52 protein-coding genes and 1 riboswitch (2 of these 53 cut by a window edge) are annotated in these 56897 nt (G+C 70.5%); of the genes, 16 read left to right on the plus strand and 36 right to left on the minus strand.

The annotated features are described in order from the left end of the window. The 4 genes from ABZT02_RS05305 to ABZT02_RS05320 form a co-directional block, all read right to left on the minus strand. On the minus strand, positions 1 to 728 hold the 5' portion of the coding sequence (locus tag ABZT02_RS05305) for an alginate lyase family protein (RefSeq protein ID WP_356014386.1). 439 nt of this gene lie to the left of the window's left edge; only the first 728 of its 1167 coding nucleotides appear in the window; its start codon is at positions 726 to 728; the stop codon falls past the left edge of the window. Positions 729 to 886: 158 nt separating this feature from the next. Further along, entirely contained in the window at positions 887 to 1645 is a 759-nt protein-coding gene (locus ABZT02_RS05310; RefSeq protein WP_356014389.1) for a DUF3710 domain-containing protein, read from the minus strand. Between the two features lies 1 nt (position 1646). Then, on the minus strand, positions 1647 to 2198 hold the full coding sequence (gene dut, locus ABZT02_RS05315) for a dUTP diphosphatase (RefSeq protein WP_356014391.1): 552 nt from the start codon (positions 2196 to 2198) through the stop codon (positions 1647 to 1649). Beyond that, positions 2195 to 2779, minus strand: coding sequence for a PaaI family thioesterase (locus tag ABZT02_RS05320; RefSeq protein WP_356014393.1), 585 nt, complete (start codon positions 2777 to 2779; stop codon positions 2195 to 2197). Before ABZT02_RS05320 ends, dut begins: the two co-directional genes overlap by 4 nt. Positions 2780 to 2892: 113 nt before the next feature. Between ABZT02_RS05320 and ABZT02_RS05325 the strand changes: the two genes are divergently transcribed. After that, entirely contained in the window at positions 2893 to 3357 is a 465-nt protein-coding gene (locus tag ABZT02_RS05325; protein ID WP_356014395.1) for a DUF3093 domain-containing protein, read from the plus strand. 54 nt (positions 3358 to 3411) lie between these two features. Here the strand turns inward: ABZT02_RS05325 and ABZT02_RS05330 are convergent, their stop codons facing one another. The 4 genes from ABZT02_RS05330 to ABZT02_RS05345 form a co-directional block, all read right to left on the minus strand. Further along, positions 3412 to 4344, minus strand: coding sequence for a hypothetical protein (locus tag ABZT02_RS05330; protein WP_356014396.1), 933 nt, complete (start codon positions 4342 to 4344; stop codon positions 3412 to 3414). Positions 4345 to 4357: 13 nt separating this feature from the next. Further along, positions 4358 to 4654, minus strand: coding sequence for a DUF4193 domain-containing protein (locus ABZT02_RS05335; protein WP_005481602.1), 297 nt, complete (start codon positions 4652 to 4654; stop codon positions 4358 to 4360). Between the two features lie 405 nt (positions 4655 to 5059). After that, a complete protein-coding gene (locus ABZT02_RS05340; protein WP_356014398.1) occupies positions 5060 to 6295 on the minus strand; it encodes a HAMP domain-containing sensor histidine kinase in 1236 nt (411 codons plus the stop codon). A gap of 5 nt (positions 6296 to 6300) precedes the next feature. Continuing rightward, on the minus strand, positions 6301 to 6954 hold the full coding sequence (locus ABZT02_RS05345; RefSeq protein ID WP_009191109.1) for a response regulator transcription factor: 654 nt from the start codon (positions 6952 to 6954) through the stop codon (positions 6301 to 6303). A gap of 413 nt (positions 6955 to 7367) precedes the next feature. On the opposite strand from ABZT02_RS05345, the gene ABZT02_RS05350 reads away from it, so the two are divergent. Beyond that, entirely contained in the window at positions 7368 to 7532 is a 165-nt protein-coding gene (locus ABZT02_RS05350) for a hypothetical protein (RefSeq protein ID WP_185806268.1), read from the plus strand. Between the two features lie 111 nt (positions 7533 to 7643). On the opposite strand, the gene ABZT02_RS05355 is transcribed toward ABZT02_RS05350, so the two are convergent. Next, positions 7644 to 8459 (minus strand): inositol monophosphatase family protein, encoded by an 816-nt coding sequence (locus tag ABZT02_RS05355; RefSeq protein ID WP_356014400.1) that lies wholly within the window; start codon positions 8457 to 8459, stop codon positions 7644 to 7646. A gap of 8 nt (positions 8460 to 8467) precedes the next feature. Continuing rightward, positions 8468 to 9595: a ferrochelatase gene (locus ABZT02_RS05360; RefSeq protein WP_356014403.1), complete on the minus strand. Its 1128-nt coding sequence runs from the start codon at positions 9593 to 9595 to the stop codon at positions 8468 to 8470. A 169-nt stretch (positions 9596 to 9764) separates the two neighbouring features. Here ABZT02_RS05360 and ABZT02_RS05365 point away from each other — a divergent pair, with 169 nt between their 5' ends. The 3 genes from ABZT02_RS05365 (at position 9765) to sepH (ending at position 13748) form a co-directional block, all read left to right on the plus strand. Continuing rightward, a complete protein-coding gene (locus ABZT02_RS05365) occupies positions 9765 to 11003 on the plus strand; it encodes an MFS transporter (protein WP_356014405.1) in 1239 nt (412 codons plus the stop codon). Then, positions 10963 to 12282: a D-arabinono-1,4-lactone oxidase gene (locus tag ABZT02_RS05370; RefSeq protein ID WP_356014407.1), complete on the plus strand. Its 1320-nt coding sequence runs from the start codon at positions 10963 to 10965 to the stop codon at positions 12280 to 12282. The genes ABZT02_RS05365 and ABZT02_RS05370 overlap by 41 nt, the downstream gene beginning before the upstream one ends. A 431-nt stretch (positions 12283 to 12713) precedes the next feature. Beyond that, on the plus strand, positions 12714 to 13748 hold the full coding sequence (sepH, locus tag ABZT02_RS05375; protein ID WP_356014409.1) for a septation protein SepH: 1035 nt from the start codon (positions 12714 to 12716) through the stop codon (positions 13746 to 13748). 66 nt (positions 13749 to 13814) lie between these two features. On the opposite strand, the gene ABZT02_RS05380 is transcribed toward sepH, so the two are convergent. Further along, the gene (locus ABZT02_RS05380; RefSeq protein WP_356014411.1) at positions 13815 to 14672 is read right to left on the minus strand and encodes a sulfurtransferase; all 858 of its coding nucleotides are present in this window, start codon (positions 14670 to 14672) and stop codon (positions 13815 to 13817) included. A 296-nt stretch (positions 14673 to 14968) separates the two neighbouring features. Here ABZT02_RS05380 and ABZT02_RS05385 point away from each other — a divergent pair, with 296 nt between their 5' ends. After that, entirely contained in the window at positions 14969 to 15760 is a 792-nt protein-coding gene (locus ABZT02_RS05385) for a VOC family protein (RefSeq protein WP_356014413.1), read from the plus strand. Between the two features lie 9 nt (positions 15761 to 15769). On the opposite strand, the gene ABZT02_RS05390 is transcribed toward ABZT02_RS05385, so the two are convergent. The 4 genes from ABZT02_RS05390 to ABZT02_RS05405 are packed head-to-tail and all read right to left on the minus strand — an operon-like array spanning position 15770 to position 21205. Next, positions 15770 to 16429, minus strand: coding sequence for a thymidine kinase (locus ABZT02_RS05390; protein WP_356014415.1), 660 nt, complete (start codon positions 16427 to 16429; stop codon positions 15770 to 15772). A gap of 49 nt (positions 16430 to 16478) precedes the next feature. Further along, positions 16479 to 17729 carry a nucleotide pyrophosphatase/phosphodiesterase family protein gene (locus ABZT02_RS05395; RefSeq protein WP_356014417.1) on the minus strand — a complete coding sequence of 417 codons (1251 nt, stop codon included), beginning with the start codon at positions 17727 to 17729 and terminating at the stop codon, positions 16479 to 16481. Further along, complete coding sequence (locus ABZT02_RS05400) at positions 17729 to 18325, minus strand: DUF5998 family protein (protein ID WP_356014419.1); 597 nt, start codon at positions 18323 to 18325, stop codon at positions 17729 to 17731. Before ABZT02_RS05400 ends, ABZT02_RS05395 begins: the two co-directional genes overlap by 1 nt. Before the next feature lie 42 nt (positions 18326 to 18367). Next, the gene (locus tag ABZT02_RS05405) at positions 18368 to 21205 is read right to left on the minus strand and encodes a GNAT family N-acetyltransferase (protein ID WP_356014422.1); all 2838 of its coding nucleotides are present in this window, start codon (positions 21203 to 21205) and stop codon (positions 18368 to 18370) included. A gap of 196 nt (positions 21206 to 21401) precedes the next feature. Here ABZT02_RS05405 and ABZT02_RS05410 point away from each other — a divergent pair, with 196 nt between their 5' ends. Then, the gene (locus ABZT02_RS05410; protein ID WP_007385204.1) at positions 21402 to 21683 is read left to right on the plus strand and encodes an HPr family phosphocarrier protein; all 282 of its coding nucleotides are present in this window, start codon (positions 21402 to 21404) and stop codon (positions 21681 to 21683) included. 127 nt (positions 21684 to 21810) lie between these two features. On the opposite strand, the gene ABZT02_RS05415 is transcribed toward ABZT02_RS05410, so the two are convergent. The 4 genes from ABZT02_RS05415 to ABZT02_RS05430 form a co-directional block, all read right to left on the minus strand. Then, positions 21811 to 22506: a GntR family transcriptional regulator gene (locus ABZT02_RS05415; RefSeq protein ID WP_356014425.1), complete on the minus strand. Its 696-nt coding sequence runs from the start codon at positions 22504 to 22506 to the stop codon at positions 21811 to 21813. A 189-nt stretch (positions 22507 to 22695) separates the two neighbouring features. After that, entirely contained in the window at positions 22696 to 23448 is a 753-nt protein-coding gene (locus ABZT02_RS05420) for a M23 family metallopeptidase (protein ID WP_356014428.1), read from the minus strand. Between the two features lie 13 nt (positions 23449 to 23461). Further along, positions 23462 to 23626: riboswitch (cyclic di-AMP (ydaO/yuaA leader) on the minus strand. Positions 23627 to 23837: 211 nt separating this feature from the next. Further along, a complete protein-coding gene (locus ABZT02_RS05425; RefSeq protein WP_356014430.1) occupies positions 23838 to 25226 on the minus strand; it encodes a pitrilysin family protein in 1389 nt (462 codons plus the stop codon). Then, a complete protein-coding gene (locus ABZT02_RS05430; protein ID WP_356014605.1) occupies positions 25223 to 26617 on the minus strand; it encodes a pitrilysin family protein in 1395 nt (464 codons plus the stop codon). Before ABZT02_RS05430 ends, ABZT02_RS05425 begins: the two co-directional genes overlap by 4 nt. 351 nt (positions 26618 to 26968) lie before the next feature. Between ABZT02_RS05430 and ABZT02_RS05435 the strand changes: the two genes are divergently transcribed. Next, entirely contained in the window at positions 26969 to 29422 is a 2454-nt protein-coding gene (locus ABZT02_RS05435; protein WP_356014432.1) for a DNA topoisomerase IV subunit A, read from the plus strand. 4 nt (positions 29423 to 29426) lie between these two features. On the opposite strand, the gene ABZT02_RS05440 is transcribed toward ABZT02_RS05435, so the two are convergent. Beyond that, positions 29427 to 30515, minus strand: a complete 1089-nt coding sequence (locus tag ABZT02_RS05440; protein WP_356014435.1) for a GTP-binding protein — start codon at positions 30513 to 30515, stop codon at positions 29427 to 29429. Between the two features lie 338 nt (positions 30516 to 30853). On the opposite strand from ABZT02_RS05440, the gene ABZT02_RS05445 reads away from it, so the two are divergent. Beyond that, positions 30854 to 31381: a DUF6082 family protein gene (locus ABZT02_RS05445; RefSeq protein WP_356014437.1), complete on the plus strand. Its 528-nt coding sequence runs from the start codon at positions 30854 to 30856 to the stop codon at positions 31379 to 31381. Between the two features lie 150 nt (positions 31382 to 31531). After that, complete coding sequence (locus ABZT02_RS05450) at positions 31532 to 31768, plus strand: hypothetical protein (RefSeq protein WP_356014439.1); 237 nt, start codon at positions 31532 to 31534, stop codon at positions 31766 to 31768. A gap of 162 nt (positions 31769 to 31930) precedes the next feature. On the opposite strand, the gene ABZT02_RS05455 is transcribed toward ABZT02_RS05450, so the two are convergent. Beyond that, positions 31931 to 33103 carry a citrate synthase/methylcitrate synthase gene (locus ABZT02_RS05455; RefSeq protein ID WP_356014440.1) on the minus strand — a complete coding sequence of 391 codons (1173 nt, stop codon included), beginning with the start codon at positions 33101 to 33103 and terminating at the stop codon, positions 31931 to 31933. Positions 33104 to 33215: 112 nt separating this feature from the next. Here ABZT02_RS05455 and ABZT02_RS05460 point away from each other — a divergent pair, with 112 nt between their 5' ends. The 4 genes from ABZT02_RS05460 (at position 33216) to ABZT02_RS05475 (ending at position 37912) form a co-directional block, all read left to right on the plus strand. Further along, complete coding sequence (locus ABZT02_RS05460) at positions 33216 to 34472, plus strand: citrate synthase (protein WP_356014441.1); 1257 nt, start codon at positions 33216 to 33218, stop codon at positions 34470 to 34472. A gap of 58 nt (positions 34473 to 34530) precedes the next feature. Continuing rightward, positions 34531 to 35475, plus strand: coding sequence for a sucrase ferredoxin (locus tag ABZT02_RS05465; protein WP_356014444.1), 945 nt, complete (start codon positions 34531 to 34533; stop codon positions 35473 to 35475). 89 nt (positions 35476 to 35564) lie between these two features. Next, positions 35565 to 37232, plus strand: a complete 1668-nt coding sequence (locus ABZT02_RS05470; RefSeq protein WP_356014446.1) for a sensor histidine kinase — start codon at positions 35565 to 35567, stop codon at positions 37230 to 37232. Beyond that, positions 37232 to 37912: a response regulator gene (locus ABZT02_RS05475; RefSeq protein WP_356014607.1), complete on the plus strand. Its 681-nt coding sequence runs from the start codon at positions 37232 to 37234 to the stop codon at positions 37910 to 37912. The genes ABZT02_RS05470 and ABZT02_RS05475 overlap by 1 nt, the downstream gene beginning before the upstream one ends. Before the next feature lie 6 nt (positions 37913 to 37918). On the opposite strand, the gene ABZT02_RS05480 is transcribed toward ABZT02_RS05475, so the two are convergent. The 3 genes from ABZT02_RS05480 to ABZT02_RS05490 all read right to left on the minus strand — a co-directional run bounded on the left by ABZT02_RS05480 (position 37919) and on the right by ABZT02_RS05490 (position 40811). Continuing rightward, positions 37919 to 38989 (minus strand): ABC transporter substrate-binding protein, encoded by a 1071-nt coding sequence (locus tag ABZT02_RS05480; protein WP_356014448.1) that lies wholly within the window; start codon positions 38987 to 38989, stop codon positions 37919 to 37921. Positions 38990 to 39127: 138 nt separating this feature from the next. After that, positions 39128 to 40006: an ABC transporter permease gene (locus ABZT02_RS05485; RefSeq protein ID WP_356014450.1), complete on the minus strand. Its 879-nt coding sequence runs from the start codon at positions 40004 to 40006 to the stop codon at positions 39128 to 39130. Continuing rightward, entirely contained in the window at positions 39996 to 40811 is an 816-nt protein-coding gene (locus tag ABZT02_RS05490) for an ABC transporter ATP-binding protein (RefSeq protein ID WP_356014452.1), read from the minus strand. Before ABZT02_RS05490 ends, ABZT02_RS05485 begins: the two co-directional genes overlap by 11 nt. 160 nt (positions 40812 to 40971) lie before the next feature. Between ABZT02_RS05490 and ABZT02_RS05495 the strand changes: the two genes are divergently transcribed. Continuing rightward, entirely contained in the window at positions 40972 to 41664 is a 693-nt protein-coding gene (locus ABZT02_RS05495; RefSeq protein ID WP_356014454.1) for a response regulator, read from the plus strand. A 93-nt stretch (positions 41665 to 41757) separates the two neighbouring features. Here ABZT02_RS05495 and ABZT02_RS05500 read toward each other — a convergent pair whose 3' ends face one another. The 6 genes from ABZT02_RS05500 to ABZT02_RS05525 all read right to left on the minus strand — a co-directional run bounded on the left by ABZT02_RS05500 (position 41758) and on the right by ABZT02_RS05525 (position 48797). After that, positions 41758 to 43350 carry a cation acetate symporter gene (locus ABZT02_RS05500; RefSeq protein ID WP_356014456.1) on the minus strand — a complete coding sequence of 531 codons (1593 nt, stop codon included), beginning with the start codon at positions 43348 to 43350 and terminating at the stop codon, positions 41758 to 41760. Continuing rightward, positions 43347 to 43910, minus strand: a complete 564-nt coding sequence (locus tag ABZT02_RS05505; RefSeq protein ID WP_356014458.1) for a DUF485 domain-containing protein — start codon at positions 43908 to 43910, stop codon at positions 43347 to 43349. Before ABZT02_RS05505 ends, ABZT02_RS05500 begins: the two co-directional genes overlap by 4 nt. 60 nt (positions 43911 to 43970) lie before the next feature. Then, a complete protein-coding gene (locus ABZT02_RS05510; protein ID WP_356014460.1) occupies positions 43971 to 44663 on the minus strand; it encodes a response regulator transcription factor in 693 nt (230 codons plus the stop codon). Further along, positions 44660 to 45811, minus strand: coding sequence for a histidine kinase (locus ABZT02_RS05515; RefSeq protein WP_356014463.1), 1152 nt, complete (start codon positions 45809 to 45811; stop codon positions 44660 to 44662). The genes ABZT02_RS05510 and ABZT02_RS05515 overlap by 4 nt, the downstream gene beginning before the upstream one ends. Next, positions 45808 to 46332 carry a DUF1453 domain-containing protein gene (locus ABZT02_RS05520; RefSeq protein WP_356014464.1) on the minus strand — a complete coding sequence of 175 codons (525 nt, stop codon included), beginning with the start codon at positions 46330 to 46332 and terminating at the stop codon, positions 45808 to 45810. Before ABZT02_RS05520 ends, ABZT02_RS05515 begins: the two co-directional genes overlap by 4 nt. Positions 46333 to 46673: 341 nt before the next feature. Then, on the minus strand, positions 46674 to 48797 hold the full coding sequence (locus ABZT02_RS05525) for a DNA topoisomerase IV subunit B (RefSeq protein ID WP_356014467.1): 2124 nt from the start codon (positions 48795 to 48797) through the stop codon (positions 46674 to 46676). A gap of 442 nt (positions 48798 to 49239) precedes the next feature. Between ABZT02_RS05525 and ABZT02_RS05530 the strand changes: the two genes are divergently transcribed. Further along, the gene (locus ABZT02_RS05530; protein ID WP_355734309.1) at positions 49240 to 49464 is read left to right on the plus strand and encodes a hypothetical protein; all 225 of its coding nucleotides are present in this window, start codon (positions 49240 to 49242) and stop codon (positions 49462 to 49464) included. 123 nt (positions 49465 to 49587) lie between these two features. Here the strand turns inward: ABZT02_RS05530 and ABZT02_RS05535 are convergent, their stop codons facing one another. The 6 genes from ABZT02_RS05535 to ABZT02_RS05560 form a co-directional block, all read right to left on the minus strand. Continuing rightward, entirely contained in the window at positions 49588 to 50451 is an 864-nt protein-coding gene (locus tag ABZT02_RS05535) for a serine protease (RefSeq protein WP_356014469.1), read from the minus strand. Between the two features lie 121 nt (positions 50452 to 50572). Next, the gene (locus ABZT02_RS05540; protein WP_356014471.1) at positions 50573 to 52111 is read right to left on the minus strand and encodes an RNA polymerase sigma factor; all 1539 of its coding nucleotides are present in this window, start codon (positions 52109 to 52111) and stop codon (positions 50573 to 50575) included. 427 nt (positions 52112 to 52538) lie between these two features. After that, positions 52539 to 53426 carry an FCD domain-containing protein gene (locus ABZT02_RS05545; protein ID WP_356014474.1) on the minus strand — a complete coding sequence of 296 codons (888 nt, stop codon included), beginning with the start codon at positions 53424 to 53426 and terminating at the stop codon, positions 52539 to 52541. Positions 53427 to 53586: 160 nt separating this feature from the next. Then, complete coding sequence (locus ABZT02_RS05550) at positions 53587 to 55587, minus strand: ATP-binding cassette domain-containing protein (RefSeq protein WP_356014476.1); 2001 nt, start codon at positions 55585 to 55587, stop codon at positions 53587 to 53589. Between the two features lie 40 nt (positions 55588 to 55627). After that, the gene (locus tag ABZT02_RS05555; protein WP_020139160.1) at positions 55628 to 56386 is read right to left on the minus strand and encodes an NUDIX hydrolase; all 759 of its coding nucleotides are present in this window, start codon (positions 56384 to 56386) and stop codon (positions 55628 to 55630) included. 130 nt (positions 56387 to 56516) lie between these two features. Beyond that, on the minus strand, positions 56517 to 56897 hold the 3' portion of the coding sequence (locus ABZT02_RS05560) for a glycogen debranching N-terminal domain-containing protein (protein WP_356014478.1). Its footprint extends 1614 nt past the window's final position; 381 of the gene's 1995 nt are visible here — the last part of the coding sequence; its start codon lies beyond the right edge, outside the window — the gene reads right to left on this strand; the stop codon is at positions 56517 to 56519.

Raw genomic sequence — 56897 nt, forward strand, 5'->3', positions numbered from 1 at the left:
GGCACGGTCCTCGGCAGATCGCCGTCGGAGGCGAGGTACACGTACGCCGCGGTACGGGTGCGGAACTTCGCCATGGCCTTGTCGTACGACACCTTGTCCTCCAGGAAGACGGAGATGCCGACGGCCGCCTCCATCATCGACAGCTCCCAGTTGCCGTTGGAGTTGGAGCCGTTGATGACCTCGGGCAGATAGACGTTCCGCAGCATGGTCGCGAAGCGCCCGGAGTTCGGCCAGCTCCCGGTGTACGCGTACTTGATGATCTCGGCGGCCCTGGGCCACGAGGAGCCGGCCCAGCCGGTCTGCAGGGGCGCGTTGCTGTTGGTGTGGTCCGTGATCACCGCCGACCAGGCGTCCATGAGCTGGATGGCCTTCCTGGCGTACCGCTCGTCCCGGGTGATGTACCAGGCGAGGGCGTCGGTGTAGGCGGCGATCGCGTCCTCGCGCTCGTCGGTGCAGCCGTAGTTGGGGTTCGAGTAGGACCCGCACTCGACGACCGCGCGCGGTTTGGGCGTGCGGTTCAGATCGGCGTACTTGCTCGCCAGCATCTGGTCGAAGGCGCTCTTCCAGGGCTGGGCACCCGCGTTCACCTTGCCGCGGGCGAAGTCCAACTGCCCCTGGGAGACGGTGACTCCGGGGTGGACGAAGGTGGCGGGGGCGGCCTCGGCGGGCCAGGTGAGGGCGCCGGCGACGAGGGCGACGGCGGCGGTGAGGAGTGCGGTTCTGCGCATGCGTGTGGGGGCCTTTCGTTCTCGTATGTGAACGGAAAGCGCCTTTATGAACAGAGGCGTTGAGCGGAGAAGGTAGGTACAGACCAATCGGCCGTCAAGGGTCCGCGCACGACAAAGGGCCGCACCCCGGAAGGGGTACGGCCCTCGACGTCGTACGACTACCGGACCTCGGTGATCTCCGGTCCGCGCTGGAGCTGGCCCATGCCGCCGGAGAAGCGGGAGCCCTCGTCCTGCTGCTGGACACCCTCGGGGACCATCTGGGCGTCGTTCGGCAGCTTGAGGACGATCGGGTCGCGGGGCGCCATCGGGCCCTCGCCGCGGACCACGACCGTGTCCCGGAAGATCTGCTCCAGGAGCCCGGCCGCCTGCGGCTGCACCGCGCCCTGTCCCGAGATCACACCGCGCAGGAACCAGCGCGGACCGTCCACACCCACGAACCGCACGACCTGGAAGCCGCCCGTGCCGTCCGGCAGCTGCACCGGTACCTGGGCGCGCAGCTCCCAGCCCAGCGGACCCTCGACCTCGTCGACGATGCCGCCCTGCTGGGTGATGCCGGAGCCGATCTCCTCGCGCACCTCGCCCCAGATGCCCTCGCGCTTGGGAGCGGCGAAGGCCTGGAGCTGGATGGCGCTGTCACGCAGGACGACGGTGGCCGCGACGATCGCGTCGCCCGCGACCTCGACCCGCAGCTCCATGCCGTCGACACCCGGGACGAACAGACCACCCAGGTCCACCCGGCCCTCGGCGGGGTCGCGGACCTCGGTGTCGTCCCAGGGCCCGTCGGGACGCGGCTCCGGCTCCAGCCGTACGCGCTCGCGCTCTACGTCGTCCGCCTCAGTGCCGACGCTGTCGACGACCTGCTCGGCCTCGCCGGCCGCGTCCTCGGCGGCACCCTTCTTGTTGCGACGTCCGAACACGTCACTGTCCTTCCCGGTCGGATACGACCGATGCGTATCGATTCCCACCCGTTGTGCCGCCCACGGCGGCCTCAGCGCTTGTATCGCCCCCGTCGCCCACGGCGGCGTGACCGCCGGTGGACCCGAAGCCCCCCTCGGCCCGCGCCGACTCGGGAAGCTCCGCGACCTCCTGGAAGCGGACCCTCTCGACCTGCTGGACGACGAGTTGGGCGATCCGGTCGAAACGCTCGAACCGCACCGACTCGTGCGGGTCGAGATTCACCACGATCACCTTGATCTCCCCACGGTACCCGGCATCAACCGTCCCTGGGGCATTCACGAGAGCGACACCGCAGCGGGCGGCGAGACCGGATCGTGGGTGCACGAAGGCCGCGTACCCCTCCGGCAGCGCCACAGACACCCCCGTGGGCAGCACGGCCCGCTCCCCGGGCTTGAGTTCGCGGCTCTCGGTGGTCCGCAGATCGGCCCCCGCGTCACCGGGGTGCGCGTACGACGGAAGCGGTACGTCGGGGTCGACGCGCCGGATCAGCACGCTCAGGGGGGCACGGCTCACGGGTTCACCTCGAAGGCACGGGCACGGCGGACCTGGTCCGGGTCGTCCATGGCGGCCCGGATCTCCTCCGGACGACCGTTGTCGATGAAGTGGTCGACCTTGACCTCGACGAACAGGGCGTCGGCGCGGACCGCGACGGGCCCCCGCGGGCCGCCGATCCGGCCGGTGGCGGTCGAGTAGATCTTCCGCCCGGCGACCGCGGTCACCTCGGCCTCCAGATACAGCACGGTGCCGACGGGCACCGGCCGTACGAAGTCGGTCTCCAGGCGTCCGGTCACGGCGATCGTGCGCAGCAGCCAGTTGAGCGAGCCCAGGGTCTCGTCGAGGGCGGTCGCGAGCACACCGCCGTGCGCGAGTCCGGGAGCGCCCTGATGTGCGGGGCGCACGGTGAACTCGGCGGTGACCGAGACCCCCTCGCCGGCCCGCGCCTCCAGGTGCAGCCCGTGGGGCTGCTCGCCGCCACAGCCGAAACACTGGCCGTAGTGCGCACCGAGCGGCTCACCGGGCGCGGGAGCGTCCGGGTGGCGCACAGGTCGCGCCGCGTCGGCGGGAGGCTTCAGAGCCGGGGAAGTACCACTCACAGGCGCAGACCTTACCCGCCCGCCCGTCTCCCACCGCCACCCTGCCTGACAGCGCTTCGCGCCGACTCCCCCTGACATCGGCTCTGTCAGGACACCGTGCCAAGCTTGGTTTCATGCAGCCCTCCGCCGTCCCGTACGACGAACGCCTCACCGCCCCCCGCTCCTGGTGGCTGATCTCCTTCCTGGTCGGGGTCGCCTTCGCACTGATCCTGCTCCCCTTCGGGACACTTCCGCTGCTCGGCGGACTGGTCGGCGGCACCGCCGCGGCGGCGGTCATGGCCAGCTCCTACGGCTCGCTGCGCATCCGGATCGTGGGTGACTCGCTGATCGCGGGTGAGGCCAAGATCCCGGTGTCGGCGCTGGGCGAGACGGAGATCCTGGACCCGGAGGAGGCCCGCGCCTGGCGGACCTACAAGGCCGACACCCGCGCGTTCCTGCTGCTGCGCTCCTACATTCCCGGGGCGCTGAAGGTGGAGGTCGTCGACCCGGACGACCCGACGCCGTATCTGTACCTCTCGACGCGCGAGCCGGAGCGGCTGGCCGAGGCACTGAGGACGGCCCGCACAGCCGCCGCCTAGAACGTGCGTGCAGGGCTTCACCCGACGGTGAGCCCCGAAAGTCACACGGAAGTCTTACCCCTCCAGCTCCAGCGGGTCCGCGGGCGTCTCCAGGGCGGGAAGTTGGGACAGCGCGCCCCATGGCACCTGAAGCTTCCGCAGGTCCTTGCGGACGTGCTCGGCGAGTCTCCTGGTGTCGCGGCGGTTCATGACCGCCCCCACCGCGGCGCCCACCATGAACGGCATCAGGTTCGGCAGGTCACGGATCATCCGCTTCATGATCTGCTGCCGCAACTGCTGTTTCATCGGGCCGTTGAGCGCGCCGCTCACCGTCGACGGCTTCTTCACGTCGATCCCGCGCTCCCCCGACCAGGAGTTCAGGTACGCGGTGCTGCGCTGCTTGAGATTTCCGGGCGGTCGTACGCCGTAGACCTCGTGGAGTTCGGCGATCAGCTTCAGCTCGATCGCGGCCACGCCGGTGATCTCGGCGGCCAGTTCGGTCGGCATCGCCGGCGGCACGGGAAGCATCGCCGCCGCGCCGACCCCCGCTCCGACCGTCGCCGTGGCGCTCGCCGCGCCGGCGACGAGCTTGTCCGCGAGTTCCTCGGGTCCAAGACCGGGGAACTGGCGGCGGAGGGTCGCGAGGTCCCGTACGGGGATACGCGGGGCGTTCTCGATGATGCGGTCGGTCAGGTACGACAGGCCCGCCCTGGCCCTGCTGCCGCCCTTGCGGACCCCTTCCCGGGCCTTGTCCCGGAACGCCGCCACCCTCCCCCGCTCCCGGCTTCGCTCGAGCGGGGGGACCTCCAGTCCGGTGACGGGCGCGGGCGCCCTGGTCGAATCGGCCGGGACCGGGAGGTCAGCCCGGTCGGCCACCGGTTCGAGCGAGGCTCCCGCATCGGAAGAGCCCCGCTCGTCGTCACGCGCGCCGTGGGGGCCGTCGGACGGCCCCTGGTCCGCTCCCTGCCGGAGAGAGCGGCGCTTCCAGGGAGGGGTCGAGCCAGTCATGCCCGACCCGCCCTCAGTCGCAGTCGCGGCAGATCGGCTGGCCGTTCTTCTCCCGGGCCAGCTGGCTGCGGTGGTGCACCAGGAAGCAGCTCATGCAGGTGAACTCGTCCTGCTGCTTGGGCAGCACCCGGACGGCCAGCTCCTCGTTCGAGAGGTCCGCTCCGGGCAGTTCCAGGCCTTCGGCGGCCTCGAACTCGTCGACGTCCACTGCGGAGGTCGACTTGTCGTTCCTACGCGCCTTGAGCTCTTCAAGGCTGTCCGAGTCGACGTCGTCGTCGGTCTTGCGTGGGGTGTCGTAATCCGTTGCCATGTCGCTCTCCCCCTCTGGGTGTCTGCGGTGTCTCCAGCGCACGTAACGCGTGAGAGGCCGGACTTGTGCCCGACCCGAGGCGGAGATTTTGCCTCACATCAAGGTCTGTTACTCAATCGACACCCAACCGGACTCCTCTTGAGTGATCGGGTTGGATGGCAATCGGGACCGTACACGGTCCGAATCCCGCACTTCAAAGGCGTCTCACCGTGTACTTCCCGTGATCAGGACCCCTGAAAACCCGGATTATCCCGGCTTTCCGACAGGGTGCATGATCACCGAGAGTAGATGGCGGGTAATTCTCCCTTGTGATCGATCACACACGGCATGGTCCACCGAATGCCCAGAAAATTCCGCGCAAAGCGAACATCCCCATGCGTCGATCTCAGTGCGGGGGCCATGATCTCAGACCGGCAGGGTGACTCGCATCATCAGCCCACCCCCTTCGCGCGGCTGAGCCGTGATGTGCCCGCCGTGCGCCCGTGCCACGGACCGCACGATGGACAGGCCCAGCCCTACGCCCTTGTCGCTGCCGGTGCGGTCGGCGCCGCGCAGCCGCTTGAAGGGCTCGAAGAGATTGTCGACCTCGTACGCCGGCACGACCGGGCCCGTGTTCGAGACGGTGAGGACCGCGTGGCCGTGCTCCACCGCCGTGGTCACCTCGACCCAGCCGCCCTCCGGCACGTTGTAGCGCACGGCGTTCTGCACGAGGTTCAGGGCGATGCGCTCCAGCAGGACGCCGTTGCCCTGGACGACCGCCGACTTCTGCTCGCCGCGGATCGCCACGCCCTTGGCCTGCGCCTCGCCGTGCACCTGGTCCACCGCCTGCTCGGCGACCTCGGCGAGGTCCACGGGCTTGCGCTCGACGATCTGGTTGTCGCTGCGGGCGAGCAGCAGCAGGCCCTCCACGAGCTGTTCACTGCGCTCGTTGGTGGCCAGCAGTGTCTTGCCGAGTTGCTGGAGCTCCACCGGTGCGCCCGGATCGGACAGGTGCACCTCCAGCAGCGTGCGGTTGATCGCCAGCGGTGTCCGCAGTTCGTGCGAGGCGTTGCCGACGAAGCGCTGCTGGGCCGTGAAGGCCCGCTCCAGGCGCTCCAGCATGTCGTCGAAGGTGTCGGCCAGTTCCTTGAGCTCGTCGTCCGGGCCGTCCAGCTCGATGCGGCGGGAGAGGTCCGAGCCGGCCACCGAGCGCGCGGTGCGCAGGATGCGGCCGAGCGGCGACAGGACGCGTCCCGCCATCGCGTAACCGAAGGCGAAGGCGATGATCGCGAGGCCCAGCAGGGCCAGCAGGGAGCGGCTGAGGAGGTTGTCCAGGGCGTGCTGGCGCTGGTCGTTGACGCAGCTGTCCATGGCCTTGTTCATGACGTCGGGCGAGACGCCCGAAGGCAGGTTGCAGAGGTCGCTGGCGACGCTGCCCGCCGTGATCTTGAAGGGGAGTTCGCTGCCGACGTTCAGCGCCTGGGCGGCGATCAGGTAGATGATCGACAACAGCAGGATGCCCGCGATCAGGAACATGCCGCCGTACAGCAGCGTGAGCCTTATGCGGATGGTCGGGCGCAGCCAGGGCAGCGGCGGCGCCGGCCTCCTGGGGTCCCAGGTGGGCTTCGGGGGCGCCTGGGGAGGCGCGGGAGTCGAGGCCACGGGTATCAGATCCGGTAGCCCGAGCCGGGGACGGTGACGATCACCGGGGGTTCGCCCAGCTTGCGGCGCAGGGTCATGACGGTCACCCGCACGACGTTGGTGAAGGGGTCGGTGTTCTCGTCCCAGGCCTTCTCCAGGAGCTGCTCCGCGGAGACGACGGCGCCCTCGGAGCGCATCAGCACCTCCAGGACGGCGAACTCCTTGGGGGCGAGCTGGACTTCCTTGCCGTCGCGGAACACCTCGCGGCGGTTGGGGTCGAGCTTGATCCCGGCGCGCTCCAGGACCGGCGGCAGCGGCACGCTGGTGCGCCGGCCGAGGGCACGCACGCGTGCCGTCAGCTCACTGAACGCGAAGGGCTTCGGCAGGTAGTCGTCGGCGCCGATCTCCAGGCCCTCGACACGGTCGCTGACGTCACCGGAGGCCGTGAGCATCAGCACGCGCGTGGGCATGCCGAGTTCGACGATCCTGCGGCACACGTCGTCGCCGTGGACCAGCGGGAGGTCACGGTCGAGGACGACCACGTCGTAGTCGTTGACGCCGATGCGTTCCAGGGCGGCCGCACCGTCGTACACGACGTCGACGGCCATGGCCTCCCGGCGCAGTCCGGTGGCCACCGCATCGGCGAGCAGCTGCTCGTCCTCGACGACGAGTACGCGCACGTCGCTTGTCCTTCCTGTGTCCACCCGCGTAGCGCGCTGGGGCACGCGCGGGCAGGGGTCCGGGTGAATGGTGGCCTCCATCCTGCCCTTTTCGGCCATAAGTCGGCTGTAAGACGGGTGAGGGGCAACTGAAAGACGGGTGTGAGAGCGGGAATGCGGGATTTTCTCGCGCGGTTGAGGTTTCCGTCGAAGGGAGCGGGGGGAGGACGGCTTTACACCCCGCGATCACGCTCTGCATGTGCCGTACCACCATGCGGCACGGCACTGTCCGCTTCCGCAGAGCGGGCGTGGGTGTCCGGCACCGTCGCCGCCCGGCCTGGGCAGCGCTGGGCACCTGCAGGAGACGTGATCGCCCCTTCCGAACGGCACACCCCCGTGCCACCGACCCACGACCCAGGACGAGGGGGCGCAGCATGGACGCATTCACCGCAGGACTTCTGCAGCGCATAAGGGCGACCGAGACCGATCTGACGCGGGCTCTCGACGAGGGCGACGACTTCCTCGTCGAGGTGGAGCAGGGCGAGCTCGACGACCTGCGCCGCCTCGCCGCCGAACACGGTGTGGAGGTCAGCGCCTAGCGTCTGATCGGCTTCGCGGCACGACAGCGGGCCCCCGGCGAATCCAGCGCCGGGGGCCCGCTGCGTCCGTCTGCGGGCCTGTTCACGTCGTGTTCGCCCGGAGTCGGCCTGTCAGTCGTGCCAGGCGCCGAAGTCCTCCAGGAGCTGCTGGAGGGGCTCGAAGACTCCCGGGGTGCCGGCGACGGTGAGGGCGGGGTTCGGGCGCTCTCCGGGGCGGCCACCGGTCAGGACGCCCGCCTCTCGGGCGATGAGGTCACCCGCCCCGTAGTCCCAGGCGTTCAGGCCTCGCTCGTAGTAGCCGTCCAGGCGGCCCGCGGCCAGGTCGCACAGGTCGACCGCCGCCGAGCCGCCGCGGCGGATGTCGCGCAGGAGGGGGATCAGCCTCTGGGCCACCTCGGCCTGGTGGGTGCGGACCTCGGTGACGTAGTTGAAGCCCGTCGACACCAGGGCCTGCTCCAAGGGCGGCGCCGGCCGGCACGCCAGCCTGCGCTCGCCCTCCCACGCGCCCGTGGCCCAGGCGCCCTCGCCGCGCACCGCGTGGTACGTCTCGCCGCGCATCGGCACCGCGACAACTCCGACGACGGTCTCGCCGTCCTGCTCGGCCGCGATGGAGACGGACCAAGTAGGCAGCCCGTAAAGGTAGTTCACCGTGCCGTCGAGCGGGTCGATGACCCAGCGGACGCCACTGGTGCCCTCGGTGGCGGCGCCCTCCTCGCCGAGGAAGCCGTCGTCCGGGCGGTGCTCGGAGATCAGGTCCGTGATCAGCTTCTCCGCCGCGATGTCCATCTCGGTCACCACGTCGATGGGACTGGACTTGGTCCTGGCGACGGCGAGGTCGGCCGGCCGCCCGTCGCGCAGCAGGGTGCCGGCGCGTCGGGCGGCCTCCTGGGCCGGCCGAAGCAGTTCCGCGTGCAGGGGGTCGGTCACGGGGCTCCTCACGCGTACGGGCTGTCGACGCCCGCGGCGGCGGGCTTGGGGGCGCGGGCCGGGCAGCAGCCGACCGGGCAGACGTTGTGGTCGGCGCCGAGCGCGCCGAGGGCGCAGGGCGTGACCTTCTGACCGCGCTCCACGGCGGCCCGTTCCAGGACCAGGTCGCGGATCGCGGCGGCGAACCGCGGGTCGTCGCCGACGGTCGCCGAGCGGCGCATCGGCAGGCCCAGCTCCTCGGCCTTGGCCCTGGCCTCCGTGTCGAGGTCGTAGAGGACCTCCATGTGGTCGGACACGAACCCGATGGGCGCGATCACCACGGCCGGGACGCCGGAGGCGTGGCGCTCCTCCAGGTGGTCGCAGATGTCCGGCTCCAGCCACGGGATGTGCGGGGCGCCGGAGCGCGACTGGTACACGAGCTGCCAGGGGTGGTCGACACCGGTGCGCTCACGGACGGCGTCCGCGATCAGCCGGGCGACTTCCAGGTGCTGCGCGACGTACGCGCCGCCTTCGCCGTGGCCCTCGACCGGGCCGGAGGTGTCCGCGGACGCGGTCGGGATCGAGTGGGTCGAGAAGGCGATGTGGGCGCCGTCGCGGACGTCCTCGGGGAGCTCGGCGAGCGACTCGATCACCCCGTCGATCATGGGCTCCAGGAAGCCGGGGTGGTTGAAGTAGTGCCGCAGCTTGTCGATCTTCGGCAGTTCCAGGCCCTCGGTCTCCAGGGCCGCCAATGACTCGGCGAGGTTCTCGCGGTACTGGCGGCAGCCCGAGTAGGAGGCATAGGCACTGGTGGCGAGGACCAGGATGCGGCGGTGGCCGTCCGCGACCATCTCGCGCAGGGTGTCGGTGAGGTACGGCGCCCAGTTGCGGTTGCCCCAGTGGATCGGCAGGTCCAGGCCGTGGTCCGCGAAGTCCTTGCGCAGGGCGTCCAGCAGGGCGCGGTTCTGGTCGTTGATGGGACTGACCCCGCCGAACTGGAAGTAGTGCTGACCGACTTCCTTCAGGCGTTCCTTGGGGATGCCACGCCCGCGCGTCACGTTCTCCAGGAACGGGACCACGTCGTCCGGGCCCTCGGGGCCTCCGAACGAGAGCAGGAGCAGGGCGTCGTAGGGGGTGGCGTCGAGCGCGTCTCGCATGGGTCGATCCTGTCATCCGGTGCTGACAGCCGGGAAACGGCGGGGTGACCACCCGGGTTCCCGGCCGTCCCGCCGGGTGCGTCGGGGTCCCTCACACGTAAGCTGTATGAGGCGTATTCGCGCCTTACCGTCACACGAGCCGCCGCTCACCGGCCGACCGGAGACCCCTGTGCCCAGCCCATACCGCGCCCTGTTCGCCGCTCCCGGCTCCAAGGGTTTCTCCGCCGCGGGCTTCGTCGGCCGGATGCCGCTGTCGATGATGGGCATCGGCGTGGTCACGATGATCTCCCAGCTCACCGGCAGGTACGGCCTCGCGGGCTCGCTGTCGGCCACCATCGCGCTGGCCGCCGCGGCGATCGGCCCGCAGGTCTCCCGGCTGGTGGACCTGCACGGCCAGCGGCGGGTGCTGCGCCCGGCGACGCTGTTCGCGCTGGTGGCGTCCGCCGGGATGCTGCTCGCCGCGCACTTCGGCTGGCCTGACTGGGTGCTGTTCGTGTGCGCGGTCGGCATCGGCTCGGTGCCGAGCCTCGGCGCGATGATCCGCGCGCGGTGGGCGGCCCTGTACCGGGACACCCCGCAGCTGCACACCGCGTACTCCTTCGAGTCGGTGATCGACGAGGTCTGCTTCATCTTCGGGCCGATCATCTCCATCGGGCTGTCCACGGCCTGGTTCCCGGAGGCGGGTCCGCTGCTCGCCGCCTGCTTCCTGGCGGTCGGCGTCTTCTGGCTGACCGCGCAGCGGGCCACCGAGCCGGCCCCGCACCCGCGCGAGCAGGACGGCGGCCGTACGGCACTGCGTGCGCCGGGCCTGCAGGTCCTGGTGGCCACCTTCGTGGCGACCGGGGCGATCTTCGGGGCGGTGGACGTGGTCACCGTCGCCTTCGCCGACGAGCAGGGCCACAAGGCCGCCGCGAGCCTCGTGCTCGCCCTCTACGCGGCGGGGTCCTGCGTCGCGGGCCTCGTGTTCGGGCTTTTGCACTTCAAGGGAAGGCCCGAACCTCGCTGGCTGCTGGGCATATGCGCGATGGCCGTGAGTATGATCCCCCTCCTACTGGTCGGGAACTTGCCGTTTCTGGCCGTGGCGCTGTTCGTAGCGGGCCTGTCCATCGCTCCCACGATGATCACGACGATGTCCCTGATCGAGCAGCACGTACCACGCGCGCAACTGACCGAGGGCATGACCTGGATCAGTACCGGGCTCGCGGTCGGGGTCGCGCTCGGCTCCTCCGTGGCCGGCTGGGTGATCGACGCGGCCGGTGCGCGCGCCGGGTACGGGGTTCCGGCGGTGGCCGGTGCCGTCGCGGTCGCGGTCGGTTTCCTGGGGTACCGCCGGCTCAAGAGGCCGGCTCCACGTCGGGGAGGCAGCGTTGAGCACGGCAGCGAGCGCGAAGAACGGCACGTGGCGTAACTGGGGCGGCAATGTTTCCGCGCGCCCCGCGCGGGAGGTCACGCCCGCCTCGGTCGACGAGCTCGTGGCTGCCGTGCGCAAGGCCGCCGAGGACGGTCTCAAGGTGAAGGCCGTCGGCACCGGGCACTCCTTCACGTCGATCGCCGCGACCGACGGTGTGTTGATCCGCCCTCAACTGTTGACCGGCATCCGCAACATCGACCGGGACGCCATGACCGTCACGGTGGAGGCCGGCACGCCGCTCAAGAGGCTCAACATGGCGCTCGCGCGTGAGGGCCTGTCGCTCACCAACATGGGCGACATCATGGAGCAGACGGTCTCCGGAGCCACCAGTACCGGAACCCACGGAACGGGCCGCGAGTCGGCTTCGATCGCCGCCCAGATCAAGGGCCTTGAGCTGGTCACGGCCGACGGCTCGGTGCTCTCCTGCTCCGAGAAGGAGAACCCCGAGGTCTTCGCGGCCGCCCGCATAGGACTGGGCGCGCTCGGCATCGTCACCGCGATCACCTTCGCCGTCGAGCCGATCTTCCTGCTCACGGCCCGCGAGGAGCCCATGAGCTTCGACAAGGTCACCAGCGCGTTCGACGAACTCTGGGCCGAGAACGAACACTTCGAGTTCTACTGGTTCCCGCACACCGGCAGCACCAACACCAAGCGCAACAACCGCAGCGCCGGCCCGGAGAAGCCGGTGCCGCAGCTCCAGGGCTGGTTCGAGGACGAGTTCCTCTCCAACGGCGTCTTCCAGGTGGCCCAGTGGGTCGGCCGCGCTGCGCCGGGCACGATCCCCTCGATCGCCCGGATCTCCAGCAAGGCGCTGTCCGCGCGGACCTACACGGACATCCCCTACAAGGTCTTCACCTCGCCGCGCCGGGTGCGGTTCGTGGAGATGGAGTACGCCGTCCCGCGCGAGGCGGTCGTCGAGACGCTGCGGGAACTGAGGACGGCGGTCGAGCGTTCCGGGCTGAAGGTCAGCTTCCCCGTGGAGGTGCGCACCGCGCCCGCCGACGACATCACCCTGTCCACCGCCTCGGGCCGCGACAGCGCGTACATCGCCGTCCACATGGTCAGGGGGACGCCGTACCAGGCGTACTTCACGGCCGCGGAGCGGATTTTCACGGCGCACGAGGGGCGCCCGCACTGGGGCAAGGTGCACACGCGCGACGCCGAGTACTTCGACGGCGTCTACCCGCGCTTCGGCGAGTTCACCGCGCTCCGGGACCGCCTCGATCCCGACCGGCGGTTCCAGAACGACTACTTGCGGCGGGTGTTGGGGGCATAACTGGACGGTCACCGGACATACGCACGAAGCCAATAGCTCCGTTTCTGGTGATTCCGTGAACTGCACTACGTCCAAGATCCCCAAAACCGCTCAACGAACGGCCGGACAGCGTTTCTTGAACGAAGTTGAGTGGCGCGCCAATCCACGCACGTGGCCCAAATGGAGTACTGTTGCGAGCCCTGGGTCCGGTCTCCCGCCAGGGCGTCCGTGGCCTTCAAGGGCGGCCGGGAGGGGGATAGTTGCACAGGGTGACGGACTTGGTCACTTAGCGTTGCGAATAGGTAACCGTGCCATAACGGCGATCCAGGGCCCGTGCCCGACACGCCGGGCAACTCGGCAAGGTTGTGGCAGGCTGCACCCGGGCAGGCCACACTCGACTAGCGGAAGCAGCGACGCACGTGACGTCGGCAGGCACCACCCGGGAGGTTCCCATGCCCGAACTGCGTGTCGTGGCCGTCTCCAATGACGGCACACGGCTGGTGCTGAAGGCTGCCGACTCAACGGAGTACACGCTTCCGATCGACGAGCGGCTGCGCGCAGCTGTGCGCGGCGACCGTCCGCGCCTCGGTCAGATCGAGATCGAGGTCGAAAGCCATCTCCGTCCCCGCGACATCCAGGCGCGTATACGCGCGGGTGCCACCGCGGAAGAGGTAGCCCAGCTCGCAGGTATCCCCGTAGACCGAGTACGGCGCTTCGAGGGCCCTGTGCTCGCCGAGCGCGCCTTCATGGCCGAACGGGCCCGCAAGACTCCCGTCCGCCGGCCCGGCGAGAACGCCGGACCGCAGCTCGGTGAGGCCGTGCAGGAGCGGCTGTTGCTGCGCGGTGCCGAGAAGGACACCGTCCAGTGGGACTCGTGGCGTCGTGACGACGGCACGTGGGAGGTCCTGCTGGTCTACTGCGTCGCGGGCGAACCGCACTCGGCGAGCTGGACCTACGACCCGCCCCGGCGGCTCGTCCAGGCCGTCGACGAGGAGGCTCGCTCGCTGATCGGCGAGTCCGAGGACCTCGGCGCGCCGGAGCCCAGCTTTCCGTTCGTGCCGCGTATCGCGCGGCTGCCGCGCGACCGGCCGCTGGACCGCGCCCTGGACCGGCCGAGCCTGCCCCCGGCCGAGCCCGTCGAGGAGGCCGTGGGTGAACGGGACTCGCTGACCAGCCTGTTGGAGGCCGTACCGAGTTTCCGGGGCGACATGGTCGTACCGGAGCGGCCGTCCGAGACGGCGATCGTCGAGGAGCCTGCCGCCCTTGAGGAGGAGCCCGAGGTGGAGGAGCCGCCGGCTCCCGCGGCCTCGGCCGGATCCGCCTACGCGGACGTCCTCATGCCGCGTTCGGTGGCCAGTCATCGTGACCGCCTCATCGGCGCGACCGACCGCCAGGCCGAGGCCGACGGTGTCCGCCCGGGCCGCAGAGCGGCGGTCCCGAGCTGGGACGAGATCGTGTTCGGCACACGGCGGAAGAAGCAGGAGTAGTCAGTCGTATGAGGATCAGGGCCGCGCTCGTCGAGCGCGGCCCTGTCCCGTTGTACGGCTTTCGAGTTACTGCGGGTCCGGGCCCACGGCGACCGGTCGCTCCGGGTCCGAGGACCACTCCGACCAGGAACCGACGTACAGCGCGGCCGGGATGCCCGCGACCGCCAGGGCCAGGACCTCGTGGGCGCCGGAGACGCCGGAGCCGCAGTAGACGCCGACCTCGGTGTCGTCGGTGGCGCCGAGGGCCTTGAAGCGGGCGTTCAGCTCCTCAGCGGGCAGGAAGCGGCCGTCCGGGCCGACGTTGTCCGTGGTGGGCGCGGAGCGGGCGCCCGGGATGTGGCCGCCGACGCGGTCGATCGGCTCCACTTCACCGCGGTACCGCTCCCCCGCGCGCGCGTCCAGCAGCACGCCCGCGCGGGCCAGCGCGGCGGCCGCGTCGGCGTCGAGCAGACCGGCCGCCGCGGGCACCGGCTCGAAGTCGCCCTCGGCGAGGGCCGACCCCGGCAGGGAGGACTGCAGCGGCCCCTGCCAGGACGTCAACCCGCCGTCGAGGACTCGCACGTTCGGGTGACCTGTCCAGCGCAGCAGCCACCACGCGCGAGCGGCCGCCCAGCCCTGTCCGCCGTCGTACACGACCACCGGCCGCGCCGCGGAGACACCCGCCCGGCGCATCGCGGCGCCGAACTCCGCGAGGTCGGGCAGCGGGTGCCGCCCGCCGGTCCCGGCCGGGCCGGCCAACTCCCGGTCCAGGTCGACGTAGACCGCGCCCGGGATGTGCCCGGCCGCGTACTCGGCCCGGCCGTCGAAGGGCTGCTGACCGGCCGCCTTGGCCACGCTCAACTGCCAGCGGACGTCGAGCAGGACGGGCGGGTTCGGGCCCGTCAGGTCGCTCGCGAGTTCGGATGCGGAGATGATGGCGTTCATGGCCACCATCCTCGCGCACGGGGTGGCCGCGTCGTCCGTGTCCAGCTACTCTGCTCCGCCGGACAGGCCCGGTCACGAGGCGTACGGGAACGGGCACATGCTGTACAGCCGATCGACATCCGTAGGCCCTCGCGTGGCAACGGTCAGCAGCCGCGCGACAGGCGCCCTCCCGGCACGGGAGGACGCGCGGCGGCGCGCCCGGAGCGCACGGCGCCGCGGCTGGTGCGAGCATCGGCACGGAGGTCCGGACAGCGGACACGACACGGCCACCGCGAGGGGCCGAGGAGAGAGTGACGATGACCGAGGCAAGGGGGGCGGCCGCCCCGCCCGCTCGGCACACGCCCGGTACGCCGTGCTGGGTGAGTCTGATGGTGCACGGGATGGCGGCGACCCAGGAGTTCTACGGCTCGCTGTTCGGGTGGGAGTTCGTGCCGGGCCCGCGGCAGCTCGGGCCCTATGTCCGGGCCCTGCTGGACGGCCAGGAGGTCGCCGGGATCGGCCAGCTGCCGCCGGACCGCCATCTTCCGGTCGCGTGGACGCCCTACCTCGCCACGGAGGACATCGACCTGACGGCCGAGTCGGTACGGCTGTGCGGCGGCACGGTGGGAGTGGGTCCGCTGGACGCCGGAGACGCCGGTCGACTGGTGATCGGCTCGGACCCGTCCGGCGCGGTCTTCGGCGTGTGGCAGGCGGCGGCGCACCTGGGCACCTCTGTCGCGGGCGTACCGGGCACTCCCGCCTGGCACGAGCTGCTCACCTTCGAGACGGTGGGCGTCGCCAAGTTCTACGAGACGGTGTTCGGTCACGAGGGGGAGCCGGTGGTCTCCGCCGACTTCGACTACGTCACGCTGCACGCCGGGGGCCGCCCCGTGGCCGGCCTCCACGGGGTCGGGCACGCCCTCCCCCGCGACCGGGGGCCGCACTGGATGACGTACTTCGAGGTGGCCGACGCGACCGCCGCCACCCGCCTCCTCACCGACCTGGGCGGCCATGTGCTGCGCCCGCCGCACGACGGCCCGCACGGCCGCGTGGCCACGGTGGCGGATCCGGAGGGGGCGCGGTTCTCGCTGATCGAGAACCCGCACTGAGGCTCTCGGTCAGACGTGCGCCCCGGTCTGCTCGACCGGCAGGACGTCCGGGGAGAGCGCGGCCGCGCGGGCCGTACCCGCGGTCATCCGGCGGCGGTGGTGCCGACGGCACAGGACCTCGTAGCCGACGTCGTCGGCCTGGTTGACGTCGCCGACGACCACCTGGGCACCCTCGACGACCATCTCGCCGTTGACCGTACGGGCGTTGTGCGTGGCCCGGGCGCCGCACCAGCACAGGGCCTCGACCTGGAGGACCTCGACCCGGTCGGCCAGTTCCACCAGGCGCTGGGAGCCGGGGAACAGCTTGGAGCGGAAGTCGGTGGTGATGCCGAAGGCGTAGACGTCGAGGTCCAGGTCGTCGACCACACGGGCGAGTTGGTCGATCTGCTCCGGCACGAGGAACTGCGCCTCGTCCGCGATCACGTAGTCCGCGCGGCCGCCGCGGGAGAGGTGGTCGACGAGGTAGGCGTACAGGTCCTGGCCGTCCTCGACCTCGACCGCGTCCGTGACCAGACCGAGCCGCGAGGACAGCTTGCCCTCTCCGGCCCGGTCGTCCCGGGTGAAGATCATGCCCGTCAGGCCACGCGCCGAACGGTTGTGCTCGATCTGGAGAGCCAGCGTGGACTTCCCGCAGTCCATGGTTCCGGAGAAGAACACCAGCTCGGGCATGGGAGGTCGAGCACCTTTCGGTTCTGTGGGAGAGGGGGCCGGGTCGGCCTCAGGAGCGTACTTCGAGCAGCGGGACCAGTTGCTCGGCGGGGGTCATCGAACCGTGGTTGCCGACCATCGCCGACTCCTTCGGCTCCCGCTCGGACGCGATGAGGAGTACGTCGTCGCGGGCGGCGGCGATCACGTCGCCGAGCCGGTCGTACACCCGCTCGTCGAAGTGGTCCGGCGGCCCGAACCAGCCCGCCGCGATGGCCTCGTCCCGGGAGGCGACCCAGAACTGCTCACCGAGGACCTCACGCCAGCAGGTCAGCACGTCACCCGCGGCGCCGGGCACCGCGTAGACATGACGGGCCCGGCCCTCGCCGCCCAGCAGGGCGACTCCGGCGCGCAGTTCCCAGTCCTCGTCGAAGTCGATGCGGTGCTGCTCGTCGAAGGGGATGTCGACCATGCCGTGGTCGGCGGTGACGTACAGCGCGCTGTTCGGCGGCAGTTGCTCGGCGAGGCGCTGGACCAGGCGGTCGACGTACATCAGCTGGCCGCGCCAGGTGTCGGAGTCGACGCCGAAGCGGTGTCCCGCGCCGTCGACCTCGGCGTAGTACGTGTAGACCAACGAGCGGTCAGCTGCGGCGAGTTCCTCGGCCGCCAGGTCCATGCGGTCCTCGCCGGACAGCCGTCCGTGGAACGTTCCGCCGCTGAGCGCGACCTTGGTCAGCGGGGTGTTCTGGAAGGTGGGTGAGGAGACCTGGGCCGCGTGCACCCCGGCCCGGTCGGCGAGCTGGAAGACGGTGGGATACGGCTGCCAGGCCTGCGGCTTGGTCCACGGCTGCCAGCGCAGCTGGTTCATCAGCTCGCCGGTGGCCGGGTTGCGCACGGTGTAGCCGGGCAGGCCGTGGGCGCCGGGCGGCCGGCCGGTGCCGACGGAGGCGAGGGAGGTCGCGGTGGTCGCCGGGTAGCCGGTGGTCAGGGGGCGGCCGGTGCCGCCGCGCGAGCTGGCCAGCAGGGAGGTCATGAAGGGCGCCTCGTCCGGGTGCGCCTTCAGCTGCTCCCAGCCGAGGCCGTCGATCAGGAACACGCAGTTCCGGTCGGCGGGCGTGAGCTCCTGGATCGCGGCGGTCGTGCCCGGTACGGCCATGCCGGCGGCCAGGGTGGGCAGCAGGTCGGCGAGGGAGCCGGTGCCGTACTCGGGGACGGGCGCGGTGTCGAGGGCCAGGGGTTCCGGGTGGTCCCAGGCGGCGGAGTCAGGAGGGGTGGACGTGGAGCGTCCTCGATCATGGGCGGCGGGGGGAGACGGGTGGGTCATCAGCGGGTGACGTCCGCGGTCGCCTCGGAGATGGCCTGGGCGAAGGCGAGCGCCTGGCGCACGGTGTCCGGGCCGTCCCCCGCCTCACTGACGCGCAGGCTGAGGTCGTCCGCCGTGGAGCTGCCGGTGTAGCCGTGGTCCGCCTCGCAGTTGGGGTCGCCGCAGGCGGCGGGCTCCAGGTCGATGCGGGAGACGGCGCCCCAGCCGATGGTCAGCACGACCTCGCGCGGCAGGGTGCCCGGCTGGTACGACTCCGGGTTGGCGACCACACGGCTGACCACGACCGACGAGATCCGGCCGATCTTCACGGACTCCGTGGACGTCGTGGCGTACGGCGTCGGGGAGGTGGTGTCCGCGTTCTGCTCGTCGGTGTGGCTGACGATGAAGCGGTTGCCGGTGAGGACGAGCACGGTCACGTGCCGTCGCACCTCGTTCTGGTCGAACGTCGTCTCCTGGTGGACCAGGTACGACCGGATGGGCTCGCCGCCCAGCGCGGCCTCCACCGCCTCGGCCACGAGGGCCGGGTAGTAGCCGCTGCGCTCGATCGCCGCACGCAGCCCCTGGGTCGTCGTACTGGTCTTGGCCATGACGTCCATCCTACGGTGGACCACTGACTGCGAGGCACCGCTCGCCCCCGCTCAGTACGCGGGAAGTGTCCGCGGGCCGAGGTCGTCGCGGGCGGGCGGCGGCGCGAGCCGTACGGAGGCGCCGAGGACGCTCAGGCCGCGCGGGGCGACGACCACCGGCTCCAGGGTGACCGCGACGACCTCGGGGTGGTCGTCGACCAGCCGGGACACCCGCAGCAGGAGTTCCTCCAGTGCGGGGGTGTCGACCGGGGTGGAACCGCGCCAGCCGAAGAGAAGTGGTGCGGTCCGGATCGCGCGGACCAGGCTCGTCGCCTCCCGGTCGGTGACCGGAATCAGCCGGTGCGCGGTGTCCCCGAGCAGCTGCGAGGCCGCCCCGGCGAGCCCGAAGGACAGCACGGCACCGGCGGCGGGGTCGATGACGGCCCGGATCACGGTGTCCACCCCGCGCGGCGCCATCCCCTGCACCACGGGCCGCAGTTCGTCGGGTGTGCCGAACAGCTCGGTCAGCTCCGAGTAGGCCCGCCGCAGCTGCTCCTCGTCCGCGAGATCGAGGCGTACGCCGCCGAGGTCGGCGCGGTGGCGCAGGTGCGGGGCGGTGGCCTTGAGGGCGACCGGGTAGCCGAGGGTGGCGGCAGCCTGGACGGCGGCGTCGGCGGTGGCGGCGGGCAGGGCGCGGTGGGCGTGGATGCCGTACGTGGCGAGCAGCTCGCAGGTCTCCTCGGTGCCGAGGGTGAGGCCCTGCCCGCGCGTGAGAAGGCCGTCGATCAGGGCGGCGGCGCGCTTCTGGTCGATGTTGTCGTACTCGGGCACCTTGCCGGACTCGGCGGCCTCCCGGCGCCACTGGGCGTACTGCACGACATCGGCCAGGGCCCGCACCGCGCGCTCGGCGGCGGGGTAGGCGGGGATCAGGCGGTCGCTGTTTCCGGGGGCGGGCGCTTCCGCGGGGCCCGGCGCGGCGCGCAGCCGGTCCAGAGCGCGGAACGGGTGGTCGGCGCGGATCTTCGGCGGGCCCGCGGCGGCCTGGGGCGCGGTGCTGGTCGCCGCTGACAGGGCCTCCGCGAGGCCGCCGAGCTCGACATGGACCACGAGGACCGGCTTCCCGGGGACCTGCTCCGCCGCGGACCTGAGCGCCTCGGCGAGGGCGGCGTCTCCGGCGGATCCCTCGCCGACGGCCGGGATGGCCGTCACGATCACCGCGTCGTACGAGTCGTCGGCCAACGCGCGCGCGAGGGCCGCGTGGAAGTCCTCCGGAGCGGCCGCGGTGGTCAGGTCCAGGGGGCTCGACGGCTGGAGACCCTCGGCCACGCACGCGTCGTAGGTGAGCAGGCCGAGCGACTCGGAATTGCCGAGGATCGCCACCTTGGGTCCGTTGGGCAGCGGCTGGCGGGCCAGCAGGAGGCCGGTGTCCACGAGTTCGGTGATGGTGTCCACGCGGATCACCCCGGCCTGCCGGAGCAGCGCGGACACCGTCGCGTGCGGCAGGCGCGTGGCGCGGACGGCGTGGCCCTGCGGGGCGGTGCCCGAGCCCTGCACGACGACCAGGGGCTTCGCCGCCGCCGTACGCCGGGCGAGGCGGGTGAACTTGCGGGGGTTGCCGATGGACTCCAGGTACATGAGGACGACGTCGGTGTCCGGGTCGTCGTACCAGTACTGAAGGACGTCGTTGCCGGAGACGTCCGCGCGGTTGCCGGAGGAGACGAAGGTGGAGACACCGGTCACGCCGGTGACCCCGGCGCCGCGCCGGTGCAGCCGGGAGAGCAGGGCGATGCCGATGGCACCGGACTGGGCGAACAGACCGATGCGTCCGGGGCGGGGGGTCTCCGGGGCCAGTGAGGCGTTCAGGCGGATGGACGGGGAGGTGTTGATGACCCCGAAGGCGTTCGGGCCGATGATCCGCATGCCGTACGCGCGTGCGTGCCGCACGAGTTGACGCTGGCGCTCGCGTCCTTCGGGGCCGCTCTCGGCGTACCCGGCGGAGAGCACGACGAGCCCCTGCACACCATGGGCACCGCACTCGGCGACGATCTCGGGGACGTGCTCGGCCGGTACGGCGACGACCGCGAGGTCGACGGGGCCGTCGATGTCCCGCACCGAGCGGTGCGCGGGGATCCCGTCGAGCTCCTTCTGCTCCTCGGGGAACGCCTTGTTCACGGCGTACAGGCGGCCGTTGAAGCCGTAGTCCCGGATGTTGCCGAGCACGCTGCGCCCCACACCGCCGGGGCTGCGGCCGACCCCTACGACGGCGACGGAGCCGGGGGTGAGCAGCCGCTGCACGGACCGCGACTCGGCGCGCTGTTCGCGCGCGTACTGCACGGCGAGCGAGCGGTCGGTCGGCTCCAGGTCGAACTCCAGGCGTACGACGCCGTCCTCGAAGCTGCGCTTCTGGGTGTAGCCGGCGTCGGTGAACACCTTGATCATCTTGACGTTGGCGGGCAGCACCTCGGCGGCGAAGCGCCGGATGCCGCGCTCGCGGGCGACGGCCCCGATGTGTTCGAGGAGGGCGGAGGCCACGCCACGTCCCTGGTGGGCGTCCTGCACGAGGAAGGCGACCTCGGCCTCGTCGGCGGGGGCGGAGGCGGGCATGCCGTCGGCGCCGATGCGGTCGTAGCGTACGGTGGCGATGAACTCGCCGCCGATCGTGGCGGCGAGTCCCACCCGGTCCACAAAGTCGTGGTGCGTGAAGCGGTGGACGTCCTTGGCGGACAGGCGTGGGTAGGGCGCGAAGAAGCGGTAGTACTTCGACTCGTCCGAGACCTGCTCGTAGAAGCTGACCAGGCGATCGGCGTCGTCGACGGTGATGGGCCTGATGCGCGCGGTGCCGCCGTCGCGCAGCACCACGTCGGCCTCCCAGTGGGCGGGGTACTCGTGCCGGTCCGACGCGCTCTGCATGGGCCCCAGAGTACGGCTCGCGTGTGACAACGGCGCGAGGCAGTCTGTGGAGAACGCGCGAGAACGCACAGGGACGGAAGTCGGGCCGAGGCCGCGGTCCGACGAGTCCCCCGGGCGGGACTTCGGTCCCCTCCGGAGACACTTCACGTGTGGGAAACTGGTCTAGACAACCCTCAGAACCGAAGGGCAGCATCACATGGCTGAGCGCCGCGTCAACGTCGGCTGGGCCGAGGGCCTCCACGCCCGCCCCGCTTCCATCTTCGTCCGGGCCGCCACGGCCGCAGGTATCCCGGTGACGATCGCCAAGGCCGACGGCAACCCCGTCAACGCGGCCTCCATGCTGGCCGTTCTCGGCCTGGGCGCGCAGGGCGGCGAGGAGATCGTCCTCGCCTCCGACGCCGAGGGCGCGGACGCGGCCCTCGACCGGCTCGCCAAGCTGGTCGCCGAGGGACTCGAGGAGCTTCCCGAGACCGTCTGAACAAAGGTGCCTTGAAAAGCACCGAGGGGCTCGTCCGAATTATCGGGCGGGCCCTTCGCATTTCCCTTTTACGGGCAGCAGAAATAGCGCCCTTCGAATTACTCCCTCTTTGTATACGGCGCCCGTGTTAATGCCGCGCACCCGTCACGTTTACAGGATGTTGCGAGGTCCTCACACGGTCGGCGCGATCCTGTCCGGGGACGAACCGCAGCCGGTGCGCCGCGCCCGAGCGCTCGGTGTGCAGCGCCGTGATCGCCCGTGCGCGCTCGCCGTCCCCGCGCGCCACCGCGTCCACGATCGCGCCGTGCTCGGCCCAGGACTCCACGGGGTCGGCGGGCGCGTCCACGACATACATCCAGGCGATCTTGTGCCGCAGCTGGGTCAGCATCGAGGTCAGCGCGGGGCTGCCGGAGGCCTGGGCGAGCGTCTCGTGGAACCAGCCCCCCAAGGAGCGCAGATCGTCGCTGTTACCCCGCCTGGCCCGCTCCTGGCCCAGCCTGACCAGGCCACGCAGCACCTTCAGATGGGCCTCGGTGCGCCGCTGGGCGGCCCGGGAGGCACCGAGCGGTTCCAGGAGCATGCGCATCTCCAGGAGGTCGGCGCCCTCCTGCTCGGTCGGTTCGGCCACGCACGCGCCCGCGTGCCGCCGCGTCACCACGAAGCCCTCGGCCTCCAGTGTGCGCAGGGCCTCACGGACGGGGACGCGGGAGACTCCGTAGCGGCGGGCGAGCAGTTCCTCGGTGAGCCGGCTCCCGCGCTCGTGGACACCGGCGACGATGTCGTCCCGGATCGCCGTGCATACCGAGTGCGCCGGAATACGCATGTCCGACCTCCGTCTTAATCCCCGCGAAACGTCGCCGATTGACGTGTGTTCAGTGACTCTATTGCAATGAGCGGGAATTTCCGACGGCGGACGGGAATCCGGGGATATTTTTTGGACAACGGGGTGCCGGAAACGACGAAACCCCGGCTCGGGGGAGCCGGGGCCTCGCAGAGATCGTGCGGTGGGTCGTCAGACGTTGACGCCGTGCGAGCGCAGGTAGGCGACCGGGTCGATGTCCGAGCCGTACTCGGGGCTGGTGCGCGCCTCGAAGTGCAGGTGCGGCCCGGTGACGTTGCCGGTCGCGCCGGACAGCCCGATCTGCTGGCCGGGCGTGACCGACTGGCCCACCGAGACGCCGATGGACGACAGGTGGCCGTACTGGGTGTACGTGCCGTCGGCCATCCTGATCACGAGGTTGTTGCCGTACGACCCGCCCCAGCCGGCCTCGACGACGGTGCCGCGCCCGACCGCGTGCACGGAGGTGCCACTGGCGGCGTGGAAGTCGACACCGGTGTGGCTGCCGGACGACCACAGGGAGCCGCCGCTCTTGTAGCCGGTGGAGATGTAGGAGCCGGAGATCGGGGCGACGAAGGCGTTGAGACGCTTGCGCTCGGCCTCACGGGCGGCGCGCTCCTTGGCCTCGCGTATCTCCTTGGCGCGCGCCTCGGCCTTGCGCTTGGCCTCCGCCGCCGCCTTCTTCTGCGCGGCGGCCTGCGCCTGGGCCTCGGCCTGGGCGTCGAGCTGGTCCGCGAGGGAGTCGCCGACGGTGACGACGGGCATGAGACCGGTCTGCTCGACGGAGTTGTCGGCGGCGAGCGCCGGGGCGGCGAGGGTGCCGATGACGCCGGTGGTGGCGAGGGCCGCGACGCCTGCGGCGCGGGCGGTGGTGCGCTTCATGCGGCTGGGACGACGGTGCTTCCCGGTGGCGCAGGTGAACGCCATGTGGTGGGTGGTCCTTTCCTTCCTTCTCGCCTACCGGGTTAGCTGACGGGTTCGGAGCAGGAAGGTCTCCTACGGACCCCCTCGCGGTGCGCGGGCGTCCGATTCACCCCAGGGACTCGTGGTGTGGGTCCCCGGCTCCCCTGGCTCGCGCCATGCGGGGACTCGGCGATGACTGTCCGGTGCCGCGGGCGCGGCGCAGTGCCTGACGGACAGCCCAGAGGACGCTAAGCGGGGCCACTTTCAATCCCCAAACCGATCAGGGCTTTTGTAGCGCATCCCACAGGGCAGACAGGCAACCTCCTGCCCAATTCGGACATCTAAGAGACCCGGGTGTCGAAGGGGCCCTGGTGACACCCGCGTCACCAGGGCCCCTTCGGGACAGGATCCCTCTACTCGGCCGTCACGACCTTGACTTCGCCGATACCGAGGGCCTCGACGGGCTCCTTGATGGCGGCCGCGTCGCCGACCAGGATCGTCACGAGCCGGTCCACCGGGAAGGCGTTCACGACGGCGGCGGTGGCCTCGACGGTGCCGGTCGTGGCGAGCTGCTGGTACAGCGTCGCCTGGTAGTCGTCGGGCAGGTGCTGCTCGACCTGGTCGGCCAGCGTGCTCGCGACGGCCGCCGCGGTCTCGTACTTGAGCGGTGCCACACCGACGAGGTTCTGTACGGCGACGTCCCGTTCGGCGTCGGTGAGGCCGCCCTCGGCGAGCGTGCGCAGCACCTTCCACAGATCGTCCAGCGCGGGACCGGTGTTCGGGGTGTCGACCGAACCGCTGATGGCGAGCATCGCGGCGCCCGAGCCGTCCGGCGCGGACCTGAGGACCTGCCCGAACGACCGTACGCCGTAGGTGTAGCCCTTCTCCTCGCGCAGGACGCGGTCCAGGCGGGAGGTGAGGGTGCCGCCGAGGCAGTACGTGCCGAGCACCTGCGCGGGCCACACGCGTGCGTGCCGGTCGGCGCCGACACGGCCGATCAGGAGCTGCGTCTGGACGGCGCCGGGGCGGTCCACGATGACGACCCGGCTGGTGTCGTCGGCGGTCACCGGCGGTACCGGGCGCGGCTGTGCCGTGGAGCCGGTCCAGGAGCCGAGGGTGTCGGCGAGCAGCGCGTCCAGGTCGATGCCGGTGAGGTCGCCGACGACCACGGCGGTCGCGGTGGCGGGCCGCACATGCTTCTCGTAGAAGGCGCGTACGGCCGCGGAGTCGATGTTCTCGACGGTCTCCTCGGTGCCCTGGCGCGGGCGCGACATGCGCGAGTCCGCCGGGAACAGTTCCCGGGAGAGCTCCTTGGCCGCGCGGCGGGAGGGGTTGGCCAGCTCGTGCGGGATCTCGTCGAGGCGGTTGCGGACCAGCCGTTCGACCTCGCTGTCCGCGAACGCGGGCGCCCTGAGCGCGTCGGCCAGCAGACCGAGCGCCTTTGCCAGGCGGGAGGCGGGCACTTCGAGGCTGAGGCGGACGCCCGGGTGGTCGGCGTGCGCGTCGAGCGTGGCGCCGCAGCGCTCCAGCTCGGCGGCGAACTCCTCGGCGGAGTGCTTGTCGGTGCCCTCGGAGAACGCGCGCGCCATGATCGTGGCGACACCGTCCAGACCGGCCGGCTCGGCGTCCAGGGGCGCGTCCAGGAGCACTTCGACGGCCACGACCTGCTGGCCGGGGCGGTGGCAGCGCAGCAGGGTGAGGCCGTTGTCGAGCGTCCCGCGCTCGGGGGCGGGGAAGGCCCAGACCTTGGGCTCGCCCGCCTGCGGCTGCGGGTGGAATTCCATCGCGGCGAGCTCGGTCACTTGGCCGCCTCCTCGTTGTCGTCGCTGGCTTCTACGGTCGCCGCGGCCTGCGGGTCCTCGGCGGCGTCCTCGGCGCTGTCGGCGATCTCCGCCGGTGCGGTGGGCTCGTAGACGAGCACCGCGCGGTTGTCGGGGCGCAGCTTGGCCTTGGCGACCTCCTGCACCTCCTCGGCGCTCACCTCCAGGACCCGCTGTACGGCGGTCAGGGCGAGCTGCGGGTCGCCGAACAGCACGGCGAAACGGCACAGTTCGTCGGCGCGGCCCGCGACGGTGCCGAGCCGGTCCAGCCACTCGCGCTCCAACTGGGCCTGGGCGCGCTCCATTTCCTCGGCCGTGGGGCCCTCCGCGGCGAACCGCGCGAGCTCCTCGTCGATGGCGGTCTCGATGACCGGCACCTCGACGTCACCGGAGGTCTTCACGTCGAGCCAGCCCAGGGAGGGCGCACCGGCCAGGCGCAGCAGGCCGAAGCCGGCCGCGACAGCCGTACGGTCGCGCCGTACGAGCCGGTTGTAGAGGCGGGAGGACTCGCCGCCACCGAGGACGGTGAGGGCGAGGTCGGCCGCGTCGGCCTCGCGGGTGCCGTCGTGCGGCAGCCGGTAGGCGGCCATCAACGCGCGCGCGGGGACCTCCTCCTCGACGACCTCGCGCAGCTGCTCACCGATGATCTCGGGCAGGGAACCGTCGCGGGGCGCGGGCTTGCCGTCGTGCGAGGGGATGGAGCCGAAGTACTGCTCGATCCAGGCGAGCGTCTGCTCCGGGTCGATGTCGCCGACGACCGACAGGACGGCGTTGTTGGGCGCGTAGTACGTCCGGAAGAACGCGCGCGCGTCCTCCAGCGTTGCCGCGTCCAGATCGGCCATCGAGCCGATCGGGGTGTGGTGGTAGGGGTGGCCCTCCGGGTAGGCGAGCGCGGTCAGCTTCTCGAACGCGGTGCCGTAGGGGACGTTGTCGTAGCGCTGCCTGCGCTCGTTCTTGACGACGTCGCGCTGGTTCTCCATCGACTCGTCGTCGAGGGCGGCCAGCAGCGAGCCCATGCGGTCGGCCTCCAGCCAGAGAGCGAGCTCCAGCTGGTGGGTCGGCATGGTCTCGAAGTAGTTGGTGCGCTCGAAGCTGGTGGTGCCGTTGAGCGAGCCGCCCGCACCCTGGACGAGCTCGAAGTGCCCGTTGCCGTGCACCTGCTTCGAGCCCTGGAACATCAAGTGCTCGAAAAGGTGAGCAAGGCCGGTACGTCCCTTGACCTCGTGGCGCGAGCCGACGTCGTACCAGAGGCACACCGCCGCAACCGGGGTCAGGTGGTCCTCGGAGAGCACCACGCGCAGGCCGTTGGCCAGGCGGTGCTCGGTCGCTGTCAGGCCCCCGGTGCCTGCCTGGTCTGTGGCCGTGTGACCCATGGGCATGTACGTCCCTTCGATCGCGGTCGCGGTCGTCGAAACCGCGGTTTTCCTGCCGGTCCTGCCACTGTATGCAAGCGTGCGGACCCTCGGCGAAGTTCCCGGGGCGCGTACGCCCACAGCGGATCGCGTAGCCTGCGGGCAACCGCGAGCGGGGCGCTGTGCGGTCGCCGGGCCGGGTGGCCCGGTGGCCGCCGGGCAGGGCGGCTCAGCCGGGCCCTGGCCCGGACTGTCAGTGCCGCGGTCCACAATGGTCCGCGTCAGATCCCGTTCACGCTTCAGCAAGAGTGAGCCAAAGGGCCGACGTGAGCGACCCGTAGGCGAGCGACCAGAAAAGAGGAGCCGGCAGCGATGGCCCGCCGCAGCACGAAGACCCCGCCGCCCGACGACTCGTACGAGGAGCGGATCCTCGACATCGACGTCGTGGACGAGATGAAGGGCTCGTACCTCGAGTACGCGTACTCGGTCATCTACTCCCGCGCGCTCCCCGACGCCCGCGACGGTCTCAAGCCGGTGCACCGGCGCATCGTCTACCAGATGAACGAGATGGGCCTGCGCCCCGACCGCGGCTATGTGAAGTGCGCCCGCGTGGTCGGCGAGGTCATGGGCAAGCTGCACCCGCACGGCGACGCGTCGATCTACGACGCCCTCGTGCGCATGGCCCAGCCCTTCTCGATGAGCGTGCCGCTGGTCGACGGCCACGGCAACTTCGGCTCGCTGGGCAACGACGACCCGCCGGCCGCCATGCGGTACACCGAGTGCCGCGCGGCCGAGGCCGCGAGCCTGATGACGGAGTCCATCGACGAGGACACGGTCGACTTCGCACCGAACTACGACGGCCAGGAGCAGGAGCCGGGCGCACTGCCCGCCGCCTTCCCCAACCTCCTGGTGAACGGCGCCTCGGGCATCGCGGTCGGCATGGCCACCAACATGGCGCCGCACAACCTCACCGAGGTCATCGCGGCCGCCCGCCACCTGATCCGCTACCCGAACGCGGATCTGGACGCCCTGATGAAGCACATCCCGGGCCCCGACCTGCCCACCGGCGGCCGGATCGTCGGTCTCTCCGGCATCCGGGACGCCTACGAGACGGGCCGCGGCACCTTCAAGATCCGCGCGACGGTGTCGGTGGAGACGGTGACGGCCCGCCGCAAGGGCCTCGTCGTCACCGAGCTGCCCTTCACGGTCGGCCCGGAGAAGGTGATCGCCAAGATCAAGGACCTGGTCGGCTCGAAGAAGCTCCAGGGCATCGCCGACGTCAAGGACCTCACCGACCGCGCGCACGGCCTGCGCCTGGTCATCGAGATCAAGAACGGCTTCGTGCCGGAGGCGGTCCTGGAGCAGCTCTACAAGCTGACGCCGATGGAGGAGTCCTTCGGCGTCAACAACGTGGCGCTGGTGGACGGACAGCCGCTCACGCTGGGCCTCAAGGAACTCCTGGAGGTCTACCTCGACCACCGCTTCGAAGTGGTGCGCCGCCGGAGCGAGTTCCGGCGCACCAAGCGGCGCGACCGGTTGCACCTGGTCGAGGGCCTGCTCACCGCCCTGGTCGACATCGACGAGGTCATCCGCATCATCCGCTCCAGCGACAACTCCGCACAGGCGAAGGAGCGCCTGATCGAGCGCTTCTCGCTGAGCGACATCCAGACGCAGTACATCCTGGACACGCCCCTGCGGCGCCTGACCAGGTTCGACCGCAACGAGCTGGAGTCGGAGCAGGACCGGCTCAACGCGGAGATCGCGGAGCTGACCCGGATCCTGGAGTCGGACGCCGAGCTGCGCAAGCTGGTCTCCGCCGAACTGGCCGCGGTCGCCAAGAAGTACGGCACCGAGCGGCGCACGGTCCTGCTGGAGGCCGGAGCGACGGCCCCGGTGGCCGCCGTGCCCCTCCAGGTGGCGGACGACCCGTGCCGGGTGCTGCTGTCCTCGACGGGGCTGCTGGCCCGTACGGCGAACGGCGAGCCGTTCCCGGAGGAGGCCGGCGGCAAGCGGAACAAGCACGACGTGATCGTCTCCGCGGTGCCGGCCACCGCCCGGGGCGAGATCGGCGCGGTGACCTCCTCGGGCCGCCTGCTGCGGATCAACGTCATCGACCTGCCGCAGCTCCCGGAGTCGGCCGCGAACCTCGCGGGCGGCGCCCCGCTGACGGAGTTCCTCTCCCTGGAGGACGACGAGACGCTGATCTGCCTCACCACGCTGGACGAGTCCTCGCCCGGTCTGGCGCTCGGCACCGAACAGGGCGTCGTCAAGCGCGTGGTCCCCGACTATCCGTCCAACAAGGACGAGTTGGAGGTCATCACGCTCAAGGAGGGTGACCGGATCGTCGGCGCGGTGGAACTGCGCACCGGCGAGGAGGACCTGGTCTTCATCACCGACGACGCCCAGCTCCTGCGCTACCAGGCGGCCCAGGTCCGTCCGCAGGGCCGTCCGGCGGGCGGTATGACGGGCATCAAGCTCACCGAGGGCGCGAAGGTCATCTCCTTCACCGCGGTGGACCCGGCGGTGGACGCGGTCGTCTTCACGGTCGCGGGCTCGCGCGGCACGCTCGACGACTCGGTCCAGACGACGGCCAAGCTGACCCCGTTCGACCAGTACCCGCGCAAGGGCCGCGCCACGGGCGGGGTCCGCTGCCAGCGGTTCCTGAAGGGCGAGGACTGCCTGTCCCTGGCCTGGGCGGGGGCCGTCCCGGCCCGCGCCGCACAGAAGAACGGCACCCCGGTCGACCTCCCGGAGATCGACCCGCGCCGTGACGGCTCGGGCGTGTCGCTGGCGAAGACGGTGTCGGTGGTGGCGGGGCCGGTCTAGGCCCTCAGGCCGGTACTTCGGGGCCCTCTTCGGTCCCCTGTACGTAACGCAGGACGCCCCACATGCCGGCCTCGTCGGCGGCGTGCGGGGCGTCTGTCGTGTCCGCCCTGCACGCCTCCAGTTCCTTGCCGAGGGCGGGCGTGTCGATGCCGGAGCCGATGAGGACGAGCTGGGTGAGGCGGGGGTCGCCGGCCGGCCAGGGTTCCGGGTAGAACCGCAGGAACCGCCCCACGGCGTGTACGGCGTAACGGTTGCGGACGTCGTACGGCCCGAAGTCGACGTATCCCTTGATCCTGTACAGGCCCTCGGGCCGGCTGTCGAGGAAGGCCATGAGCCGGCGGGGGTCGAGGGGCGTGTGGGAGGTGAAGGAGAGGCTGTCGTAGGCGGAGTGGAGATGCGCCGCGTGGCCGTGGTCGTCGTTGTGGTGGTGGTCGTGCAGGTCGTCGAAGGAGAGCTGTCCGATGCGCTCCTCGGCGGGGCGGCAGTCGAAGAGGAACTCGGGGTCGACGCGGCCGTAGGTGGCGGGAACGACGGCGGCGCCGTCGACGAGGGATCGGACGACCGCCAGAAGGCGCTCGGCGTCTTGAGGGGCGGCCGCCCGGTCGAGCTTGTTGACCACGACGAGGTCGGCGAGGGCGAGATGCCGGTCCAGCTCGGGGTGCTTGGCGCGGGTGTCGTCGAACTCGGCGGCGTCGACGACCTCGACGAGACCGCCGTAGACGATGTCCGGCTGCTCGCTGGCGAGCACCATGCGGACGAGTTCCTGCGGCTCGGCGAGCCCGCTGGCCTCGATGACGATGACGTCGATGCCGGCATCGGGGTGGGCGAGCTTGGCGAGGTACCCGTCGAGCTCGCTGACGTCGACGGCGCAGCACAGGCAGCCGTTCCCGAGGGAGACGGTGGAGTCGCCGAGCGCGCCGGCGACGGCCATGGCGTCGATCTCGATGGCACCGAAGTCGTTGACGACGGCTCCGATACGACTGCCGCCGCTGCGGTGGAGGAGATGATTGAGGAGCGTGGTCTTGCCGGAACCCAGGAATCCGGCGAGCACGACGACCGGGATCTGCCGGGGGCTCCCGCTCGGCTGACTCAACGTACGACCTCTTTCGCGCTGCTGCGTGCACCGGATCGCGGTCCCGGCGCACGTACGAGGTGTGAATGCCGGACCAGGATACGAGCCGGAACAATCCCCTCGAAGTGAACGATTGTTAGCAGCACTTGCGGGGCAGACGTTGGGCAAGGCGCCGGTTCGTGCGACCCTCACTTCCCTCCGTGCGCCCTCTCCGCCTCCCCCCGCCGATCAGAGCCGCTCGGCACTCTGGGAGACGGCAAGCGCCGCCCACCGCTCGCCGGTCCCCATCGACCCGCACCCCGACGACCGGCGGACGGCCGTTTGAATCTGGGGTTGACATGGCCACACAGAAGTCTGGGATGCCGGGGCTCGATTCCGTGCTCGCGGCGGGGGTCGCGTTCACCGCCGGAGTCCTCACCACGCTGACCGCACGAAGGCGACGCCGCGAGGGACCGCGACGCCGGCCCGAAGAAGCACGTCGCAGCGGCGATCCCCGCGCCGGCCTGGTGGACTACCAGAGGCTGCAGCTCGGCCTCCTGGAGCGCGCCATAGATGATCCCGAACTGGCCGAGGTGCTGAGCACCTTCGAGGTGGAGTCGCCCACCCATCTCCGGCAGCATCTTTTCGCGAACGCCCTCTACTCCAACGCGCTGTTCGGCTACCGCATCGGCGTCGCGACCCTGGAGGAGTTGCACGGCCACTTGCGGGTGCTCTGCCGGAGCGCGCTCTTCCGCAGGTACTGGGAGTCCACGCGCCCGCACCGGGCAAGCCTCAAGGACGACTCCGAGGAGGGACGGATCGGCCGGATGGTGGACAACCTCATTCGCGATCTGGACGAGGCCGACACGGAGGAGTGGTGGGTGGTGGGTGAACCTCCGGTTGAATGAGACCAGTTGGGGCAAGGAGAAACGCCTGGCGAGCAGATCCGTTTGGCGTAGACCGTCTCGACAGGTGGACACCGGGTGTGACGTCAGGGGGTCACGGTGGGACTAACCTGTCCCCCGCCCAACACCCACATCGTGAGAACGGGGACCCCCTTGAGAATCGTGCGTCGCATTGGTGCCTCTCCCAGGGAACGCGGGAGCATGAGCGGCGACACCTGTCCCGACATCTTCGAGCTCAGTGACGGCAACTTCGCCGTGATCGGGACCGAGGCCACCGCGGCGCTCGACGGTCAGCTCCCTCCCGATGCGGCACGCGCCGACTACGAGCGGATCGTCGTGGTGAGCCGGGAGACCCTGGTACGCGCCAAGGTCGACATCCCCGACGCCTGATGCCCGCCCCGGGCACTTGAGCCACCCTCACTCGTGCCCCGTGGGACATCGCCCCGCCGCACCCATCGACGAGCGGCCCCGGGTCCAGTCCGAGCAGATCGACCACCCCGCCACTGCTCACGTCCTCCTGTGAGCCCGGCGCCAGAACGGCACCGGGCCTCATCATGCCTGGGCCATCACCGGCACCGCCACCGGCGCCTCCGCCCCCACATACCGCGCCACCGGCCGAATGATCTTCGAGTCCGCCGCCTGTTCAAGGATGTTGGCGCTCCACCCCACCACCCGCGCCGCCGCGAACGTAGGCGTGAACATCTCCCGGGGCAGACCGCACAGTTCCATGACCACGCCCGCGTAGAACTCGACGTTGGTGTGGAGTTCCCGCCCCGGCTTCAGTTCGGCCAGGATCGCCTCGACCCGGCGTTCCACCTCGACGGCGAAGTCCACTCGGGGCCCGCCGAACGGCTGCGCCACCTCCCGGAGCATCCGGGAACGCGGGTCCTCCGTGCGGTAGACCGCATGCCCGAAGCCCATGATGCGCTCACCGGCGAGGACACGCTCACGGATCCAGGGGTCGATACGTTCGGGCGTGCCGATGGCGTCCAGGGTGTCCAACGCGCGGCTGGGCGCGCCACCATGCAGCGGCCCGGAAAGGGCGCCCACCGCCCCCACGAGACACGCCACCACATCCGCCCCCGTCGACGCGATGACCCGGGCGGTAAAGGTTGATGCATTGAATCCGTGATCAATGGTTGAGATCAAGTACTGTTCGACCGCCCGGGCCCGCTGCGGCTCCGGCTCCGAACCCGTCAACATGTAGAGGTAGTTCGCCGCGTACGAGAGATCCTCACGCGGCTCCACCGGATCGAGCCCCTTGCCCAGCCTGTGCAACGCGGTGAGCAGCGTCGGCACCGCCGCTGCCGCCACGAGCGTGTCCCCTCGGCGCTCGTCCGGGTCGATGTCGTAAACCGGCCGGAACCCCTTCGCCGCACCGAGCAGCGACAGGGCCGTGCGCATGCCGGCGAGAGGACCGGACCGTCCACTCGCCGCCGCGATCGCCGGCAGTGCCGCCCGCACTTCGTCGGGCAGCCGCCGCAACGCCGCGGTCTCGGCGCGGAAGGCCACGGTCTGTCCGGGGTCCGGCAGTGCGCCGTGGACCAGCAGATGCCAGACGTCCTCGAAGCCGCGGGTCTGCGCGAGCTCGACGGCCGAGTACTGGCGGTAGTGATAGAAGCCCTCGCTCCCCCGAACGTCCCCGACCTCGGTGTCGGTGACGACGACTCCGGCGAGTCCTCGCGGTACGTCGACGAGTGTGGTTGCGGACCTGTTGACCGTCATGATTCCTCCCTGGACTTGATTCGACTGTCCATGGTTGACTCATTCGCTGTCAATATTGATTGAATCAATGCACATCAATCAACCCACCCGGCTGCGGATACGGTGACCTCTTATGCGCGATCAAGACCCTCTCCCCGGGCCCGCCGAACACCGGCTCAGCACCAAGGAAGCCGCCGAACTGCTGGGCGTGAAGCCCGAGACCGTCTACGCCTACGTGAGCCGCGGCCAGCTCAGCAGCCGACGCGTCCCCGGCGGCCGGGGCAGCACCTTCGACGCCAAGGAGGTGGAGGCCCTCTCCCGGCGCAACCGCCGGGAGAGCAGCGGGAGTCCGGGCTCCGGCGGCGACCTGTCCGTACGGACCCGCATCACGCTCATCGACCGCGACCGCTACTACTTCCGGGGCGTCGACGCGACCGAACTCGCCGCGCGCCACTCCTACGAAGAGATCGCGGAGTGGCTCTGGACCGGCCACATGCAGCCCGGCATCACCTTCACCGCACCCGACGCCACGGTCGAGACGGCCCGCCGCGCGGTGGACGCACTGCCCGAACACACCGGCCCCACCGACCGGCTGCGCGTCGCCGCGATCGCCGCCGCGGCGGTCGACCCACTGCGTTTCGACCTGTCCGAGGAGGCCGTGCTCGGCACCGCGCGGGCCCTCATCCCGACTCTCGTCGCCGCCCTCCCGCCGGTGGCGCGCGACCGCCGCCGCGACGACGGCCCGCTGGCTCACCGGCTGTGGACGCGCCTCAGCGGCCGCAAGCCCGACGAGGCGTCTCTGCGCGCGCTGGACAGCGCACTCGGCCTGCTCGTCGACCACGACCTCGCCGCCTCGACCCTCGCGGTACGCGTCGCCGCATCGGCCCACGCGCACGCGTACGCGGCCGTCTCCGCCGGACTCGGCGTCCTGGAGGGCCCCTTGCACGGTGCGGCCAGCGGGCTCGCCCACAGGCTGCTGCTCGACGTGCTCGACCGTGGCGACGCGGCCCCCGTGATCGCGGAGGAACTGCGGGCCGGCCGCCGCATCCCGGGCCTCGGTCACCGGCTCTACCCCGGCGAGGACCCTCGCGCGCGTGCCCTGTTCGCGCTCCTGGAGGAGATCCCGCGCGCCGAGCCCGCCCTCCTCGCGGCCCGCGACATCGTGGCCACCACCGCCCGCCACGCCCCCCTGCACGCCAACGTGGACCTGGCCCTCGCCGTACTCACCGCCTCCTCCGGGATGCCGGCCACGGCCGGCGAGACGATCTTCGCCGTCGCCCGTACGGCGGGCTGGATCGCCCACGCGCTGGAGGAGTACGGGGAACGCCCGCTGCGCATGCGCCCGAGCGGCACTTATGTGGGCCCGAAGCCTCCGCAACCGCTGCCGTAGCACGGACACGGACACGGCCGGAAGCCGCCGCGCGGCAAGTCAGGTTAGGCTCACCTCTGTGAGTACCTGCTCAACGGTCTCGCACGACCTCGACGAGCCCGTTTCCGGAACCGCGGCCACCGCGCGGACCTGGCTGTTGCTGGAGCAGCCCGGCCCCTGGGGCGCCAAGGCGCTCACGTCGAGCCACCTGGACCCCGCGCTGGGCCGCGCCCTGGAGGCCGCAGCGAAGGACACGGGCGTGCGCATCGCACTCATCCGCCGCCCCGGACGGCACGCCGACAGCGGAACACCCACCACCCGGCAGGTGTACGCCGCCCACACCGTGCCCGGCAACGTCTGGCTGCACAGTGCGACGACCCGCGATCCGCGGGACCTGCTCGACCTGGACCTCGCCGCACTCGGCAGGGGCGACCACAGCAGCTTCGACACGGCGCTCGGCGGACACCCCCACGCCGGAGATCCGCTCGCGCTCGTCTGCACCAACGGCAAGCGTGACCGCTGCTGTGCGCTCCTCGGCCGCCCGCTCGCCGCGGAACTGGCCGCCTCGGGCGTCGAGGGCGCCTGGGAGGTCACCCATCTGGGTGGTCACCGGTTCTCGCCGACGCTGCTCGTCCTGCCGTACGGCTACGCCTACGGCCGCGCGGAGGCCCATGCCGTCAAGGAAGTCCTCCACAGCGTCCGGGAGGGCCGGATCGTGGTCGAGGGGTGTCGCGGCAACTCCGCCTGGGAGCGTCCCGGCCAGGCGGCCGAGCTGGCCGTGCGCACGGCGGTGCGCGAATACGCGGCCGATGCCCTGACCGTCGTCCGCACGGACGGCACGGCCCCGCACTGGGAGGTGACCGTCGCGCACGCCGACGGCCGTCACTGGCGCGTCCTGGTGGCCCAGACCGCGTCCCTGCCACCCCGTCCGGAGAGCTGCGGAGCGTCGGTGCTCGGCTCACCCGCGCGGATGGACGTGGTGGCGGTGCGCGAGCTGAGGACATCGACAGCGCTGGCGTGCTGACCGGACCGGCGGACCCGTCAACGTATTGATCAAGAGATCCATCCCACACCCCTACGGCGGATCCGGCGCCTCCCCGTACCGTCATGGGTATGAGCCGCACTCCCCCCGCCCGCCGCCTGCGCCTCGGACTGCCCCGCCGCGTGTTCTCGCAGGTGCTTCTGATGCAGTTGGCGATCGCCGCGGGAGTCGCGGTACTCGCGACCGGTCTGTTCCTCGCGCCTCTGAGCAACCAGCTGGACGACCAGGCGATGCGCCGGGCGCTGGCCATCGCCCAGACCACAGCCGCGGAGTCGCGGATCGCCGAGCAGGTCACGGACACGCCCCCACTGCCCAACGGGCCCGTCCAGCGGGAGGCCGAGCGGATCCGCAGGGCGACCGGGGCCGAGTACGTCGTGGTGATGGACTGGCGAGGCGTCCGCTGGTCGCACCCCACCCGCAGCGAGGTGGGCAGGATCGTCTCGACCGACCCGGGCCAGGCCCTGGCCGGCAAGGAGATCATGCAGATCGACAGCGGCACCCTGGGCCGCACCGCCCGCGGCAAGGTGCCGCTCTACGACAGCCGGCACCACATCGTCGGGGCCGTCTCCGTCGGCATCGCCTACGACAGCGTGCGCGCCCGGCTGATCCACGCGATCCCGGGACTGTTCGCCTACGCCGGCGGGGCGCTCGCCGTCGGCGCGCTGGCAGCCTGGCTGATCTCCCGGAGAGTCCAGCGGCAGACCCGTGACCTGGCCTTCTCCGACATTTCCGCCCTCCTCGCCGAACGCGAGGCCATGCTGCACGGCATCCGGGAAGGTGTCGTCGCCCTGGACCGTGCCGGCCGCATCCGTCTGCTCAATGACGAGGCCGGGCGTCTGCTGGGCATCGGCGACGAGGCCGTCGGCCGTTCCCCCGACCAGGCGCTCGGAGACGGCCGTACGGCGGACGTCCTGGCCGGAAGGGTGACAGGGACCGATCTGGTCACCGTCCGCGGCCAGCGGGTGCTGGTCGCCAACCGCATGCCCACCGACGACGGCGGTGCCGTCGCCACCCTGCGCGACCGCACCGAGCTGGAGCAGCTCGGCCGGGAGCTCGACTCGACCCACGGTCTCATCGACGCCCTGCGCGCCCAGGACCACGAGCACGCAAACCGTATGCACACGCTCCTGGGGCTGCTGGAGCTGGAGATGTACGACGATGCCGTGGAGTTCGTCGGAGAGGTCGTCGGCGACCACCGGGCCACCGCGGAGCAGGTGACCGAGAAGATCGAGGACCCGTTGCTCGCCGCGCTGCTGGTGGGCAAGGCGACCGTCGCCGCCGAGCGCGGGGTCGCCCTGTGGGTCTCCGACCGGACCCTGCTGCCGGACCGGCTGGTCGATCCGAGCGGCCTGGTCACGATCGTCGGCAACCTCGTGGACAACGCCCTGGACGCCGTCGCCGGCGCACCGCACGCACGCGTGGAGGTCGAGCTGCGCGCGGAGGGCCGTACCGCCGTCCTCAGGGTGCGGGACACCGGGCCCGGAATCCCTGTGGAACAGCGGGAACTGGTCTTCACCGAGGGCTGGTCGACCAAGGAGCCCCCCGCGCACCGGGGGCGGGGCCTCGGGCTCTCCCTCGTCCGCAAGCTCGCCGAACGTCAGGGAGGCAGTGTGGCGGTCGGCGAGGCGGGCGGTGGAGGCGCGGAGTTCACCGTCGTACTGCCGGACGCACTCGCCGAGCCGCAACCGGCTCTCACCGCATCGACCACCCAGCAGACCGCCACCGAGGAGGAGTCGTGATGATCGAGGTCCTGGTCGTGGACGACGACACCCGCGTGGCGCGCGTCAACGCCGCCTACGTCGAAAAGGTGCCCGGCTTCCACGTGGCCGGCGAGGCGCACAGCGCCGCGGACGCGTTGCGGCAGCTGGAGACCCTCCCCCACGTCGACCTGGTCCTGATGGATCACTACCTGCCCGACGAGACGGGCCTGGCGGTCGTCCAGGAGATGCGCAGGCGCGGCCACCAGAGCGACGTGATCATGGTGACGGCGGCGCGGGACGTGACGACCGTGCAGGCGGCGATGCGTCATGGCGCGCTGCAGTACCTGGTCAAGCCGTTCGCCTTCGCGGGCCTCAGGGCCAGGCTGGAGGCGTACGCCGAACTGCGGCGCACCCTGGACGGCGGCGGCGAGGCGGAACAGGCGGAGGTCGACCGCATCTTCGGCGCTCTCTCCTCGCCTGCGGAGCCCGATCTGCCCAAGGGGCACTCCCCCACCACGGTGGAGCTCGTCCGCAGGTCTCTGATGAACGCCGAAGGGCCCCTGTCGGCGCAGGAGATCGCCGATCGGACAGGGGTGAGCCGGCAGACCGCCCAGCGCTATCTGAAGCTCCTGGAGCGCACGGGGCGGGCCAGACTCACCCTCAAGTACGGCGACGCGGGCCGCCCGGAACACCGTTACGTGTGGGCGACCCGCGCGTGAGGAGACTCAGCCGGCGTTCTGCGCGGCCTTCTCGACGAACTCCGTCGTGTACGTCTTGTCGAGGTCGACGTCGGCGTTCTGGATGTTGGGGTTGAACGCCTTGAGTACTTTCTCGACGGTCTCGGGACCGTCCTCGGGCATCACACCGTCCTTGGTGAACATCGGCAGCGTGTTCTTGATGGCCACCGCGTACAGGAGCTTGTTGCCCTGCGAGTAGTCGGCGGGCATCTTGTCGGCGATCTGGGTCGCGCTGTGGGTGGACATCCACTTGAGCGTCTTGACGAATGCATTGGCCAACTTCTGGACGGTGTCCTTGTGACCGTTGACCCAGTCCGTCTGCATGTACAGGCTTGACGACGGATACGGTCCGCCGAGTGCCTCGTCCGACCCCTGGGGCGTGCGCATGTCCAGGAGGACCTTGCCGGCCTTCTTGTCCAGGATCGTCGCGACGGTCGGGTCGGTGGTCATGCCGCCGTCGATCGAACCCTGCTGGAGTGCCGAGATGAAGGTCGGCCCCGCACCCACGGCCACCGGGGTGAAGTCGCTGACCTTCACGCCGTTCTTGACGGCGAGGTACTTGGTCAGGAAGTCGGTCGAGGAGCCGAGGCCCGTGACGCCGAGCTTCTTGCCCTTGAAGTCCTTGGGTGAGGTGATGTCGCCCGCCGCCTTGTTCGAGACGATCTCCACCTCGCCGGGCGCGTGCGAGAACTGCACGACCGACTCCACGTCCTTGCCCTTCACCTGCAGGTCGAGGGTGTGGTCGTAGAAGCCGACGGCTCCTTGGACCTGGCCGGAGACGAGCGCGGTCTCGGCCTGGACACCGGCGGGCTCGCTCAGCAGTTCCACGTCGAGTCCCTCGGAGTCGAAGTAGCCGAGCCGCTGGGTCAGCATCGCGGGCAGGTAGATGACCTTGTCCAGGCCGCCGACCATGATCTTGACCTTGGTCCCCTTGCCGTCGCCCTTGCTTCCGGAGTCGGCCGATGCCGTACTGGCGGCGTCGTTGGCACAGGCGGTGAGCGAGCAGAGGGCGAGCAGGCCGGCGGCGGCCAGGGAGGTGTATCTGGCGGTCTTGCGCATGGGGTTCACGTCCTTGTGAGGGGCGATGCGGGGAGGGGTGCATTGGGAGGGGCGGCTGCCGTGAGAGGGCTGGAGCCGGCGAAGAGGGGTTGCTGTGAGAGGACCGGAGCCGGCGAGGGGGACTGCCCGTGGACGGCCTCAGCTGTCGGAACTCGTCGCCTTCCAGCGGAAGATGCGGCGCTCGGCGAAGGTGAGCAGCCCTTCGGCGAGGAGCGCGACGACGGCGAGGATGACCATCGCGGCGTACACGCCGGCCGCGTTGAAGGTGCCCTGCGACTGCGCGACGAGCAGGCCGATGCCCTTGGTCGCGCCGATGTACTCGCCGACGATCGCTCCGATGAGGGCGAAGCCGAAGCTGACGTGCAGGCTGGTGAAGATCCACGAGGTCGCGGAGGGGATGACGACCTGAAGCGTCACCCTGCGGTCGCTCGCGCCGAGGATGCGGGCGTTGGCGACCAGGTTGCGGTCCACCTCGCGGGCGCCCTGGAAGGCGTTGAAGAAGACCGGAAAGAAGACCAGCACGACGGCCGAGGCCACCTTGGAGGCAGGTCCGAGTCCGAACCAGATCACGAAGATGGGTGCAAGGACAATCCTCGGTATCGAGTTGAGCACCTTGATGTATGGACCAAGCACGTCGGCAAGCAAGGTGATCCGCCCGAGTGCGATACCGAAGACGACACCGGCCACCACGCCGACGACCCAGCCCAGCAGCGCCTCGTACAGCGTGTACCAGATCTGCTCGCCCAACGAACCGAGTGCGGTCCCGTGCGTCACCCAGGTCCAGATCTGGTCCCAGATCTTCGACGGCATGGAGAAGTTGAAGGGATCGATGACCTCGGCCCGCGAGAGCACTTCCCACAGGCCCAGGACGGCCACCAGAAGGAGCACGCGCGACGCGGCGACGACGATCCGGCGTCTGCGGGCGGCACGCGCGCGTGAGTGCGCGCGGTCCGTCTTGTTGCCGGGCTCGTCCATGGGCGGCGCGATCTGAGCTTCGGGCAGGACATCAGGCGACATGAGCGGCGCCCCTCTCGCGTGTGATGCGGACCTCTTCGCCGAGGGACTGCCAGATCTCGCGGTAGATCTCGATGAACCGCGGCTCCAGGCGTACCGACTCGACCTTGCGCGGCCGCGGCAGGTCGATCTCGAAGACCTGCTTGACGGTGGCGGGCCCGGCCGTCATCACGACGACCTTGTCGGCCAGCGCGATGGACTCCTCCAGGTCGTGGGTGACGAAGACGACGGAGGCGCCCGTGCCCTCCCACAGTTCGAGGAGTTCGTCGGACATCAGGGCCCGGGTCTGCACGTCGAGCGCGGAGAACGGCTCGTCCATGAGCAGGATCTCGGGGTCGTTGACGAAGGTCGCGGCGAGCGCGACCCGCTTGCGCTGGCCTCCGGAGAGCTGATGGGGGTAGCGGTCCTCGAAGGCCGTGAGCCCGACCCGGGCCAGCCACTCCCGTGCCTTGAGCCTGGCCTCCGCCTTGGGCACACCGCGGAAGCGGGGGCCGGCCATGACATTGGACAGGACCGTGCGCCAGGGGAAGGTCGCGTCCTGTTGGAAGACGAAACCGACCTTGTCCCCGACTCCCCGGACCGGCTCCCCGACGACCAGGACCTCGCCTTCGGAGGGCTCTTCCAACCCGCTGACCAGCGTCAACGTCGTCGACTTGCCGCAACCCGTGGGGCCGACGACGGCCACGAACTCCCCACGCCCCACCGTGAGATCAAGTCCGCTGACAGCCGTGTGCAGACCCCCCGACGGGGTCCGGAATGTCTTGCTCGCGCCCCGCAGCTCGATGGCGGGGCTGGTGTCTGCGCTCATGGCCGGGGACGGTAGATGTGGCCTGCGCCACGGCATCAGTCTTCTGGGCACATGCCGTTCTTTTGCTTGCAACGGCCTGTTGTGCTCGTTTTGCGCGCGCTACAACAGCGAAGCCGAACACGGGCGTGACGCCCGCCAGGCCTTGAGGGAAAGAGGCCCGATGATTGACGTCCTGGTCGTGGACGACGACTTCCGTGTCGCCGAGATCAACGCCAAGTACGTGGGAAAGGTTCCGGGATTCCGGGTGGCCGCCCGCGCCCACAACGCTGCCCAGGCGCTGGCCAGCGTGCAGCGCGGGACCATCGACCTGGTCCTGCTCGACCACTACCTGCCCGACCAGACGGGCCTCGAACTCGTGCACCGCATGCGCGAACAGGGCCACGGCACCGACGTCATCATGATCACGGCAGCCGGGGACGTGACGACCGTCCAGACCGCGATGCGCCTGGGCGCCCTCCACTACCTGGTCAAGCCCTTCACCTTCGCGGCCCTGCGCACCCGCCTGGACTCCTACGCCGCCCTGCGCCGCACCGTCGACCGGGTCGGCGGCCGCGGCATCGCCGGTCAGGAACAGGTCGACCGGATCTTCAGCGCCCTGCGCACCACCCCGGCGCCGGCCTCCCCCGGCCTGCCCAGCGGCCACTCGGAGCCGACGACGGACCTCATCTGCCACGTGCTGCACCACGCCGACCACCCACTGTCCGCCCACGAGGTGGCCGCCGAGACGGGCCTGAGCCGCTCCACCGCCCAGCGCTACCTCCGCCATCTGGAACAGGCCGGCCGCCTCCGCCTGTCCCTCAGATACGGCGACACGGGCCGGCCGGAGCACCGGTACGCGTGGGTGGCGCCATAGCCGTACGCGGCGAAATGCCTCGGCGGCAGCTGTCGTACGACGAAGGCGGACGCTGTACGACGACGAGGCGCCGCCGGGTCCAAGACGCCGCACCTACACGGCCCCAGCCCCGGTCAGCGACCGCACCTCGGTCTCCGCGTGCTTGGCCTCGTCGGCGACCTCCGCCGAGGTGACCGTGCCGAGCCAGCCCGCGACGAAGCCCAGCGGGATGGAGACCAGACCGGGGTTCTGCAGCGGGAAGTACTGGAAGTCGACGCCCGGGAAGAGGGACTCGGGGCTGCCGGACACCACGGGCGACAGCAGCACCAGGGCCATGGCCGGGATCAGTCCGCCGTAGACGGACCAGACGGCGCCCCGGGTGGTGAACCCGCGCCAGAACAGCGAGTAGAGCAGCACCGGCAGATTCGCCGACGCGGCGACAGCGAAGGCCAGTCCCACCAGGAAGGCGACGTTGAGGTCGCGGGCCAGCAGGCCGAGGGCGATCGCGATCACGCCGATCCCGACAGCCGCGGTCCGGGCCACCGCCACCTCACTGCGCGGCTTGGCCCGTCGGCGCCGCAGTGATGCGTACAGGTCATGGGCGACGGAGGCAGAGGAGGCGAGGGTGATGCCGGCGACCACGGCCAGAATCGTGGCGAAGGCGACAGCGGCGACGATCGCGAACAGAACCGTTCCTCCCGTGGAGTCGGCGCCGCCGCCCAGGTCGAGGGCGAGGAGGGGAACCGCTGTGTTCCCTGCGGCGTTCGATCCACGGACCGCCTCGGGCCCCACGATCGCCGCGGCACCGAACCCGAGGACGATCGTCATCAGGTAGAAGCCGCCGATGAGCCCGATCGACCAGACCACCGAACGCCGTGCGGCGCGTGCCGTGGGCACGGTGTAGAAGCGGGACAGGATGTGCGGCAGCCCTGCCGTGCCGAGCACGAGGGCGAGTCCCAGACTGATGAAGTCGAGGCGAGCGGTCCAGTCCCCGCCGTACTTGAGCCCGGGTGCCAGGAACGACTTGCCGTGGCCGCTGCGCTCAGCCGCCGTGAGCAGCAACTGGTCGACGTCGCCGTGGAACCGCACCAGCACGAGCACGGTCAGCGCAACGGTCCCACCGAGCAGCAGGACCGCCTTGACGATCTGGATCCAGGTGGTCGCCCGCATCCCTCCCAGGGACACATAGATCACCATGAGCGCCCCGACGGCGATGACGGTCCAGGACTGGGCCGCCTCGCTGGTGCCGCCGAGGAGCAGCGCGACCAGGCTGCCCGCCCCCACCATCTGGGCCACCAGATACAGAACGGACACCGTGACCGAGCTGGTTCCCGCCGCGATCCGCACCGGCCGCTCGCTCATCCGCGCGGCGACCACGTCGGCGAGCGTGAACCGCCCGCAGTTGCGCACCAGTTCGGCTACCAGGAACAGCACCACCAGCCAGGCCACGAGGAAGCCCACCGAGTAGAGCATCCCGTCGTACCCGAAGAGCGCGATGAGCCCGGAGATACCGAGGAAGGACGCGGCCGACATGTAGTCGCCCGCGATGGCAAAACCATTCTCCATCGGCGAGAACAGCCGCCCGCCCGCGTAGAACTCCTCCGCCGAACCGTGCCGGTGGCGGCTCACCCACGTCGTGATCCCCAGCGTGACCGCGACGAACGCGCTGAACAGCAACAGCGCCAGGGTCTGGTGGTCTCCCGTCACGACGACGCACCGCCCCGGGCCGTGCGCGTCAGTTCCTGGGTGTCCCACCGCAGTTCGAGTGCGGCCCGGTCCCGGCGCAGCCTCGCGTGCCGGGCGTAGGCCCAGGTCAGCAGGAAGGTGGTGAGGAACTGCCCGAGTCCCGCGAGCATCGCCACGTTCACCGCGCCGGCCACCGGCCGTGCCATCAGTCCCGGCGCGGTCGTCGCCGTCACGACGTAGGCCACGTACCAGGCGAAGAAGCCGATGCCCGCCGGCACCACGAACCTCCGGTACCTGCTGCGCACCTCCTGGAAGGCGGCGCTGCGCTGCACCTCGAGGTAGACCTCGGCCGCCGCGGCGGCCCGGTCCTCGCGGTCGGCGCGTGCCGTCGCGACCGGGGCCACGGATGTCCCGTCACCGGGTGTCTCGCCCCAGCCGGAGGCGAGCTCGTCGTACCAGGGGTCGTCGTACCGCACCCCGGTGGACGCCTCGGCGCGGGCCACATCGGGGCCGTCGTGGTTCTCGGCCGAACTCTCGGCATCACCCCCGCTTCCGAGGGGGCGAGCGTTGCTTGACTGCATGCCCAAGGATGGACAGAACGGGAAGATCCGCGACACTTCTTCCCTGTGCTCTTCACCCCATCAGGTGACTCCTCCCATCGGTGGCCGTACAAGTCCCTTCGCGTAGGCGTAACGCACCGCCTGCGCCCGGTCCTTGATGCCGGTCTTGGCGAAGAGGTTGTTGATGTGGGTCTTCACCGTGGCGGTGGAGACATGCAGTTCGCGGGCGATCTCCTGATTGGTCAGCCCTTCGGCGATCAACGCGAGCACTTCGACCTCCCGGCCGGTGAGCCCGTCGGGCGCCTCCGCGGGCACCGGCTGCGGCGGCTCGGGGTCCGACAGCCGCTCCAGCAGTCGCCGTTGGATGCTCGGCGACAGTCCGGCGTCCCCGGAGAGCACGCTCTGCACGGCCCGCACGATCTCGTCACCTCCCGCGTCCTTGGTGAGATAACCGCGGGCCCCCGCCTTGAGCGCGGGAAACAGCGACTCGTCGTCAGCGAACGTCGTCAGCACCACGACCTGCGTCCCCGGGTACTGGGCCCGGATCCGCCGGGTCGCCTCCACTCCGTCGCAGCGGGGCATGCGCAGGTCCATCAACACCACGTCCGGGGCGAGTTCGGCGACGAGTTGCACCGCCTCCTCCCCGTCCCCGGCCGCGCCCACGACCTCGACACCGGGCAGCAGACCGAGCAGCATCACGATGCCCTCGCGCACCACGGTCTGGTCGTCCGCGACCACCACCCGCGCGGGCTTCGTCTCCGCCCCCTCCGTCATACCGGCACCTTCAACGTCACCACGAACCCCTCGTCGTCCGGCCCGGCGTCCAGCGAACCGCCCAGCAGTTCGGCGCGCTCCCGCATCCCCAGCAGACCGTACCCCCCTCCGGTGGTGGTGAGTTCACCCGGCGAACCGCCCGAGTCCCGCACGACCAGCGTCACCTGTTCCTCGCCGTACTCCAGCCGCATCCGGATCCTGGCCCCCGGCGCATGCTTGCGGACATTCGTCAGAGCCTCCTGCGCGACCCTGCGCACGGCCTGCGACGCCTCGGCCGGCAGCGGCCTGCGCTCACCCGAAATGGTGGTCTCGGCGCCGTCGGCCGTCCCTACGAGCCGGCGCAGGAACTCCTCCAGCGGAGTCATCTCCCCACGCAGAGCCGACAACGCCTGCCGGGTCTCGGCGAGACCGTCGCGGGCCATGCCCCTGGCCGCCACCACCCTCTCGAGGATCTGGTCCCGGTCAGCACCTCCATCGATCAGCAACCGGGCCGCCTCCAGGTGCACGAGCTGGGCCGAGAGACTGTGCGCCAGCACGTCATGGATCTCCCGAGCGATACGGGCCCGCTCCGCGAGCGCCGCCGACTCCGCCTCGGCCGCCCGCGCGGCCCGCTCCTGGTTGAGCAGCCGTTGCGCGTTGCCGCGGGCCTCGGCGTCCAGCCGCAGGACGTAGCCGGCCAGAGCGAGCCCCGCTGTCGTCACCAGGGTGGTCAGCCACACGTCGTCGTTGACGGCGGCGTAGAGGGCGAGAGCGACCACGGCCACGGGCAGGGCGGCGATTATGGGCAGCCGTTCCAGAGCGGTGATGGCGCAGCCGCACCACAGGACGAGGGCGACGACCCCGAAGTCGGCGGCCCGGGCGGCGACCGCGATCGTCAGGAGGACACCGAAGAGCGTCAGGGAGGGCCAGAGCCGGTGCGCGAGCGTGGTGCGGAAGAGTGCCCAGGCGACGACGGCCGACAGGAGGATCCCGGCCACTGCTCCGAGCACGCCCCAGCCCTGAACATGGCTGCTGTTGAAAGCGCTCCAGAGGAGCATGGCGAGCACCAGCGACCGCGTGACCCAGCCGAGCAGACGCCGAGGACGTGTGGTCGCCTCACGCCCGAGCGCCTCCCGGGAGGGCCAGCGGGTCCAGGCGTTGTCCGTCACACACGTTCCTTCCCCGTGGACCGGACCATGGGCTCACCGTACGCCGGGGCGGGCGCGGCGGCGGGGCGCAGGGAGTGCGCTCGCCGGACGAGGAACCCGGAGCGTACGAGCAGGGTGACCGCCAGGGCGAGCAGCAGCGCGGAGGAGTTCTGGTGGACACCGATCGCCGCGCCGAGTGCGAAGAGGCCGATACGCAGTGTGATGCCGACGGCCCAGACAGCCCCGCTCGCCTTGGTGCTCCTGCTCCACACCGCGCCGTCCGGCTCGGTCCATATCCGGCTCGTCCAGGCCCAGCCGGCCCCGATGACGAGGCCGGTGAGCAGTTCGGCGGTGAGCAGGGTGACCGATGCGAGGCGGTGATGGGCGTCCACCAGCCCCGGCTCGCGAAGTGCCACGACGGCCAGAACGGCGGGCAGCAGCCACCAGCGCCGGCCGGGGGCGATCCGGCTCGGCCGGAATTGCCGGGCGATCACCACGACCACCGCGAGCACGATCAGCAACGCGTCGACGAGCCCGGACATCACAGCCTCCGTGAGCGAGGAAGGGCCTGCCGGCAGCGGACGCCGCCGACACCTTCGAAGCTACGGAAATCCGCAGGTCGGGAGATCGGAGCCAAGGTGGATCACGGGTGGATTCTCAGGCGGGCGGATCCTCCACCCACGGGTGGAGACCGCCGCGCCCGAGCCTGTCGGGCCCACCGCCGTGGGCCGGCGATGAGCCAAGAGTGCCACCTCGACCCATCGCGAAAGCCGCAGGCTGTCCGGGTGGGAAACCAGCCTGTCGAACATGAAGCCGGGGCCGGTCGGAGAACCGGCCCCGCTCGGCGCCACGCGTCGATACGAGAACCGGCCCCGCCTCAGCACTACGCGTCGATGCGTGACCGGTCCAGCGTCGCCGCCGAGCCCGAGATGAACTCCTTCCGCGGCGCCACGTCGTTGCCCATCAGCAGATCGAAGACCTGCTCGGCGGCCTCCAGATCGGCGAGGTTGATCCGCCGCAGCGTCCGGTGCCGCGGGTCCATCGTCGTCTCGGCCAGCTGGTCGGCGTCCATCTCGCCGAGACCCTTGTACCGCTGGATGGAGTCCTTGTACCGGACCCCCTTGCTCTGGAACTCCAGCAGCTTCTCGCGCAGCTCACGGTCCGAGTAGGTGTAGACGTACTTGTCCTGCCCCTTCTTCGGCTGGACGAGCTCGATGCGGTGCAACGGCGGCACCGCGGCGAAGACCCGGCCCGCCTCGACCATGGGCCGCATGTAGCGCTGGAACAGGGTCAGCAGCAGACACCGGATGTGAGAGCCGTCGACATCGGCGTCGGTCATCATGATGATCTTGCCGTAGCGGGCCGCGTCGATGTCGAAGGTCCGACCGGACCCCGCTCCTATGACCTGGATGATCGCCCCGCACTCGACATTCTTGAGCATGTCGGTGACGGACGACTTCTGGACGTTGAGGATCTTGCCGCGGATGGGCAGCAGCGCCTGGAACTCGGAGTTCCGGGCGAGCTTCGCGGTACCCAGCGCGGAGTCGCCCTCGACGATGAACAGTTCGCTGCGGTCGACGTCGTCGCTGCGGCAGTCGGCGAGCTTGGCGGGCAGCGAGGAGGACTCCAGAGCCGTCTTGCGGCGCTGTGCGTCCTTGTGCTGTCGGGCCGCGATACGCGTGCGTGCGGCGGCGACCGCCTTCTCCATGACGACCCGGGCCTGGGCCGCGGCATCGCGCTTCGTGGACGTCAGGAACGCCTTGAGTTCCTTGGAGATCACGGTGTTCACGATGCGGCGGGCCGCGGAGGTGCCGAGCACCTCCTTGGTCTGGCCCTCGAACTGCGGCTCGGCAAGGCGCACCGTGACGACTGCGGTCAGGCCCTCGAGAGCGTCGTCCTTGACGATGTCGTCCTCGGCGACACGCAACAGCTTCTTGGCGCGCAGCACCTCGTTCATCGTCTTGGCGACGGCCTGCTCGAAGCCGGCGACATGGGTGCCGCCCTTGGGCGTGGCGATGATGTTGACGAACGACCTCAGGGTCGTGTCGTAGCCGGTCCCCCAGCGCATCGCGACGTCCACGCCGAGTTCGCGGGTGACCTCGGTGGGCGTCATCTGGCCGTGCTCGTCGAGGACCGGGACGGTCTCCTTGAAGGAGCCCTGGCCGGAGAAGCGGAGGACGTCGTTGACCGGCTTGTCGGTGGCCAGGTACTCGCAGAACTCGCTGATGCCGCCGTCGAAGCGGAAGGACTCCTCGCCCTTGCTGCCGCCTTCACCCAGGCCGTACTCGTCACGGACGACGATGGTCAGGCCGGGCACCAGGAACGCGGTCTGGCGAGCGCGCTGGTGGAGGTGCTCCAGGGAGAGCTTGGCGTCCTTGAGGAAGATCTGGCGGTCGGCCCAGTACCGCACGCGCGTGCCGGTCCGGTTCTTGGGGATCCTCTTGGTCTTGCGCAGGCCGCTCGCGGCCTCGAACTTGGCGTCGGGGCCGTTCGCGGCGAAGGCACCCGGCACGCCGCGCCGGAAGCTGATCGCGTGGGTGTTGCCGGCGCGGTCCACCTCGACGTCCAGCCGCGCGGACAGGGCGTTCACCACGGAGGCGCCCACGCCGTGCAGGCCACCGGAGGCGGCGTACGAGCCACCGCCGAACTTGCCGCCGGCGTGCAGCTTGGTCATGACGACCTCGACGCCGGACAGACCGGTCTTGGGCTCGACATCGACCGGGATGCCCCGGCCGTTGTCCCGGACCTCCACAGAGGCGTCGTCGTGGAGGATCACCTCGATGTGGTCGCAGTACCCGCCCAGGGCCTCGTCGACCGAGTTGTCGATGATCTCCCAAAGGCAGTGCATCAAGCCACGGCTGTCGGTCGATCCGATGTACATACCCGGGCGCTTGCGTACGGCCTCGAGCCCCTCGAGGACGAGGAGGTGCCGCGCGGTGTAGTTGGAACCGTCCCGGTCTGCTCCTGCCAGCAGAGCTGTGGACGGCACGGACGTTTCGGCGGTCACGCGGTTCGCTCCTCGCTGAATTTCAACTGGGGCCCTTGTGGGTAAGGGCGCGGCTTCGGTCGCCGCCAAGAGGGTACCGAGGCCTGGTAGAGCCGTTGTAACGCCACCCTCGTGCGGAAACACAGAGTAGTCCAGAGTCGTATACCTGTTCGATCCCTCGATGGGGTGAAGTACATATCACGTTCCCTTACAGGCATGAACCATTTAGGCTCCGGGCACGTCCTCATGAACAACCGGCAACCCAGCCGGCAGGACCGACCCTGACCGATCGCGCGAAACCGTAAGACACACAGACACGCAATACGGCACATTCGCCGCCAAACCGGCAGCAGCCAGCCGTCCGGAAAATTTCTCTCTGGGAGAAGCCCCGAGCGGGAACGTTTTGGGGCTGGTTGGATGTTGACCCTGGTACGACAGCTCGTCGAGCTAGAGAAGAGGCGACGTGACTACTGTTCTGACCCCCGCGAGCCCGCTGACGGCCGCTGACCGCTGCGACCGCTGCGGCGCCCAGGCGTACGTGCGCGTCGTACTGCTCAGCGGCGGAGAGCTGCTCTTCTGCGCCCACCACGGGCGCAAGTTCGAGCCGGAACTCAAGAAGATCGCCGCTGAGATACAGGACGAGACGGAGCGGCTCACGGCCGTTCCCGCCGCAGAAGAAGAGCGCTGACACTTCGCGTCCACGACGAGCCAGCTCCGGCACAGGCCGGCACAAGGGCGGCTGCCCCTTTTCCCAGGGGCAGCCGCCTTTGCTCATGCTCCGCCGAGGGCCTTCAGCGCCCCCGAGGCTCTGTCACGCGGTCCCGTGGCGCCCGTCCGACGCGTTGCGACCGCCCCAGTTCAGCGTGCGCATGACGTCGGACACACGGGCATAGACACCAGGTCGGCCCGCTCGCCCACAGCCGCTCCCCCAGGACACCAGTCCGATCAGCTTCCCCCCGGCGACCAGCGGCCCACCGCTGTCCCCCTGACAGGCGTCACGACCACCCCCGTCCTCCCCGGCGCACAGCATGGTGTCGGCGCGGTAGGTGCCCTCGGCGCCGCCCGGATAAGCCTCCTCGCAGCCCGCGTCGGCCAGTACGTGCACGCGTGACGCCCGCAGACTGCGCGCGTAGTCGCCGCCGCCCGTGACGTCACCCCAGCCGTACACCGTAGCGCTGGTTCCCGGCGCGTACGCCGCGTCACCGTCGGCCGCCATGGCGATGACCGCGCTCTGCGGAAGCGGCTCGGCGAGGGTGAGGACGGCGAAGTCCCCGGCGTTGCTCTGCGGGTCGTAGCCGGGATTCACCCAGGCTTCACGCAAGGCGATCTCCTTGCCCTCATCCGAGAGCAGATCCGTCCGCCCCGTGATGACACGGAAGTCACTCACCTGCTCGGGCGGTGCCCCCAGGACGTCTTCACCCATGCAGTGGGCCGCGGTGAGCACCGTGGTCGGACCGACGGCGACACCGCCGCAGAACTGCCCGGCACGCATACCTCCGAACTGGTCACGGCTGGACAGGGCCACGGTCCAGGGCGCCGTGGACACGTCGACCGGGAATCCCCCGACGACGACGCTGTCGGCGGCCACGGGGGCGGGCGACGCCAGCGGTATGGCCGCCGCCACGGCCGCCAGAATCAGCGGCCGGGCCAGCGCCCGGGCAATGGGGTGACGCATGCATGCTCCTCACTCCGGGGTGGTGATCGGAAACCCAGAGTCATGCAAGGTGCCTGGACGCGCAGCACGAAGGCCCGGTCCCCGAAAAGGGACCGGGCCTTCGGCGTCGTACGACTACGACCTAGTCGAGGTAGTCGCGCAGCACCTGCGAACGCGACGGGTGACGCAGCTTCGACATGGTCTTCGACTCGATCTGGCGGATGCGCTCGCGCGTGACGCCGTAGACCTTGCCGATCTCGTCGAGGGTCTTCGGCTGACCGTCGGTGAGACCGAAGCGCATCGAGACGACGCCCGCCTCGCGCTCGGACAGGGTGTCGAGGACGGAGTGCAACTGCTCCTGCAGGAGTGTGAAGCTGACCGCGTCGGCCGGGACGACGGCCTCGGAGTCCTCGATGAGGTCTCCGAACTCGCTGTCGCCGTCCTCGCCCAGCGGGGTGTGCAGCGAGATCGGCTCACGGCCGTACTTCTGGACCTCAATGACCTTCTCCGGGGTCATGTCGAGCTCCTTGGCCAGCTCCTCCGGGGTGGGCTCGCGGCCCAGGTCCTGGAGCATCTGGCGCTGCACGCGCGCGAGCTTGTTGATGACCTCGACCATGTGCACCGGGATACGGATGGTGCGGGCCTGGTCGGCCATCGCGCGGGTGATCGCCTGACGGATCCACCAGGTGGCGTACGTGGAGAACTTGTAGCCCTTGGTGTAGTCGAACTTCTCGACCGCGCGGATCAGACCGAGGTTGCCTTCCTGGATGAGGTCCAGGAAGAGCATGCCGCGCCCGGTGTAGCGCTTGGCCAGGGAGACCACCAGACGGAGGTTGGCCTCCAGGAGGTGGTTCTTGGCGCGGCGTCCGTCCTCGGCGATGATCTCCAGCTCGCGCTTGAGCTTCGGGGCGAGCTTGTCGGCGTTGGCCAGCTTGTCCTCGGCGAACAGACCGGCCTCGATGCGCTTGGCGAGCTCGACCTCCTGCTCGGCGTTGAGCAGCGGGACCTTGCCGATCTGCTTGAGGTAGTCCTTGACCGGGTCGGCGGTGGCTCCGGCCACGGCGACCTGCTGGGCAGGCGCGTCGTCCTCGTCGTCGTCGGAGAGGACGAAGCCCTTGTTCTCGGCCCCCTCCTCTTCCTCCTCGCCAGGCTTGATCTCCTCGAGGACCTCGTCCTCGACGGCCTCGGCGTCGTCCTTCTTGGCAGTCGTCTTCTTGGCCGCCGCCGTCTTCTTGGTGGCGACGGTCTTCTTCGCAGCCGCCTTCTTGGTGGCGACCGCCTTCTTCGCGGCGGGCTTCGCGGGCGCCTCGCCCTCGACTGCGGGCTCAGCGGCGGGAGCCGCCGGGGTGGCGGTGGCGGTGGCCTTCTTCGTGGTCACCGTCTTGGCCGCGACCGTCTTGGTGGCGGTGCGCTTGGCCGGACTCTTCGCTGCGACGCTCTTTCGGGTGCGCTTGGGCTCCGCGGCACTGACCATCAGCGTCACACCCTCTTCCTCGAGGATCTGGTTGAGGCTGCGCAGTACGTTCTTCCACTGAGTGGCCGGAATCTGGTCAGCTTCGAAGGCCCGACGCACGTCATCGCCGGCGATCTGCCCCTCGGCCTTTCCCCGCTCAATGAGAGCCATGACAGAGACGGACTCGGCGATCTCCGGCGGGAGCGTACGGGATGTGCTGGCCGACACGAACAACCTCTCGGAACGTTGGAAAACGGCTTCCGGCCCCGTCCACAGCGGACAGGAGCCGACCACCGGCCTGGGAGTGGCCGACGGCGCGGGCGGGGGGCCGGGAAGATGCACAGCGCCTTAAACGGCGTCCGTATTCCCTCCGCGGCTGTCACCTCTTAGGTCATCGCGCTGCTCCCGCGAGCGTTACGCCCAATCTGCGTGGCCCGAGTCACACCCCGTAAACAAATAAAACGGTCAGACGCGGACAGAAGCGGTCAGTCATCCGTCCGGGTCGGCGGAGCCCCAGGGCGCCGTCACCATGCCGCACCGTGGGACCCCGCAGGATCCCTGGAGATTCTGCGGGGTCCGACGGAGGCGGTTCAACGGCCGAGCGATGCCACAGGAGGGGAAGCACATCCTCGACCGCGCCGCCCGCGGTGCACGGTCAGTGCTCGCGCGGCGCCGGCACCACACGCTCGACCTCGGGATGGACGGCGAGCAGTTGACGCATGGCTGCTTCGGCCTTTGCGGCATCGCCGGCGGCGAGGGCGTCGGCGATCCGGCCGTGGTGCGCCAAGGACGAATCGTTCGGGCGGTCACAGCCGGTGACCGGGCCACCGGAGACCTGGAGGGCTGCGGAGACGATCCCGGAAAGGTGCTCCAGCATGCGGTTGCCCGCGAGCTGGATGAGCAGGGAGTGGAACTCGGCGTCGGCACGGGAGAAGGTGAGCGCGTCACCCTGGCTCATGGCGTGCCCCATGATCTCGACCATGTCACCGAGGCGCTGCTGGACGTCCTCCCGGCCGTGTCCCGCGGCCAGGCGCGCGGCGAGCGGCTCGATCGTCCAGCGCAGCTCACTCAGCTCGCGGCGCTGATCGTCGCGCTGCGGTCCGAAAGCTCGCCATTCGATGATGTCCGGGTCCAGCAGGTTCCAGTCACTGACGGGACGCACGCGCGTGCCGACGTTCGGGCGGGCACTGACCAGGCCCTTTGCCTCCAGGACGCGGAGTGACTCACGGACGACGGTACGGGAGACCTCGAAACGCTGGCCGATCTCCTCCGGGACCAGCGGCCGGTCGGCTCCCAGGTCGCCGGAGACGATCATCTGGCCGAGCTGCTGGACGAGTTGGCCGTGCAGGCCACGCCCGCGGCTGCCCCCGGCCCGGCGGCCCACGCGGCCCAGCTCCGGGTCCGAGCCGTCCCAGACAGAGGCTCCGACACGGCCTGCGGCCGGCAAGTCGGCGTAGGGGTAGCGGTCGAGATCGCCCGGGCCGGCCAGACCGGAGTCGGTGGAGCGGGCGGCGGTCATCATGGTGTGCGCAAGGGTACTCACGGATCCTTTGTCGGCGCCGCCTCCAACTCCCTTGAGGTCTTTGGTGAAAAGCACACGAAAGGGTGATCGCTCACCCCGTCGCAATTGACGCCTTATCGGAAAGAAATGCGCTTTCGTCGGGAAGTTGTGCGCAGTCGGGACCAGAAGCGTGCGGACAGCCTCATCGGACCCTGCTGCGCAGGGTCGTGAGCAGATATGCGCACAGCAGGGCCGTCAGCGACAACGTCAGTGCTCCGCCCACGGGTTGGGCGATCACACGCACCGCTCCGACGAGATAGCGCTCGCCGCCGAAGGGCCATTGCAGCAGGAAGACCTCGCGCAGCCTCGCGGGAAGACCTGCCGCCGCACGCATGGAGGCCCCCTCCAGGGCTCGCTGTACGAGGGGAACGACAAGAACGGGCACAGCCACCACCGCGGCGAGCCCGGCCGTGGTGGACCGGAAGATGCCGGCGGCCAGGACACCGGCCCAGGCGCACCCGACCACGAGTCCGAACCAACTCGCGCCCAGTGACAACCAGTCCGCGGGAACCTCCGTGAGTTCCCGTCCGTAGACGAGATAGAGCACTTCGGCGTCGCAGCCCACCGTGAGAAGGGCCAGCACCAGCGCGGTGACGGCGGCGACAGCGAGTTTCGCGGTGAGCAGCCCCAGCCGGCGTGGGACGGTGCCGCGATCCGCGGCCAGGGCGGGGTGGCGGAACTCGTCGCCGAACGCGAGTGCGCCGAGCAGTCCGGCCCCGAGCGCGGCCGGGGGCAGCGGCAGCTCCCTCGGCCACGCGGCCAGCAGACGCGCCTGCGGGGTGTGCCCGACTCGTGCCAGGAGTACGGCGGCGAGGGCGGACGTGACGAGTACGGCGGCACCGGTGAGGAACCCGGTGCCGATCCCCGCAGCGCGGCGCAGTTCGTAGCGCAGGGGGCGCAAGGGGCTGGGCGCGGACCTGACGGAGATGGGGGGCGGGAGGGGGGGCAGGGAGGCGGGGGCCCTGGAGACGGTGTCGGCGCTCGGAGCGGCGTCACCGCCTCCCTCGACCGGGCCGCCGTGAGCGTCTGGACTGGCGTGTGCCGCCTGATCGCCATGCGCTCTCGGGTCGGCTGGGACCACCCGGTCGTCGCGCATGTGAGAACCGCTCTGCGATGCCGGGTGGCCGTGCGTTTGGCCTCCTCGTGTTGCCGCCACGGCCACCCCGACAGCCTCATCTCCGAGGAGCGCGCCGGACTGCGGCCCCGTGACGCCCGCCCGCGCATCCTGCGCCGCTTCTGCGGACGCCCCGGGAAACGGGCCGGCACCGGGTCCCATGTCCCCGATCTCGTCGGCGAGTTGGTGGACCAGGATGCCGTGCCGGAAGGCCGCCTCGCCGACGTCGGCACATCTACTGCCGTACACGGACAGACGGTTGCCGCCTTCCCGGACGACCTCGACGGAGCGGTGAGCCGTACGGGCCTCCTTGGCGAGCAGGGCGGCGAGGCGGGCGGCATGGGGAGTACGAACGGCGACACGGGGGCGGAGTCTGGTGCGGGCGAACTCCGTGGCCGCCTGGTCGGCGACGAGTCTGCCCTGCTCGAGTGTGATGACGTGATCTGCGACGCGTGCGGCCTCTTTGGGCTCGGACGTGGTGAACAGGACTGTGCCGCCCTGGGCGGCGTGCGCGCCCAGCATGCCGTGCAGCCAGTGGCTCTCACGAGTGGAGAGTCCGTCGGCGGGATCGTCCAGTACGAGGGTGTGCGGGTCCGGCAACAGGGCGCACGCCAGGCCCAGGCGGCGGTCCATACCGCGTGACAGGGTGCCGAGCCGCTCGTCGCGGAGGCTGACCAAGCCCACCGCTTCGAGTACTTCGTCGGCGCGCCGGACCGGGACGCCGGTCGCGGCGCACAGCATGCGCAGATGGCCGCGGACCGTGCGCGCGGGATGGCCAGGCACCTCGCCCAGAAGTACGCCGACCTCGCGTGAGGGGTGCGCGATGCGATGCAGCGGGCGGCCCTTGAAGTAGGTGAGGCCACGGCCCTGTTGGAGCTCGAGCATCAGTCTGAGCGCCGTCGTCTTACCCGCGCCCGTCGCTCCGAGAAGCGCGGTGACGCGGCCCGCGCGGGCTTCGAAGGACACGTCGTCGACCGCGGGCGGGAGGCCCTTGCGGGAATTGCTGGTCAGTCCGAAGGCCTGGATCACCCGTAGCAAGATAGCGCGTTATGTCCGGTTTTTGCGGCTGTCACACTTCGGGGCGCAGCATCGGGGGGTTGAGAAGGGTGGCGCCGCCGGCCCGGAAGAGCTGGGCGGGGCGGCCGCCCTGTCGCGTGGTCGTGCCGCCGGTGGGGACCAGGAAGCCTGGTGTGCCGGTCACCTTGCGGTGGAAGTTGCGCGGGTCCAGTGCCACGCCCCACACCGCCTCGTAGACCCGGCGCAGCTCGCCGACGGTGAACTCGGGCGGGCAGAACGCCGTGGCCAGCGACGAGTACTCGATCTTCGAGCGGGCGCGCTCCACTCCGTCCGAAAGGATCTGGGCATGGTCGAAGGCGAGCGGCGCGATCGGTTCCCCGTCTCGACCGTAGCCGCCCTGCTGCAACAGCTCTTCGACGGGCGCCCAGCGCGCGTTGCTGGCGTCGCCGCCTGCCCGGGGGGCGGGCAGATCGGGGGCGAGGGCGAGGTGGGCGACGCTCACCACGCGCATCCGGGGATCACGCTTGGGGTCGCCGTAGGTCGCGAGCTGTTCCAGGTGTGCTCCGTTGTCCTGGACGGGGACGGCCGGGTCGTGGGCGCGCAGCCCGGTCTCCTCGGCCAGCTCGCGGGCAGCGGCCTGCGCCAGATCCTCATCGGCCCGTACGAAACCGCCGGGAAGCGCCCAGCGTCCCTGGAACGGCGGCTCGCCCCTGCGTACCGCGAGCGCGCACAGGGCGTGACGACGCACGGTCAGTACGACCAGGTCCACGGTGACGGCGAAGGGTGGAAAGGCTGACGGGTCGTAGGGCATGCGGCGATCATAGTCGTCTGCCTGACGATAAACACTCCCTTCGGCGGTCGCATCGGCGGCTGATCCACTGCCACCTGAACAGGTCCCGTCCTCCCTTGCCTGTGTCTGCCGCAACGGATGTCGTGCGAGGTCACGCCCCCAGTTGCAGCCCTTCGGCGGCCTCCTCGACCATGGCGAGCCCGAGCCTGCTGACCCGTACCGAGAACGGGGCCCCCGCGATCCTCAGGCCGGTCAGACCGATCTCACCCAGCGGCGCACTGCGCAAGGGACGCAGTGTGACCGTCCCCGCCGGGACGTCGGGGCGGATTCCGGCCAGGGTGGTCAGCAACAGGACTCCGGCGGCCGCTGAAGTCGCCGCCGGACGACAGGCCGCCGGGTGAGGAAGGGGAGCGCTCCCGTCGGTGCGTTGCTCACCCGCGTACATCTCAGGGAGCCTGTGACCGAAGGCCTCAGCCGCGGCCAGCAGACCCCGCAGGAGCGAGCCGGCCTCCTTCTCGTACCCGGCGGCGGC

The organism is Streptomyces sp. NPDC005402 (assembly GCF_040606575.1).
In the GTDB taxonomy this organism is placed as follows: domain Bacteria; phylum Actinomycetota; class Actinomycetes; order Streptomycetales; family Streptomycetaceae; genus Streptomyces.

Coding starts and splice junctions, on each gene's coding strand:
- ABZT02_RS05325 (WP_356014395.1), top strand. CDS start 2,893: ATGCAGCCCTCCGCCGTCCCGTACGACGAACGCCTCACCGCCCCCCGC.
- ABZT02_RS05330 (WP_356014396.1), bottom strand. CDS start 4,344: ATGACTGGCTCGACCCCTCCCTGGAAGCGCCGCTCTCTCCGGCAGGGA.
- ABZT02_RS05335 (WP_005481602.1), bottom strand. CDS start 4,654: ATGGCAACGGATTACGACACCCCACGCAAGACCGACGACGACGTCGAC.
- ABZT02_RS05350 (WP_185806268.1), top strand. CDS start 7,368: ATGGACGCATTCACCGCAGGACTTCTGCAGCGCATAAGGGCGACCGAG.
- ABZT02_RS05360 (WP_356014403.1), bottom strand. CDS start 9,595: ATGCGAGACGCGCTCGACGCCACCCCCTACGACGCCCTGCTCCTGCTC.
- sepH (WP_356014409.1), top strand. CDS start 12,714: ATGCCCGAACTGCGTGTCGTGGCCGTCTCCAATGACGGCACACGGCTG.
- ABZT02_RS05380 (WP_356014411.1), bottom strand. CDS start 14,672: ATGAACGCCATCATCTCCGCATCCGAACTCGCGAGCGACCTGACGGGC.
- ABZT02_RS05385 (WP_356014413.1), top strand. CDS start 14,969: ATGACCGAGGCAAGGGGGGCGGCCGCCCCGCCCGCTCGGCACACGCCC.
- ABZT02_RS05390 (WP_356014415.1), bottom strand. CDS start 16,429: ATGCCCGAGCTGGTGTTCTTCTCCGGAACCATGGACTGCGGGAAGTCC.
- ABZT02_RS05395 (WP_356014417.1), bottom strand. CDS start 17,729: ATGACCCACCCGTCTCCCCCCGCCGCCCATGATCGAGGACGCTCCACG.
- ABZT02_RS05400 (WP_356014419.1), bottom strand. CDS start 18,325: ATGGACGTCATGGCCAAGACCAGTACGACGACCCAGGGGCTGCGTGCG.
- ABZT02_RS05405 (WP_356014422.1), bottom strand. CDS start 21,205: ATGCAGAGCGCGTCGGACCGGCACGAGTACCCCGCCCACTGGGAGGCC.
- ABZT02_RS05410 (WP_007385204.1), top strand. CDS start 21,402: ATGGCTGAGCGCCGCGTCAACGTCGGCTGGGCCGAGGGCCTCCACGCC.
- ABZT02_RS05415 (WP_356014425.1), bottom strand. CDS start 22,506: ATGCGTATTCCGGCGCACTCGGTATGCACGGCGATCCGGGACGACATC.
- ABZT02_RS05420 (WP_356014428.1), bottom strand. CDS start 23,448: ATGGCGTTCACCTGCGCCACCGGGAAGCACCGTCGTCCCAGCCGCATG.
- ABZT02_RS05430 (WP_356014605.1), bottom strand. CDS start 26,617: ATGGGTCACACGGCCACAGACCAGGCAGGCACCGGGGGCCTGACAGCG.
- ABZT02_RS05435 (WP_356014432.1), top strand. CDS start 26,969: ATGGCCCGCCGCAGCACGAAGACCCCGCCGCCCGACGACTCGTACGAG.
- ABZT02_RS05445 (WP_356014437.1), top strand. CDS start 30,854: ATGCCGGGGCTCGATTCCGTGCTCGCGGCGGGGGTCGCGTTCACCGCC.
- ABZT02_RS05455 (WP_356014440.1), bottom strand. CDS start 33,103: ATGACGGTCAACAGGTCCGCAACCACACTCGTCGACGTACCGCGAGGA.
- ABZT02_RS05460 (WP_356014441.1), top strand. CDS start 33,216: ATGCGCGATCAAGACCCTCTCCCCGGGCCCGCCGAACACCGGCTCAGC.
- ABZT02_RS05470 (WP_356014446.1), top strand. CDS start 35,565: ATGAGCCGCACTCCCCCCGCCCGCCGCCTGCGCCTCGGACTGCCCCGC.
- ABZT02_RS05475 (WP_356014607.1), top strand. CDS start 37,232: ATGATCGAGGTCCTGGTCGTGGACGACGACACCCGCGTGGCGCGCGTC.
- ABZT02_RS05480 (WP_356014448.1), bottom strand. CDS start 38,989: ATGCGCAAGACCGCCAGATACACCTCCCTGGCCGCCGCCGGCCTGCTC.
- ABZT02_RS05485 (WP_356014450.1), bottom strand. CDS start 40,006: ATGTCGCCTGATGTCCTGCCCGAAGCTCAGATCGCGCCGCCCATGGAC.
- ABZT02_RS05490 (WP_356014452.1), bottom strand. CDS start 40,811: ATGAGCGCAGACACCAGCCCCGCCATCGAGCTGCGGGGCGCGAGCAAG.
- ABZT02_RS05495 (WP_356014454.1), top strand. CDS start 40,972: ATGATTGACGTCCTGGTCGTGGACGACGACTTCCGTGTCGCCGAGATC.
- ABZT02_RS05505 (WP_356014458.1), bottom strand. CDS start 43,910: ATGCAGTCAAGCAACGCTCGCCCCCTCGGAAGCGGGGGTGATGCCGAG.
- ABZT02_RS05510 (WP_356014460.1), bottom strand. CDS start 44,663: ATGACGGAGGGGGCGGAGACGAAGCCCGCGCGGGTGGTGGTCGCGGAC.
- ABZT02_RS05520 (WP_356014464.1), bottom strand. CDS start 46,332: ATGTCCGGGCTCGTCGACGCGTTGCTGATCGTGCTCGCGGTGGTCGTG.
- ABZT02_RS05535 (WP_356014469.1), bottom strand. CDS start 50,451: ATGCGTCACCCCATTGCCCGGGCGCTGGCCCGGCCGCTGATTCTGGCG.
- ABZT02_RS05555 (WP_020139160.1), bottom strand. CDS start 56,386: ATGCCCTACGACCCGTCAGCCTTTCCACCCTTCGCCGTCACCGTGGAC.